The organism is Kitasatospora sp. NPDC092039, from assembly GCF_044756065.1.
GTDB lineage: Bacteria > Actinomycetota > Actinomycetes > Streptomycetales > Streptomycetaceae > Kitasatospora.
This window is the reverse complement of sequence record NZ_JBIVSD010000010.1, coordinates 1-54,633: the sequence shown is the minus strand read 5'-3', so window position 1 is coordinate 54,633 and position 54,633 is coordinate 1. Positions and strand designations below refer to the sequence as shown.

At 74.5% G+C, this 54,633-nt stretch carries 57 protein-coding genes (1 of these 57 only partly in view); 33 read left to right on the top strand and 24 right to left on the bottom strand.

Features of this window, described 5'->3' with window-relative positions:
* On the top strand, nt 1–935 hold the 3' portion of the coding sequence (locus ACIQI7_RS20535; protein WP_401111878.1) for a TIGR03571 family LLM class oxidoreductase. The gene continues 73 nt to the left of window position 1, outside the view; only the last 935 of its 1,008 coding nucleotides appear in the window; its start codon lies beyond the left edge, outside the window; its stop codon occupies nt 933–935.
* 100 nt (nt 936–1,035) lie between these two features.
* On the opposite strand, the gene ACIQI7_RS20530 is transcribed toward ACIQI7_RS20535, so the two are convergent.
* Both ACIQI7_RS20530 and ACIQI7_RS20525 read right to left on the bottom strand, forming a co-directional pair.
* On the bottom strand, nt 1,036–2,346 hold the full coding sequence (locus ACIQI7_RS20530) for a M14 family zinc carboxypeptidase (protein ID WP_401111876.1): 1,311 nt from the start codon (nt 2,344–2,346) through the stop codon (nt 1,036–1,038).
* Nucleotides 2,347–2,480: 134 nt separating this feature from the next.
* A complete protein-coding gene (locus ACIQI7_RS20525) occupies nt 2,481–5,600 on the bottom strand; it encodes a phosphocholine-specific phospholipase C (protein WP_401111874.1) in 3,120 nt (1,039 codons plus the stop codon).
* Nucleotides 5,601–5,921: 321 nt separating this feature from the next.
* Between ACIQI7_RS20525 and ACIQI7_RS20520 the strand changes: the two genes are divergently transcribed.
* A complete protein-coding gene (locus ACIQI7_RS20520; RefSeq protein WP_401111873.1) occupies nt 5,922–7,022 on the top strand; it encodes a glutamate--cysteine ligase in 1,101 nt (366 codons plus the stop codon).
* 36 nt (nt 7,023–7,058) lie between these two features.
* On the opposite strand, the gene ACIQI7_RS20515 is transcribed toward ACIQI7_RS20520, so the two are convergent.
* Nucleotides 7,059–7,307: a hypothetical protein gene (locus ACIQI7_RS20515; protein ID WP_401112479.1), complete on the bottom strand. Its 249-nt coding sequence runs from the start codon at nt 7,305–7,307 to the stop codon at nt 7,059–7,061.
* On the opposite strand from ACIQI7_RS20515, the gene ACIQI7_RS20510 reads away from it, so the two are divergent.
* The 3 genes from ACIQI7_RS20510 to ACIQI7_RS20500 are packed head-to-tail and all read left to right on the top strand — an operon-like array spanning nt 7,192 to nt 9,448.
* Entirely contained in the window at nt 7,192–7,509 is a 318-nt protein-coding gene (locus ACIQI7_RS20510) for a pentapeptide repeat-containing protein (RefSeq protein WP_401112457.1), read from the top strand. The genes ACIQI7_RS20515 and ACIQI7_RS20510 overlap by 116 nt on opposite strands.
* Entirely contained in the window at nt 7,506–8,582 is a 1,077-nt protein-coding gene (locus ACIQI7_RS20505) for a YihY/virulence factor BrkB family protein (RefSeq protein ID WP_401111871.1), read from the top strand. Before ACIQI7_RS20510 ends, ACIQI7_RS20505 begins: the two co-directional genes overlap by 4 nt.
* Before the next feature lie 38 nt (nt 8,583–8,620).
* Nucleotides 8,621–9,448, top strand: a complete 828-nt coding sequence (locus ACIQI7_RS20500; protein WP_401111868.1) for a hypothetical protein — start codon at nt 8,621–8,623, stop codon at nt 9,446–9,448.
* Nucleotides 9,449–9,494: 46 nt separating this feature from the next.
* Here the strand turns inward: ACIQI7_RS20500 and ACIQI7_RS20495 are convergent, their stop codons facing one another.
* On the bottom strand, nt 9,495–10,607 hold the full coding sequence (locus ACIQI7_RS20495) for a mechanosensitive ion channel family protein (RefSeq protein WP_401111865.1): 1,113 nt from the start codon (nt 10,605–10,607) through the stop codon (nt 9,495–9,497).
* Nucleotides 10,608–10,844: 237 nt separating this feature from the next.
* Between ACIQI7_RS20495 and ACIQI7_RS20490 the strand changes: the two genes are divergently transcribed.
* The gene (locus ACIQI7_RS20490; RefSeq protein ID WP_387754381.1) at nt 10,845–11,216 is read left to right on the top strand and encodes a PRC-barrel domain-containing protein; all 372 of its coding nucleotides are present in this window, start codon (nt 10,845–10,847) and stop codon (nt 11,214–11,216) included.
* Between the two features lie 125 nt (nt 11,217–11,341).
* On the opposite strand, the gene ACIQI7_RS20485 is transcribed toward ACIQI7_RS20490, so the two are convergent.
* From ACIQI7_RS20485 to ACIQI7_RS20475, 3 genes are all read right to left on the bottom strand, one after another.
* The gene (locus ACIQI7_RS20485) at nt 11,342–11,821 is read right to left on the bottom strand and encodes an ATP-binding protein (RefSeq protein ID WP_401111862.1); all 480 of its coding nucleotides are present in this window, start codon (nt 11,819–11,821) and stop codon (nt 11,342–11,344) included.
* Between the two features lie 140 nt (nt 11,822–11,961).
* Nucleotides 11,962–12,357, bottom strand: coding sequence for an STAS domain-containing protein (locus tag ACIQI7_RS20480; RefSeq protein WP_401111860.1), 396 nt, complete (start codon nt 12,355–12,357; stop codon nt 11,962–11,964).
* Between the two features lie 82 nt (nt 12,358–12,439).
* The gene (locus tag ACIQI7_RS20475; protein ID WP_401111857.1) at nt 12,440–13,342 is read right to left on the bottom strand and encodes a SigB/SigF/SigG family RNA polymerase sigma factor; all 903 of its coding nucleotides are present in this window, start codon (nt 13,340–13,342) and stop codon (nt 12,440–12,442) included.
* Between the two features lie 204 nt (nt 13,343–13,546).
* Here ACIQI7_RS20475 and ACIQI7_RS20470 point away from each other — a divergent pair, with 204 nt between their 5' ends.
* Entirely contained in the window at nt 13,547–14,200 is a 654-nt protein-coding gene (locus ACIQI7_RS20470) for a CatB-related O-acetyltransferase (RefSeq protein WP_401111855.1), read from the top strand.
* A gap of 332 nt (nt 14,201–14,532) precedes the next feature.
* Entirely contained in the window at nt 14,533–15,030 is a 498-nt protein-coding gene (locus tag ACIQI7_RS20465) for a tautomerase family protein (protein ID WP_401111853.1), read from the top strand.
* Here the strand turns inward: ACIQI7_RS20465 and ACIQI7_RS20460 are convergent.
* The 4 genes from ACIQI7_RS20460 to ACIQI7_RS20445 all read right to left on the bottom strand — a co-directional run bounded on the left by ACIQI7_RS20460 (nt 15,027) and on the right by ACIQI7_RS20445 (nt 19,906).
* Nucleotides 15,027–15,329, bottom strand: coding sequence for a hypothetical protein (locus tag ACIQI7_RS20460; protein WP_401111850.1), 303 nt, complete (start codon nt 15,327–15,329; stop codon nt 15,027–15,029). The genes ACIQI7_RS20465 and ACIQI7_RS20460 overlap by 4 nt on opposite strands.
* Entirely contained in the window at nt 15,326–15,811 is a 486-nt protein-coding gene (locus ACIQI7_RS20455; RefSeq protein ID WP_401111848.1) for a hypothetical protein, read from the bottom strand. Before ACIQI7_RS20455 ends, ACIQI7_RS20460 begins: the two co-directional genes overlap by 4 nt.
* 153 nt (nt 15,812–15,964) lie before the next feature.
* The gene (locus ACIQI7_RS20450; RefSeq protein WP_401111845.1) at nt 15,965–19,045 is read right to left on the bottom strand and encodes a BTAD domain-containing putative transcriptional regulator; all 3,081 of its coding nucleotides are present in this window, start codon (nt 19,043–19,045) and stop codon (nt 15,965–15,967) included.
* Nucleotides 19,046–19,180: 135 nt separating this feature from the next.
* On the bottom strand, nt 19,181–19,906 hold the full coding sequence (locus ACIQI7_RS20445) for a DUF4232 domain-containing protein (RefSeq protein WP_401111843.1): 726 nt from the start codon (nt 19,904–19,906) through the stop codon (nt 19,181–19,183).
* Nucleotides 19,907–20,088: 182 nt separating this feature from the next.
* On the opposite strand from ACIQI7_RS20445, the gene ACIQI7_RS20440 reads away from it, so the two are divergent.
* A complete protein-coding gene (locus ACIQI7_RS20440) occupies nt 20,089–21,432 on the top strand; it encodes a helix-turn-helix domain-containing protein (RefSeq protein ID WP_401111840.1) in 1,344 nt (447 codons plus the stop codon).
* Nucleotides 21,433–21,490: 58 nt separating this feature from the next.
* On the opposite strand, the gene ACIQI7_RS20435 is transcribed toward ACIQI7_RS20440, so the two are convergent.
* A complete protein-coding gene (locus ACIQI7_RS20435) occupies nt 21,491–22,015 on the bottom strand; it encodes a peptidylprolyl isomerase (protein WP_401111837.1) in 525 nt (174 codons plus the stop codon).
* A gap of 306 nt (nt 22,016–22,321) precedes the next feature.
* On the opposite strand from ACIQI7_RS20435, the gene ACIQI7_RS20430 reads away from it, so the two are divergent.
* On the top strand, nt 22,322–23,722 hold the full coding sequence (locus ACIQI7_RS20430; protein WP_401111834.1) for a uracil-xanthine permease family protein: 1,401 nt from the start codon (nt 22,322–22,324) through the stop codon (nt 23,720–23,722).
* A 173-nt stretch (nt 23,723–23,895) separates the two neighbouring features.
* Complete coding sequence (locus ACIQI7_RS20425) at nt 23,896–24,615, top strand: hypothetical protein (RefSeq protein WP_401111831.1); 720 nt, start codon at nt 23,896–23,898, stop codon at nt 24,613–24,615.
* Nucleotides 24,616–24,688: 73 nt separating this feature from the next.
* On the opposite strand, the gene ACIQI7_RS20420 is transcribed toward ACIQI7_RS20425, so the two are convergent.
* Nucleotides 24,689–25,432, bottom strand: a complete 744-nt coding sequence (locus ACIQI7_RS20420) for an alpha/beta hydrolase (protein ID WP_401111828.1) — start codon at nt 25,430–25,432, stop codon at nt 24,689–24,691.
* 470 nt (nt 25,433–25,902) lie between these two features.
* On the opposite strand from ACIQI7_RS20420, the gene tgmA reads away from it, so the two are divergent.
* The 3 genes from tgmA to tgmC are packed head-to-tail and all read left to right on the top strand — an operon-like array spanning nt 25,903 to nt 28,295.
* A complete protein-coding gene (gene tgmA, locus ACIQI7_RS20415; RefSeq protein WP_401111826.1) occupies nt 25,903–26,184 on the top strand; it encodes a putative ATP-grasp-modified RiPP in 282 nt (93 codons plus the stop codon).
* 3 nt (nt 26,185–26,187) lie between these two features.
* Nucleotides 26,188–27,156: an ATP-grasp ribosomal peptide maturase gene (gene tgmB / locus ACIQI7_RS20410; RefSeq protein WP_401111823.1), complete on the top strand. Its 969-nt coding sequence runs from the start codon at nt 26,188–26,190 to the stop codon at nt 27,154–27,156.
* Nucleotides 27,153–28,295, top strand: coding sequence for an ATP-grasp peptide maturase system methyltransferase (gene tgmC / locus ACIQI7_RS20405; protein WP_401111820.1), 1,143 nt, complete (start codon nt 27,153–27,155; stop codon nt 28,293–28,295). The genes tgmB and tgmC overlap by 4 nt, the downstream gene beginning before the upstream one ends.
* A 95-nt stretch (nt 28,296–28,390) precedes the next feature.
* Here the strand turns inward: tgmC and ACIQI7_RS20400 are convergent, their stop codons facing one another.
* The 3 genes from ACIQI7_RS20400 to ACIQI7_RS20390 are packed head-to-tail and all read right to left on the bottom strand — an operon-like array spanning nt 28,391 to nt 29,504.
* Complete coding sequence (locus tag ACIQI7_RS20400) at nt 28,391–28,516, bottom strand: DUF397 domain-containing protein (RefSeq protein ID WP_401112454.1); 126 nt, start codon at nt 28,514–28,516, stop codon at nt 28,391–28,393.
* Nucleotides 28,513–28,722, bottom strand: coding sequence for a DUF397 domain-containing protein (locus ACIQI7_RS20395; RefSeq protein WP_401111817.1), 210 nt, complete (start codon nt 28,720–28,722; stop codon nt 28,513–28,515). Before ACIQI7_RS20395 ends, ACIQI7_RS20400 begins: the two co-directional genes overlap by 4 nt.
* A complete protein-coding gene (locus ACIQI7_RS20390) occupies nt 28,686–29,504 on the bottom strand; it encodes a helix-turn-helix transcriptional regulator (protein WP_401112451.1) in 819 nt (272 codons plus the stop codon). Before ACIQI7_RS20390 ends, ACIQI7_RS20395 begins: the two co-directional genes overlap by 37 nt.
* Before the next feature lie 284 nt (nt 29,505–29,788).
* Here ACIQI7_RS20390 and ACIQI7_RS20385 point away from each other — a divergent pair, with 284 nt between their 5' ends.
* The 5 genes from ACIQI7_RS20385 to ACIQI7_RS20365 all read left to right on the top strand — a co-directional run bounded on the left by ACIQI7_RS20385 (nt 29,789) and on the right by ACIQI7_RS20365 (nt 32,921).
* The gene (locus ACIQI7_RS20385) at nt 29,789–30,277 is read left to right on the top strand and encodes an NUDIX domain-containing protein (protein ID WP_401111814.1); all 489 of its coding nucleotides are present in this window, start codon (nt 29,789–29,791) and stop codon (nt 30,275–30,277) included.
* A 95-nt stretch (nt 30,278–30,372) separates the two neighbouring features.
* Nucleotides 30,373–30,804, top strand: coding sequence for an ATP-binding protein (locus tag ACIQI7_RS20380; RefSeq protein ID WP_401111812.1), 432 nt, complete (start codon nt 30,373–30,375; stop codon nt 30,802–30,804).
* A gap of 14 nt (nt 30,805–30,818) precedes the next feature.
* Nucleotides 30,819–31,376 carry a hypothetical protein gene (locus ACIQI7_RS20375; protein WP_387754317.1) on the top strand — a complete coding sequence of 186 codons (558 nt, stop codon included), beginning with the start codon at nt 30,819–30,821 and terminating at the stop codon, nt 31,374–31,376.
* 161 nt (nt 31,377–31,537) lie between these two features.
* Entirely contained in the window at nt 31,538–32,239 is a 702-nt protein-coding gene (locus ACIQI7_RS20370; protein WP_401111808.1) for a bleomycin resistance protein, read from the top strand.
* A gap of 259 nt (nt 32,240–32,498) precedes the next feature.
* Nucleotides 32,499–32,921, top strand: a complete 423-nt coding sequence (locus ACIQI7_RS20365) for a TipAS antibiotic-recognition domain-containing protein (protein ID WP_401111805.1) — start codon at nt 32,499–32,501, stop codon at nt 32,919–32,921.
* A 54-nt stretch (nt 32,922–32,975) separates the two neighbouring features.
* On the opposite strand, the gene ACIQI7_RS20360 is transcribed toward ACIQI7_RS20365, so the two are convergent.
* From ACIQI7_RS20360 to ACIQI7_RS20345, 4 genes are all read right to left on the bottom strand, one after another.
* Nucleotides 32,976–33,434 carry a MarR family winged helix-turn-helix transcriptional regulator gene (locus tag ACIQI7_RS20360; RefSeq protein ID WP_401111802.1) on the bottom strand — a complete coding sequence of 153 codons (459 nt, stop codon included), beginning with the start codon at nt 33,432–33,434 and terminating at the stop codon, nt 32,976–32,978.
* A gap of 62 nt (nt 33,435–33,496) precedes the next feature.
* Entirely contained in the window at nt 33,497–33,802 is a 306-nt protein-coding gene (locus ACIQI7_RS20355) for a hypothetical protein (protein WP_401111800.1), read from the bottom strand.
* A 399-nt stretch (nt 33,803–34,201) separates the two neighbouring features.
* Nucleotides 34,202–34,579 carry a nuclear transport factor 2 family protein gene (locus ACIQI7_RS20350; protein WP_387754307.1) on the bottom strand — a complete coding sequence of 126 codons (378 nt, stop codon included), beginning with the start codon at nt 34,577–34,579 and terminating at the stop codon, nt 34,202–34,204.
* 118 nt (nt 34,580–34,697) lie between these two features.
* Nucleotides 34,698–35,276 (bottom strand): TetR/AcrR family transcriptional regulator, encoded by a 579-nt coding sequence (locus ACIQI7_RS20345; protein WP_401111796.1) that lies wholly within the window; start codon nt 35,274–35,276, stop codon nt 34,698–34,700.
* Between the two features lie 94 nt (nt 35,277–35,370).
* On the opposite strand from ACIQI7_RS20345, the gene ACIQI7_RS20340 reads away from it, so the two are divergent.
* A complete protein-coding gene (locus ACIQI7_RS20340) occupies nt 35,371–35,820 on the top strand; it encodes an anthrone oxygenase family protein (RefSeq protein WP_401111794.1) in 450 nt (149 codons plus the stop codon).
* Nucleotides 35,821–36,495: 675 nt separating this feature from the next.
* Nucleotides 36,496–38,037: an alpha-N-arabinofuranosidase gene (locus tag ACIQI7_RS20335; protein WP_401111791.1), complete on the top strand. Its 1,542-nt coding sequence runs from the start codon at nt 36,496–36,498 to the stop codon at nt 38,035–38,037.
* A 316-nt stretch (nt 38,038–38,353) separates the two neighbouring features.
* Here ACIQI7_RS20335 and ACIQI7_RS20330 read toward each other — a convergent pair whose 3' ends face one another.
* Complete coding sequence (locus ACIQI7_RS20330; protein WP_401111789.1) at nt 38,354–40,012, bottom strand: serine/threonine-protein kinase; 1,659 nt, start codon at nt 40,010–40,012, stop codon at nt 38,354–38,356.
* 416 nt (nt 40,013–40,428) lie between these two features.
* Between ACIQI7_RS20330 and ACIQI7_RS20325 the strand changes: the two genes are divergently transcribed.
* A complete protein-coding gene (locus tag ACIQI7_RS20325; protein ID WP_401111786.1) occupies nt 40,429–40,812 on the top strand; it encodes a peptidase inhibitor family I36 protein in 384 nt (127 codons plus the stop codon).
* A 203-nt stretch (nt 40,813–41,015) separates the two neighbouring features.
* On the opposite strand, the gene ACIQI7_RS20320 is transcribed toward ACIQI7_RS20325, so the two are convergent.
* Nucleotides 41,016–41,651, bottom strand: a complete 636-nt coding sequence (locus ACIQI7_RS20320; protein ID WP_401111784.1) for a TetR/AcrR family transcriptional regulator C-terminal domain-containing protein — start codon at nt 41,649–41,651, stop codon at nt 41,016–41,018.
* 66 nt (nt 41,652–41,717) lie between these two features.
* On the opposite strand from ACIQI7_RS20320, the gene ACIQI7_RS20315 reads away from it, so the two are divergent.
* The 6 genes from ACIQI7_RS20315 (at nt 41,718) to ACIQI7_RS20290 (ending at nt 48,224) form a co-directional block, all read left to right on the top strand.
* Entirely contained in the window at nt 41,718–42,950 is a 1,233-nt protein-coding gene (locus ACIQI7_RS20315; RefSeq protein ID WP_401111782.1) for a beta-ketoacyl-[acyl-carrier-protein] synthase family protein, read from the top strand.
* A 153-nt stretch (nt 42,951–43,103) separates the two neighbouring features.
* Complete coding sequence (locus ACIQI7_RS20310; protein WP_401111779.1) at nt 43,104–43,619, top strand: hypothetical protein; 516 nt, start codon at nt 43,104–43,106, stop codon at nt 43,617–43,619.
* A 177-nt stretch (nt 43,620–43,796) separates the two neighbouring features.
* A complete protein-coding gene (locus ACIQI7_RS20305) occupies nt 43,797–44,699 on the top strand; it encodes a MerR family transcriptional regulator (RefSeq protein ID WP_401111776.1) in 903 nt (300 codons plus the stop codon).
* Nucleotides 44,700–44,820: 121 nt separating this feature from the next.
* On the top strand, nt 44,821–45,783 hold the full coding sequence (locus ACIQI7_RS20300; protein ID WP_401111773.1) for a quinone oxidoreductase family protein: 963 nt from the start codon (nt 44,821–44,823) through the stop codon (nt 45,781–45,783).
* A gap of 17 nt (nt 45,784–45,800) precedes the next feature.
* Entirely contained in the window at nt 45,801–46,412 is a 612-nt protein-coding gene (locus tag ACIQI7_RS20295; RefSeq protein WP_401112448.1) for a TetR/AcrR family transcriptional regulator, read from the top strand.
* Nucleotides 46,413–46,829: 417 nt separating this feature from the next.
* Entirely contained in the window at nt 46,830–48,224 is a 1,395-nt protein-coding gene (locus tag ACIQI7_RS20290; RefSeq protein ID WP_387754283.1) for an MFS transporter, read from the top strand.
* A gap of 316 nt (nt 48,225–48,540) precedes the next feature.
* On the opposite strand, the gene ACIQI7_RS20285 is transcribed toward ACIQI7_RS20290, so the two are convergent.
* Nucleotides 48,541–48,975: an NUDIX domain-containing protein gene (locus ACIQI7_RS20285; RefSeq protein WP_401111770.1), complete on the bottom strand. Its 435-nt coding sequence runs from the start codon at nt 48,973–48,975 to the stop codon at nt 48,541–48,543.
* 160 nt (nt 48,976–49,135) lie between these two features.
* On the opposite strand from ACIQI7_RS20285, the gene ACIQI7_RS20280 reads away from it, so the two are divergent.
* Nucleotides 49,136–50,239 carry an NADH:flavin oxidoreductase/NADH oxidase gene (locus tag ACIQI7_RS20280; protein WP_401111768.1) on the top strand — a complete coding sequence of 368 codons (1,104 nt, stop codon included), beginning with the start codon at nt 49,136–49,138 and terminating at the stop codon, nt 50,237–50,239.
* A 330-nt stretch (nt 50,240–50,569) separates the two neighbouring features.
* Here the strand turns inward: ACIQI7_RS20280 and ACIQI7_RS20275 are convergent, their stop codons facing one another.
* Nucleotides 50,570–50,986: a DUF2690 domain-containing protein gene (locus tag ACIQI7_RS20275; RefSeq protein ID WP_401111766.1), complete on the bottom strand. Its 417-nt coding sequence runs from the start codon at nt 50,984–50,986 to the stop codon at nt 50,570–50,572.
* A gap of 398 nt (nt 50,987–51,384) precedes the next feature.
* Here ACIQI7_RS20275 and ACIQI7_RS20270 point away from each other — a divergent pair, with 398 nt between their 5' ends.
* The 4 genes from ACIQI7_RS20270 to ACIQI7_RS20255 all read left to right on the top strand — a co-directional run bounded on the left by ACIQI7_RS20270 (nt 51,385) and on the right by ACIQI7_RS20255 (nt 53,977).
* On the top strand, nt 51,385–51,843 hold the full coding sequence (locus ACIQI7_RS20270; RefSeq protein ID WP_401111763.1) for a carboxymuconolactone decarboxylase family protein: 459 nt from the start codon (nt 51,385–51,387) through the stop codon (nt 51,841–51,843).
* A 607-nt stretch (nt 51,844–52,450) separates the two neighbouring features.
* The gene (locus ACIQI7_RS20265) at nt 52,451–52,693 is read left to right on the top strand and encodes a hypothetical protein (protein ID WP_401111761.1); all 243 of its coding nucleotides are present in this window, start codon (nt 52,451–52,453) and stop codon (nt 52,691–52,693) included.
* 10 nt (nt 52,694–52,703) lie between these two features.
* Nucleotides 52,704–53,432: a helix-turn-helix domain-containing protein gene (locus ACIQI7_RS20260; protein ID WP_401111759.1), complete on the top strand. Its 729-nt coding sequence runs from the start codon at nt 52,704–52,706 to the stop codon at nt 53,430–53,432.
* 251 nt (nt 53,433–53,683) lie between these two features.
* Entirely contained in the window at nt 53,684–53,977 is a 294-nt protein-coding gene (locus ACIQI7_RS20255; RefSeq protein WP_401111756.1) for a hypothetical protein, read from the top strand.
* The last annotated feature ends 656 nt before the right edge of the window (nt 53,978–54,633 follow it).

The following is a 54,633-nucleotide window of genomic DNA, read 5'->3' as shown; positions in this document are numbered from 1 at the left end:
CCCTGGACAACGACCGGGGCCAGGACCGCGGCCGGGCCGACCGCGAGGCGGGCCGCCCCTTCGGCGTCCCCGACCTCACCGAGCACGCCCGCCTCGCCCGGCTCGCCGACCGCCTCGGCTTCGCCGCCCTGTGGGTGCGCGACGTCCCGCTCTACGACCCGCTCCAGTTCGGCGACGCCGGCAGCGTCTTCGAGACCTTCACCCACCTGGGCCACCTCGCCGCCCTCACCCGCGACGCGGTCCTCGCCACCGGCGCGGTCGTCCTGCCGCTGCGCGAACCGCTGCTGGTCGCCAAGGCCGCCGCCACCGTCGACGTGCTCTCCGGCGGCCGCCTGCTGCTCGGCCTGGCCAGCGGCGACCGCCCCGTCGAGTACCCGCTGTTCGACCGCGACTTCCACCACCGCGGCCAGGCCTTCCGCACCGGCGTCCACACCCTGCGCGCCGCCTGGCGCCCCGGCCCGCTGGAACTGCCCGCCGCCGGCCTCGGCGCCGAACGGCAGCTGGAGGTCCTCCCCCGGCCCGTCCACCCCGCGGGCATCCCGATCGCGGTGGCCGGCGGCGCCCAGCAGAGCCCCGAGTGGATCGCCGAGCACGCCGACGCCTCCCTCGACTACCCGCGCGACCCGGGCGCACTGCGCCTGCGGATGCGCCGGTGGCGCGACCTCGCCGGCGACAAGCCCTACCTGACCCCGATGGTGCTCACCCTCGCCGAGGACCCGGCCGCCGCCCCGCGCCCCATCCGCCTCGGCCTCAGCACCGGGCGCACCGCGCTGATCGAGCACCTGGAGCTGATGTCCGACCTCGGCGTCTCCCACGTCTCCTTCAACCTGCGCCCCAACGACCGCCCGGTCGACGACCTCCTCCACGAACTCGCCGAGGAAGTCCTGCCCCGCTTCACCGCCCCGGCCCCGGCCGCCGCCGGGCAGCACGGCTGAGCCGACGGCAAGCCCCCCGCACCCGCGCCCGCGTCCCGCCCCCGGGACGCGGGCGCGGGTGCGGTGGGCGGTGGGCGGTGGGCGGCCGGGGGCCCGGGCGTCAGGGCGCCGGGTGGCGCAGGGCGACGGCGGCGCGCACGGTGTTGGCCTGGTGGGCGGCCTGGTGGGCGACGGGCAGCCAGACGGGTTCGAAGCGCCGCTGGTACTGGGCGCACCAGTCCCGCAGGAGGTGGTCGAGGCGGGCGGCCTCGCGGGCGGCGGGGGCGCCGGCCACCCGGACGGCGCGGCGCAGCAGGGCGGCGGCGCGCACCGGGACGCGGTGGGCCCACAGGTCGATGCCGGTGAGGCGGGCGCGGGTCATCGGGGTGTGCAGGAGGTCGTGTCCGTGGACCTCGGGGTCCCAGGCGTCGGCGAGCTGGTGCAGGGCGGTCAGCGGGGTGCGGGCGGCGCGCAGCAGTGGGGTGTCGGGGTTGCGCAGGTGGGGCAGGGCGGCGTCGAGGAGTGCGGTGAGGAGGGTGCCGCGGTGGCGCAGGCGGTCGGCGGTGGTGCGCAGGTGGCGGTGGGCGGCGTCGGCGGGGCGGTGGTCGCCGAGGTGGGCGCTGGTGAAGGCGGGGACTTCGACGAGGACGGTCTCGCCGCCGTGGCGTTGCGGGGCGAACCAGGTGCCGGTGCGGCCGCGGTCGCCCTGGTGGGGGGTGAGCATGCCGGTGGTGCGTTCCTGGTGGTCGATGTGGTGGGGGGTCATCAGGTAGACGCCGGGGGCGGATTCGTGGAGGTGGAAGGTGTCGAAGGCGCCGGTCTCGACGGGGATGCCGAGGTGGGCGGCGGAGCGGGCGAAGGGGTGGGCGAGGGCGGTGGGGTCGGTGGTGGCCTGGACGAAGGTGCCGCCGACGTCGGTGCTGTGCAGGGAGAACTGGAGGGTGGGGCGCAGTTCGTCGACGAGGTCGAGGAGGGCGCGGCTCTCGGGGAGGTCGGCGCCGATGGCGGGGGCCCATTCGGGCTGGTCCTCGGCGGCGGGGCGGTAGTAGTGGGCGAAGTAGGCGGGCAGGGTGCGGGCGGTGCGGCTGCCGTCGGCGAGGTGGGCGCCGTCGGGGTCGAGGCAGAGCAGGAAGTGCCAGGTGAGGTCGGGGTGCCGGTGGGTGAGGGCGTGGTGGGCGAGGTCGGTGACGGCGGCGCGGGCGGCGAACTCGTCGGCGTGGGCGCCGGCGACGACCAGGATGGCGTGGGGGCCGTGGCCGACGGTGAGCAGGGTCAGCGGGCGGCCGGCGCGGGAGGTGCCGACGGTGCGCACCCGGCACAGGTCGGGCCACCGGGTGGCCAACCGGCGTGCGGTGTCGTCGAGTTCGGCGAGAGTGGGGTAGTGGTCGTGGTGCGGGGCGGCCGTGGCCGCGGGGGTCGTCGTGTCGGTCACCTTCGGTTTCCTCCCCTGGGTCGTGGCAAGTAGTCGTACCTGCCGCGGTGGGTCGCCGGTACGGGCGGGGCCCGCCCGGGTCCGGGGACTCGGGCGGGCCCGGGAGGGCGGCCGGGAGGCGGCGCCGGGGTGGGTCAGTCGGCGAGGGGGCGGGTGTCGAGGCGGATGTGGTCGACGGCCCAGTACCAGTTGTTGCCGGCGTCGTACATGCGGAACCGGAGGGTCACCGTGCGGGCGCCGGCGGGGACGGCGAAGCTGCGGGTGATCCGGGTGTTCTGGGCGTCCTTGCCGGCGTTGTCGGTGCCGGTGGCGTCGGGGCCGTAGGCGAGCAGGCGGGTCTGGGTGCCGTCGTCGAAGACGGCGGTGACGGAGGCCTTCTGGGGGGCTTCCTGGCGGTAGTGGGAGTCGAAGGCGAGGTGGAGGGTGCCGGTGCCGGCGGGGATGGTGACGGCGGGTGAGACGAGGGTGGAGTCGAAGACGCCCTTGCGGGAGGGGGATCCGGTGTCGTCCCAGTCGTCGGGGTCGGCGACGGCGACGACGCCCAGGGCGCGGGTGAAGTTGCCGCGGTCCTGTCCGGCGGGGACGGACCACTCGCGCTTGGTGTGGAAGGTCCAGCCCTGGAGTCGGGGGGTGCCCTGGGGCATGGCGGGGGCGTTGACCACGCTCCAGCCCCGGGGGGCCTGGGTGGTCCAGCCGAGTACGCCGGCCTGCGGCTGGAGGGCGCCGGCCAGGGATTCGAAGTCCTCGTCGAGGAGGTGGCCGGTCATCGCCGGGGCGGTGCGGGCGGCGAGTTCGCCGTCGGCGAGGGCGAAGCGGCCGTCGGCCTGGGCGCGGGCGGTGACCAGCAGGCGGTGGGTGGCGGTGGCGGGCAGCGCGGCGGGCGGGGTGACCTGCCAGACGGCGGTGGCGGTGGCGCCGGCGGCGAGCTTGTCGGGGGCGGCGGTGACGGGGGTGGCGGTCCAGCCGGGCGGCAGCAGCGGCTGGGTCTCCAGGCGGGTGAGGCCGGTGGTGGCGGTGAGGGTGGCGGTGACGGTGGCGGGGCGGCCGGGCAGCAGGACGGGTTCGTCGATGGTGGCGGAGGCGGCGCCGAGGGCGAGGGTGACGGTGAGGGGGTCGGCCAGGCCGAGGGCGGGGTCGGTGACGGTGCGGTCGTCCCAGGGGAAGCGGCCCGCGATGCGGCGGCGGAAGGCGAGGTCGCCCTGGACGGCGACGGCGACGTCGTACCAGCCCTCGGGGCCGACCTTCAGGTTGACGGTGCGGTCGTCGCCGGCCGGGACGCGGACCTCGCGCAGGCCGTCGCCGTAGGCGAGGTCGCCGACCAGGAAGGTGCGGGCGGTGCGGGAGCGGTTGATGACGTCGACCTCCAGCACCTTGCCGTCGCCCTCCTCGGAGAGCGAGACCTCGTAGCCGGAGGCGGTGTCGCCGCGCAGGTGCCACAGTGCGCCGTCGGGGCCGTGGACGCGCAGGTCGTAGCCGGCCGGGCCGACCTTCCAGACGTCGGACAGGCGGCTCCTGGCGGCGAGGGTGTAGTGCCTGGGGGCCTCGCCGGGGGCGGGGTAGACGGCGAGGACGGCGCCCTGGCGGCCCTGGTTGACGAGGTCGAGGGTGAGTTCGTCGCCCTTGAGGCGGGGCTTGACGAGCAGGTGGTACGGGGCGGGGCGGGCGGAGCGGGTGCCGCGCTGCTGGCGGGGGAAGGCCTGCGGGCTGGGCACGGTGGGGGCGGGGAGCTTGCCGGTGTCGACGACCTTCTGGCGGTTGCCGCTGGTGTCGGGCAGCTGCGGCCAGGCGGGGTCGCGGCCGGAGAAGTCGAAGACGTTGGTCAGGTCGCCGCAGACCGCGCGCCGCCAGGGGCTGATGTTGGGTTCCTGGACGCCGAAGCGCTGTTCCAGCAGGCGCAGCACGGAGGTGTGGTCGTAGACGGTGGAGTCGACGACGCCGCCGCGGGTCCACGGGGAGACGACGACCATCGGCACCCGCACGCCCAGGCCCATCGGGTAGGGGCCGGAGACCAGGGTCTCGCCGGCGGGGAGGGTGTCGGACCAGGTGAGGGTGCCGTCGGCGGCCTTGACCCGGTACCGGCCGTCCTGGTCCACCACGCGGTGGTAGGTGGCGGAGCCCTTGGCGACGCGGACGACGACCTCGCCGTCGACCGGGACGTTGGACTTGCCGCGGCCGGCGGCCAGTGGCGGGACGGGCGGCAGCTGGTGGTCGAAGAAGCCGCCGTGCTCGTCGTAGTTGAGGATGAAGACGGTCTTCTGGAACACCTCGGGCTCGGCGGCGAGGGCGGACAGCAGCCGGGCGGTGAGGTGTTCGCCGTTCGGCGGCGCGTGGTCGGCGTGCTCGGACAGCGCGGCGGGGGCGACGATCCAGGAGACCTGCGGGAGGCGGTCGGCCCGGACGTCGGCGGCGAAGGCCTCGACCAGGGCGTCGCCCATGGCGAAGGGGTCGTTCTTCTCGGCCGGGTCGCCGACGGCGCGCATGCCGCGTTCGTACAGCGGCTCGCCGGGCTTGGCGTGGACGAAGGGGGCGAACCAGGCGAGGGCGTTGTCGTCGAAGTTGTCGAGGGCCTGGTAGGTCTTCCAGCTGACGCCGGCCTTCTCCAGGCGTTCGGCGTAGGTGGTCCACTCGTAGCCGCCGGGGATCTCGGTGTTGTCGGTGACCGGGACGTCCCGGACGGTGCCGCCGCTGGTGCCGGTCATCAGGTGGTCGCGGTTGGTGTTGGTGTTGCACTGCACGGAGGCGTAGTAGGCGTCGCAGACCGTGAACACCGAGGCGAGGGCGTGGTAGAAGGGCATGTCGGCGGACTCGTAGTAGCCCTGGCCGAGCCAGCCGGAGGAGCGGCGGGTGACGGAGCCGTCGGCGCGGCCCTCGTTCCAGGCGTTCATGGAGTCGCCGAAGCCGAAGGCGGGCGCGCCCTGCCGGTAGGCGCTGGTGTGGGCGGCGTTCATCGGGAAGGGCAGCAGGTAGCCCTCCTTGCGGCTGGGGTCGGGCTGGTGGAACACCGAGCGGCCGTCGACGCCGCGCACGGCGGTGCGGTCGCCGAAGCCCCGTACGCCCGCCAGGGTGCCGAAGTAGTGGTCGAAGGCGCGGTTCTCCTGCATGAACACCACGACGTGCTCGATGTCCGCCAGCCGTCCGGGCCGGGCGGGCGCGGCGAGTGCCTGCCGGACGCTGAGCGGGAGGGCGGACAGCACCGCGGCCGCCGCCGCGCCGCCGAGGACGCTGCGGCGCGACAGTTCGGGCATCGGACTCATGGGGGTGGGGCTCCTTGCTGACGGACCGCGGGCCTTCGGTACGGGGGCCGGGCCGCGCGGTTCGGACCGGACCCGTTATGTGTACGAGACCGAGGTGGACGCGGCGGCGGCGTCCGGTGACGGGGCGGTGACCGACAGAAGGCTCCGAGCTGTACAGACAACTTGACGTCTGTTGATCAAGCGGCCGCCGCGCCGGACCGGCCGTCAGCCCCCGGCGGCCTGCGCTCCCGGCACGGCCCGGCGCGGCCTCGCCGCGCTCCCGCCGTGGTCCCCCCGCCCGCCGGCCGCGTGCGAACGGCCCCGCGGGGTAGCCGAGCGGGCATGCTGACACTCGGAGTCGAGGAAGAGTACCTGCTGGTCGACCCCCGCGACGGCGCGCCGATGCCCCGCGCCGCCGAGGTCCTGGCCACCGCCTCACTGGCGCCCGCGCTGCGCCCGCCGGAGGCGCAGCACGAGCTGCTCCAGGTCCAGGTGGAGAGCGCCACCCCGGTCTGCGAGGACCTCCCCGCCGTGGGCCGCCACCTCGCGCGGGTGCGGGCCGCGCTGAACGCGGCCGCCGCCCAGCACGGCTGCCGGGTCGTCCCGGTCGGCTCCGCCCCGTTCGCGCCCGCCGGCGGGGTGCCGGTCACCGACGACACCCGCTACCGGCGGGCCCGGCGCCAGGCGCCCGCCCTGGTCGACGACCTGATGCTGAACGGCATGCACGTCCACGTCGGCGTGGCCGACGAGGAGGAGCGCGTGGGCGCCCTGGTACGGCTGCGGCCCTGGCTGCCGGTGCTGATCGCGCTCAGCGCCAACTCGCCCTACTGGCGCGGCCGTGACACCCACTTCGCCAGCTGGCGGACCGTCCACTTCGACCAGTGGGCGGTCAGCGGCCCGCCGCCCGCCTTCCGCGACGCCGCCGACCACCGGCGGCGGGTGGCGGCGCTGCGCGCGGCCGGGGTCGTCGCCGACGAGGGCCAGCTCTACTGGCACGCCCGGCTGTCCGCGCGCTACCCGACGGTGGAGGTGCGGGCGACGGACGTGCAGCTGACGGCCGCCGACGCCGAGCTGTTCGCCGGCCTGGTCCGGGGCCTGGTCGCCGCGGCCGTGCTGGAGGAGCGGGCCGGGCGCCCGCGCCCGCAGGCCCCCGACGAACTGCTGCGCGCCGCCGTCTGGCACGCCGCCCGCACCGGGACGCACGGCGATCTGGTCTCCCCCGACGGCCTCTGCCGCCCGGCCGCGGCCGTGGTGGGGCAGCTGCGCGCCTACGTCGCCCCCGGCCTGGAGGCCACCGGCGACACCGGGCGGGTCGAGGAGCTGTGGCGGGGCTTCGAGCACCGGGGCAGCGGCGCCGACCGCCAGCGCCGCTGGTACCGCGAGCTGGGCCGCGAGGGCCTGGCCGAGCGCCTGGTCGCCTCCACGGTCACCCGCACGCCGTGACCGCGGGCGACGGCGCCCGGCCCGCTGCCCGAGGGGTCAGGCGCCGTCCCCGTCCCCGTCCCCGTCGCCGTCGTCCGTCCCGCCGTCGCCGCCGTCCCCGGTGCGCTCGTCGGGGCCGAGCCGGCGGGCCCGGCCGGGTTCGGCGGTGGTCGCCTCGCCCTGCTCCTCGGTGCTCCGCTCCTCGGCGCCCGGCCCGGCGCCCGGCGCCCGGGGGTCGCGGGAGGCGTCGTCTCCGTCGTGGTGCAGCGGCACGCCGCCCGCGCCGCCCTGGGGGATCTCGTTCACCGTCGGCTCCTCGCCTCGTGGTCCGTCGCCCGCGCGCCTCGCGGGTGTCCGCCTCGCGGGTGTCCGCCTCGCGGGTGTCCGCTTCGCGGGTGTCCGCTTCGCGGGTGTCCGCTTCGCGGGTGTGCGGTTCGCGGGTGCCCGGGAGGCCGCGGACCAATCCCCGGGTGTCGCGCCGCGCGCCGGGGGCAGACGCGCGATGTGAATCCCATCGAGCGGGGCCTGCGGGCCGTGGACGGCTTCCAGCAACGCCACCGGGCCACCGGCCTGGTCGTCGGCGTCGTGCGCAAGTACGGGGACGACCGGGGCGGGCTGCTGTCCGCCCTGATCACCTACTACGGCTTCGTCGCCCTGATCCCGCTGCTGCTCCTGCTCAGCACCGCCCTCGGCTTCGTCCTGCACGGCCACCCCGACGCGCAGCGCGCGGTCGTGGACTCCGCCCTCGCCGACTTCCCGATCATCGGCGACCAGCTGCGCCAGAACGTCCACTCCCTGGAGGGCAGCGGCCTGGCGCTGCTGATCGGCGCGCTCGGGCTGCTGTACGGGGCGCTGGGCATCGCGCAGGTCCTGCAGCACGCCATGGCCGAGGTGTGGAACGTGCCCGGGGTGCAGCGGCCCGGCTACTGGCCGCGGCTGGCGCGCAGCCTGCTGCTGTTCGCGGTGCTGGGCAGCGGGCTGGTGCTGGGCACCGCCGCCGCCTCGCTGGTCGGCGGCACGCTGGCCGGGACGGCCGCCCGGATCGGGGGGCTGGTGGTCTCGGCGCTGGTGAACGCCGCGCTGTGCCTGGCCTGCTTCCGGGTGCTCACCCCGCGCGAGGTCCCGCTGCGGGCGCTGTGGCCGGGCTGCGCGCTCGCCGGGCCGCTGTTCACCGCGCTGCAGGCGGGCGGCGCGCTGCTGGTCACCCACGCGCTGCGGCACGCGAGCCAGGTCTACGGCTTCTTCGCGACGGTGATCGGGCTGCTGTCCTGGATCTACCTGGCGGCGCAGGTCACCGTGTACGCGGCGGAGGTGAACGTGGTGCTCGCCCGGCGGCTGTGGCCGCGCAGCCTGCTGCAGCCGCCGCTGACGGAGGCCGACCAGGCGGTGCTGTCCTCCGTCGCCCGCCAGGAGGAGCGCCGGCCCGAGCAGCGGGTCGACGTCTCCTTCCCCGACGAGCCCGAGGACCCGGACGCCGCCCGGGACACCGCCCCGGACGGCACGAAGAACGGCACGCAGGGCGGTGGGACGGGCGGGGGCGCCACGGACGCCGCCCGCGACGACAGGCTTCGCCCCGATTAGTCCTGATTCGTACCTTCGGCAGTGGGCAGAGCACACACATGAGCGAACCACTCCCCCACGAACCGGACCCCCCGACCGGCCCGGCGGAAACCGCGGAAACGGCGGAAAAGGCCGGCCCGGCGGAGGCGGCGGAGGCCCGGCGGCTGACCGACGAGCTGCGGGCCGCGGTGGCGGAGCCGCGCACCGCCGCCCTGGTCCTGACCCGGCGGGTGCGCGCCGCCCGGCACGGCCGGGTCTGGACGGCCCTCGGCTTCCCCTCCTGGGACGCCTACGCCCTGGCCGAGCTCGGCCTCTCCCGGCCCACCGCCTACCGGCTGCTGGACCTCGCGGCGGTGGCCGGGGCGATCGAGGAGACCGTCGGCCGCGAGGCCGGGCCGCAGCTCGCGCACGGCTGGGACGCCTGGCCGGTGCTGTCCGTCCAGGCGGTCGTCGACCTGCGCGGCCGGCTGGCCGAACTCACCGACCTGATCACCGAGCGGCTGGCCCGGGTGCGCGCCGAGGCCGACGGCGCGGCGCCGCAGCCCGCCCTGGTCGGCGCCGCCGTGGCCGACGCCGTCGCCGAGCTGCGGGAGCGCCCGGACGTGCCGCCGGTCGACCTCCAGGGCGTCCGGGGCCCCGACGGCCACGACGTCGAGGCCTGGCGCCACGTCGTCGCGCGGGGCCTGGACGCGCAGCAGCAGGTGCTCGGCGGCTTCCGGGAGCTGGGCCTGCTGGCCCTGCGGGTCGCGCCGGGCTACGTCGCGGACCGCGACGCCGAGGCGGTCCTGCACCTGCTCGGCAAGGAGCTCGGCAGCACCTGCGAGGAGCTGCTGGCCTGCCGCCGCTACGCCCTGACGGGCGACGCCCGCGCGGTCGAGGGCCGGTGAGGACGGCCGGCCGCGAGGCCGGCCGAAAGGCCCGGAACGGCCCCGGTCACCCGCCGTCCGCGCCGGGCCGGGCCCGCGGCCGCGGCACCGGGGGCGGCCCGTCGGCGCCGTCCCCGCCGTCCGGGGAGGAACCGGGCGCCGGGGCCACCGGCAGCCGGGGCAGGGCGTACGGGTGGTGGTCGCGCAGGTAGCCGATGAGGTGCTCGCGCAGCTGGCAGCGCAGCTCGAAGGCGTCGGCGCCGTCCGCCGCCGTGGCCAGCACCCGCACCACGATGGTGGTGGGGGTGGTGTCGACCACCTGGAGGGCGCTGCCCTCGCGGTCCCACAGTTCGTTGCCGGCCAGGAAGGCGTCGAACTCCTTGCGCAGCAGGGCGATCGGGGCGTGGTGGTCGAGGTGGAGCAGCGCGGTGCCGGTGATCCGGCTGGAGCGGCGGGACCAGTTCTCGAACGGGCGGCCGACGAAGTACGACATCGGCATCACCAGGCGCCGCTGGTCCCAGGTCGCGATCACCACGGCGGTCAGGGTGATCTCCTCCACCTCGCCCCACTCACCGCCGACCACGACCACGTCGCCGATCCGGGCGAGGTCGCCGAAGGCCATCTGGACGCCGGCGAAGACGTTGGCCAGGGTGCTCTGGGCCGCGACGCCCGCCACCACGCCGACCAGTCCGGCGGAGGCGAGCAGGCTCGTGCCGACGCCGCGCACCGCCGGGAAGGTCATCAGGACCGCGCCCAGCGTCACCACGGCGACGATCGCCTGGCCGATCCGGCCGAGCAGGTCGGCCTGGGTGCGGGCGCGCCCGGCCCAGGCGGGGTCGCGGCGGTGCACGGCCAGCCGCAGGGTGCTGTCCACGACCAGCGCCACCACCCGGGCGCACAGCCAGCCGCCGGAGGCGATGGCGAGGATCACCGCCAGGTGGCGCAGCCCCTCGCTCGCGGCGGGCGGCGCGGCGATCCAGGGCAGGGCGGCGAGCAGGAGCAGACAGGCCGTCAGCGCCAGCAGCGGGAGCCGGCAGCGGCGTACCACCAGGGGTATGCCGGCGGTGCCCGCGCGGGCGGCCAGGCGCCGTCCCGCGAGCTGCGTGATCCGGTCCAGGCCGTACGCGAAGAGCACCGCCGCGGCGCTCGCCAGTGCCAGGCGTAGCAGGCTCCACCACATCTGCCGTTCTTCCCTTCGCCGGGTGCCGCCGACGGGCGCCCGGACGGGCGCCACCGGTCGCCTGTTCGCTTTTCCCGGCGGGGCGCGGCCATTCCTGCCGGTGACGGAGCGCACAGGAACCGCCGGACGGCGCGTCCGACGGGGCGGCATGGATGCGGCGGTCCGGGGCAACCGGTCATCGCGCGTCCGCGCCGGGCCCGGCACCCCGCCGGCCCGGGCCACGGAAGGGAGAAACGCATGAGCGGGAACGTCGACATCTGGGAGTTCCGCAGCACCAGCGGCCACAGCGCCGGCACCGACCTCATCGGGTTCCACGTGGAGGCGGTGGACGGCTCCGTCGGCAAGGTGGACAAGCTGTCCGAGGAGGTGGGGGCGCAGTACCTGGTCGTGGACACCGGCCCGTGGATCTTCGGCAAGCGGGTGCTGCTGCCGGCCGGCACCGTCATCCGCATCGAGGTCGCGGAGCAGAAGGTGTACGTGGACCGGACCAGGGAGGAGATCAAGCACAGCCCCGACCTCGACAGCGGGGCGCTGGAGGAGCCGGAGTCCCCGTTCCGGGACCAGTACGCGCTCTACTACGGCCCGTTCTACGGCAACCGCGCCATCTGACCCGCGTCCGGCCGGGCCGTCGGCCGTCGCCCCGCCCGGGCGGCGGCCGGCCGCCGTCCGGGACCCGCGCGCCCGGCCCGCGCCCGGCGCCTGCGGCCCCGGATCCGCCGCGGGCCGGCCCCGGGTCAGCCCCGGGTCAGCCGGTGGGCGTCGAACTCGGCCCAGACGGCCTTGCCCTGGCCGTTCGGCTCGGCGCCCCAGCGGTCGGCGGTGCGCTGCACGATGAACAGGCCGTGGCCGCCGGGCAGGGCCGGCTCGTGCGGCAGGCGCAGGACGGGCATGACCGGGCTGCGGTCGCTGACCTCCACCCGCAGGCGCTGCCCGGTGGCGTGCAGGACCAGTTCCGACGGGCCGTCACCGTGCAGCATGGCGTTGGCCACCAGCTCCGCCACCAGCAGCACGACGTCCTCGCCGACGCCCTCGTGGGCGTCCGGCGCCCCGGCGGGCGGGTACCAGTCGCCGACGGCCTCGGCGGTGAAGGCCCGGGCCCGGGCGACCGGCTTGGGGAGCCCCGCCAGGGGCAGCCGTCTGCGCTGGCCGCCGGGCGGCAGCACCGGGCCGGCCCGGTGCGCGTCGCCGTCCAGGGTTCCCCGGCTCATCGTCATGTGAGGGCGCCCTTTCGGATCGACGGCGGTTCGCAGGGTCGGTTTCCCGGCGCTCCCGGGATTATGCCTGCCCCGGCGCCGGGTGCGCGCCCCGTACGGCACAGTCCCCGGCGCACCGTGTACGGCGCACCGGGGAGCGCTCAGGCCGCCAGGGCGTCCTCGGCCGAGGCGTGGATGGAGAACACCGCCCGGGTGCCGGTCAGTTCGAGGACCCGCATCACGGTGGGCGGCACCGCGGCCAGGTGCAGTCCCACGCCCTCCTCCCCCGCCGCCAGACGCGTCCTGAGCAGGAGGTTCAGGCCGGAGGAGTCGCAGAAGCCGACCCCGGCGAGGTCGATCACCACCGCGCCGGGCCGCTGCGCGACCAGGGCGGTGAGGGTGTCGGCCGCCGGGGCGAGCGTCTCGATGTCGAGGTCGCCCGCCAGGGCGCAGACCACCGCACCGGCCGCCGCGTGGCGGGTGCGCACCGTCAGCTGCGCACGGTACGGGGAGGCCGCCGGCCCCGGGGCCCGCTGGTCGTTGTCGGATGGCATCATCGTCGTCCCCTCGTGTCCGTGCCCTCCGACCTTACGTACGCGGAGTCCCGCGGCCAAACGGGTGCGGGGGCGGCAGGCACCCTCAGTCCTTCTCCAGCCCCTCGCGCAGGCGCCGCAGGGTGCGCGAGAGCAGGCGGGAGACGTGCATCTGGGACACCCCCAGGCGCTCACCGATCTGCGTCTGCGTCAGGTCCTCGCAGAAGCGCATCGACAGGATCAGCCGCTCGCGCTCCGGCAGGGCGGCGACCAGCGGCTTGAGCGCGACCAGGTCCTCCACCCGGCGCAGGTCCCGGTCCTCCTCGCCGAGGCGCTCGCCCAGGCCGCCGGGGCGGTCGTCGTCCTCGGTGCTGATGTCCAGGGAGCCCGCGGTGTGCCCGTTCGCGGCGGTCAGGCCCTCGACCACCTCCTCCTGGGAGATCCCCAGGTGGCCGGCCAGCTCGGCCACCGTGGGGGCCCGGTCCAGGTCCTGCGCCAGGCGGTCCTGGGCCTTGGCCAGGACGATCCGCAGCTCCTGGAGGCGGCGGGGCACGTGGACGGCCCAGGTGGTGTCGCGGAAGTGCCGGCGGATCTCGCCGAGCACGGTGGGCAGCGCGAAGGTGGTGAACTCGACGCCCAGCTCGGGGTCGAACCGGTCGATGGCCTTGATCAGGCCGACCGCCCCGACCTGCAGCAGGTCCTCCTGCGGCTCGCGGTGCGCGGTGAAGCGGCGGATCGCGAACCTGACCAGGGACAGGTTCATCTCCACCAGGGTGGCCCGCACGTACGAGTACTCCCGGGTGCCCTCCTCCAGGGCGGCGAGCCGGCGCAGCAGCACCCGGGTGAGCTCGCGGGCGTCGGCGGGCGGAACCTCGCGCGGGTCGCCGGCCGCGACGAGTTCCGGGGGCAGCAGGTCGCGCAGCCCCGCTGTGGCGGAGGCGGCCGTGCGGGAGGGGTCCTTCGTCGGCGAAGCGGCGGAGGCGGTCAGTTCACCAGTGGTCGTGACCATCGGAGTCCTTCCTCGAGTCGGCACGGTCGAACGCCCCGACTACCCCGCCCCGGCCGATCGATGCAGTGACCCCGTGTGGAGGTTTCGTGAATCCCGGCCGGGCGTACGGGCGGGACCGGGGGATCCGCTGGACGGCGGCCCCGCCCGGTGGATCATGGAACGGCGCGCCCCGGCGCCCCGAGACCCCTCGTCCACGCGAAAGCGGTGCCCCTCGTGATCCCCGCCGTGCCCGACCCGACCGTGCTGCACCCCGTCCCCGGGCAGCCCCGGGTGGTCCTCCTCAAACCGCTGGTCACCTCGCCGCTGATCGAGGTGGGCGAGTACTCGTACTACGACGACCCGGACGACCCGACGGCGTTCGAGACCCGCAACGTGCTGTACCACTACGGGCCGGAGAAGCTCGTCATCGGGCGGTTCTGCGCCTTCGCCACGGGGGTGCGGTTCGTGATGAACGGCGCCAACCACCGGATGGACGGGCCCTCCACCTTCCCCTTCCCCGTCATGGGCGGCGCCTGGGCCGAGCACGTCGACCTGATCACCGGCCTGCCCGGGCGCGGCGACACCGTGGTCGGCCACGACGTGTGGCTCGGCCACGGCGTCACCGTCATGCCCGGGGTGCGCGTCGGCCACGGCGCGATCGTCGCCGCCGGGTCCGTCGTCACCTCCGACGTCCCCGACTACGCCGTCGCCGGCGGCAACCCCGCCAAGGTGATCCGGCTGCGCCACGACGAGGCCGACGTCGCCCGCCTGCTGGACCTCGCCTGGTGGGACTGGCCCCTCGACCACCTGACCCGCCACCTGCGCACCGTCATGTCCGGCACCGTCGAGGAGCTGGCCGCCGCCGCGCCCGGCGCCTGAGCCGGCCCCCGGTCCGGGGGGGGGGGGGGGCCCGGGGGGGGCCCCGCCCCCCCCCCCCCCCCAAAAACGGGGCGGGCGGGCGGGGGGGGGGCATGGATGGGCACGGCGGAGCGGGGGGGGGGGGGGGGGGGGGGGGGGGGGGGGTTTGGGGGGGGGGGGGCCCCCCGGGGGGGGGGGGGGGGGGCCCCCCCCCGGCCCGGCGGCCGGCCCGGCCCGGGGGGGGGGGGGCCCCCGGGGGGGGCCCCCCCCCCACCACCGCCCCCTTCTGTACCTACTGGTATGTACGGGGGTAGTCTCAAGGCCGTCAGGAACCTCGGGGAGGGAGCCGTGCCGTGCCATTCGTCCGCATCGACGCGCTGGGGGCCGGCCCCGAGCGGCTGGACGCCCTCGGACGCGCCGTGCACCAGGCCCTGCAGGAGACGATCGGCATCCCGGCCGACGACCACTTCCAGGTGCTGACCGGCCACGACGGCGTCAGCGGCACGCTGCGCTACGGCGGCTACCTCGGCGTGCACCGGGACGAGGGCATCGTGTACGTGTCCGTGACCCTGCGCGCCGGGCGGCCGGCCGGGCGCAAGCGGGCCCTGTACCGCCGGATCGCCGAACTCGCCCACGCGTACGCGGGCACCGAGCCCCGCAACGTGTTCGTCGTCCTCACCGAGAACGCGCCGGTCGACTGGTCGCTCGGCCACGGCCTCGCCCAGTACGACCCGGAGCCCGGTGCCCGGGCCGGGCGCCCGCCGCACCTCACGGACACGGCGGGGCCTTCGAACTCCTCGGGCGTGTCCGACGGTTCGCCCACCCGGCGGGAACCGTCGGGTGCGCCCTAACGGTCGGCCGGGTCGTGGAGCCGGCGGGCGGCGGTGCGGATGGCGAGGGTGTACGGGGCGTCCAGTGCGCGGGTGCGGGCGTCGAGGTCGCGGAAGGCCACCAGGGCCTTGTGGCTGTCGTCGGTGCTCTGGGTCCAGGCCGTCCAGGCGTTGTGGACGTCCTCGTCGGTGACCTGCTCGCCCTTGGCCTGGAGCAGCACGGCGTAGATGCGGAAGAGGTCGTCGGAGCCGGCGGGAGGCGTGGCCTCCGTGGGCAGGCAGGAGCGGATCAGTTCGGCGATGGGATCGAGGTGGCTCATACGGCCAGTGTGCCGGTGGCGAGCGTGCCGGTGAGCAGGATCAGGTGGGCCACCGCGAATATCATCGGCACGAGCCGTTCGGTGGTGCCGAGTTCGGTGTACTGCCGGTGCCGCCGGCCGGACGCCGCGGCGTTGCGCAGCACGTCCCACTCGTCGGTGTAGATCCGCGCGGAGAGCTTGTCCTCCAGGCTGTTGATGACCCGGAACTTGGCGCCGTTGAGGTCCCGGTAGCTGCGCAGCTGCATCCACCAGGCGCCGGAGAGGGTGATGCCGGCCAGGGCGACGGCCGTCGCCACCCACCACGGGGACTCCGACAGCTTGGGTATCCCGAAGCCGATCAGGGTGACCAGCGCGGTCTGCACGGACAGGAAGAAGGTGTTGGCGCTGCCCCGGCGGGCCGAGACCCGGTCGGCCATCTCCACGGCGAGCTTGTACAGCTCCAGCAGCTCGGTCTGACGGTTCGGCTCCGGCGGCGTGGTCATCGCGCGTCCCCCCTCGGGCAGATGGTGTGCCGGCTTCGCCCGCTGCCCGGGCTCCCCCCGCTGTCCATCCTTCCCTGCGGGCCGGCCCGCCAGTGCTGCCGGCCGGTGCCGCCCGGCCGTGCCGCCCGCCAGTACCGCCCGGCCGTCTGCCCGTCAGGTGGCGACGGCCGCGGCGGTGACGGCGGCGGTGACGGCGACGCTGCCGGCCGACAGGGCGCGCAGCGCCGCGCCCGCCTCCGACTCCCCTTCCTCGTACTGGTGTTCACGGGCGGTGCGCAGCGCGGCGCCGAGGTGGCGGGCGGCCTCCTCGGGGTGGCCGGTGGCGGCCAGCGCGCGGCCGTAGAGGGTCTGCAGGACCACCCGGCGGGTGACCGGGAAGGGCGGTTCGGCGACGGCCAGGCCGCGGGCGGCGTGGTGGGCGGCCTCCTCGGCGGCGCCGGCGGCCAGGCACTCGCCCGCCAGGTGCTGGCGGGCGAGGGCCACCAGGTCGGCGCGTCCGGCCCGTTCGGCCAGTGACAGGGCCTTCAGCAGCAGCCCGCTCACCCGGGCCCGGCCGGCCCGGTCGCCGTGGCGGGCGAGGGCGACGGCGTGGTTGACCAGGGCGACGGCCTGGGCGGTGCCGTCGCCGGCCCGGGCGGCGAGGTCGGGGGCGCGTTCCAGGTGGACGAGGGCCTGGTCGGGGCGGCCCTCCTCCAGCAGCACCCAGCCGAGCAGGGCCCGGGCGCGGGACTGGGCGCCGGGGTCGCGGTCGGCCTCGGCGGCGGCCAGGCCGTGTTCGAGCAGCGGCGCCCAGCCGTCCTTGACCTGCCAGACGATCAACGGCCACTGGAGCAGCACCAGGCGCCAGGCGCGGTCGTGCAGTCCGGCGGCGACCGCCGCCTCGACCGCGCCGCGCAGGGTGTCGCGTTCGGCGGCGTACCAGGCGAGCGCGCTCGCCCGGTCGGGGAAGGGCCGGACCTCGGCGGGGCGGCGGGTGCCGGGCGGCAGGGCGCAGCAGGGTTCGCTGCCCGGTTCGGCGGCGGCGCAGGCGCTGAGGAGGGTGTTGAGCAGGTGGTCGAGCAGGCGGGGCAGCACCTCGGTGTCGGTGTCGCCGGGCAGGCTGCGGGCGTAGAGGCGGACCAGGTCGTGCAGGGTGTAGGCGTCCCGGCCGATCTGGACGATCAGGTGGGCGGTGGCCAGTTGGGCCAGTGCGGCGGCGGCCTCCTCGGGGCGGCAGCCGGCCAGCGCGGCGGCGGTGCGGCTGTCGAGGGTGGCGCCGGTGTGGGCGCCGAGGCGGCGCAGCATCCGGCTCGCGGGTTCGCTCAGGTGCTGGACGGTCAGGGCGAGGGCCGCGGCGACGCTGGTGTCCTCGACGTCGAGCAGGCCCAGGCGGTTCTGCTCGTCGGCGAGTTCGTCGGCGAGGGCGGCCAGCGCGCGGGCCGGGCCGGTGGCGAGGCGGGCGGCGGCCAGCCGCAGGGCCAGCGGCAGGCCGTCGCACAGGCCGGCGAGGCGGGCGGCGGCCTCGGGTTCGGCGGCGACCAGGTCGGGGCCGAGGGTGGCGGCGAGCAGGGTGACGGCCTGCGGGGAGGAGAGTTCGGCGAGCGGTACGGGGCGGGCGGCGTCGGAGGCGACCAGGCCGCCGAGCCGGTCGCGGCTGGTGACCAGGGTGACGCAGTCGTCGCCCTCGGGCAGCAGCGGGCGGACCTGGTCGGAGCGGCGGGCGTTGTCCAGGACGATCAGCATCCGCCGGGTGGCGGTCAGTTCCCGGTAGCGGGCGGCCATCGCCTCGGCGGTGGCGGGCATCCGCTCGGCGGGCAGGCCCAGGGCGAGCAGCAGTTCGCGCAGGACGGCGGCGGTGTCGCGTTCGGGCAGCGGGCTGTGGCCGCACAGGTCGACGAAGAGCCGGCCGTCGGGGAAGTCCTGTCGGCGGCGGTGGGCCCAGTACAGGGCGAGGGTGGTCTTGCCGACGCCGGCGCCGCCGGTGAGCACGGCGACGGCGCCGGGGGCGGCGGTGGCCCGGTCCAGCGCGGCCAGTTCGTCCTCCCGGCCGGCGAAGCCGCGCGGGCGGCGGGGGAAGGGCCAGGGGGTGTGCTGCGCCCCGGCGTCGACGGCGGGCACCGCCGGGGGGCGGACGAGGACGGTCGGCGCGGGGGCGAGGGCCGGCGCGGGCGCGGGCGCGGGCGCGGGCTGCGGCTCGTCGGCGGGTGCCGGTGCGGCGGCGGGCGGCGCGGGCTCGGGCACCACGGTGGCGGGTCCCGGTCCGGCGGCGGACGGCAGGGCGGCGGACGGCAGGGCGGCGGACGGCGGCGCGCTGACCGGCACGGCGGCGGGTGCGGGCCGCTGGTCGGGGACGGAGGCCAGGCCGCCGACGGTGGCGACCCGCGCGGGCGGGACGCGGTCGGCCGCCGGGCGCTGCGGCGGCTGCTGACCGCCGGGCAGCCGGGCGGGCGGCACCCGGTGGGAGCGGCCCGGCGGCACGTCGGCGCGCTGCGGCACGTCGGCGCGCTGCGGCGCGTCGGCGCGCAGCAGGCGGTCGTAGGCGTCGGTGAGTTCCGGCCCGGGGTCGATGCCGAGTTCCTCGGCCAGGGCGCGGCGGGTGCGGTGGTACCAGTCCAGGGCTTCCGAGCGGCGTCCCGCGCGGCCGAGGGCGTGCACGAGTTCGGCGACCAGCGGTTCCCGCAGCGGGTTGGCGGTGGCCTCGGTGTGCAGCAGGTTCGCGGCCGTGCCGTGGTCGCCGAGCCGGCCGTGGGCGCGGGCCAGTTCCTCGGCGGCGGTCAGCCGCAGTTCCTCCAGGGCCTGGGCGGCGCACCGCAGCGGCAGGCCGGCCGTGGTGCCGGCGAGGGCGGGGCCCCGCCACAGGGCGAGTGCCTCGCGCAGGGCGGTGGCGGCCTCGGCGGCGTCGTCCAGGGCGCGGGCGCGGGCCACCAGGCGCTCGAACCGTACGGTGTCCACCGCCTGGTCGGGCACCCGCAGCCGGTAGGCGCCGTTGTCGGTGACGAGTTCGATGCCGGCGGCGGGGGCGTCGTGGGCGGTGAGCAGGGAGCGCAGCCCGGAGACGTGGTTGTGGATGACGGTGCGCGAGTGCCGGGGCGGCTCCTCGTCCCAGAGGGTCTCGGTGAGCCGTTCGACGGTGACGGGTGCTCCGGGGTGGAGCAGCAGCATGGCCAGCAGGCTGCGTCGTTTGGCCGATCCGGCCGGAAGCTCCCGGCCGTCCGCGGCCACCACGGCCACCGAGCCCAGCAGTCGGAACTCCACGCACCCCCCTCAGACGTATCGGATGTATATGACAAGCATATGACAGCAGGCGACCTGGCGATCGCGGAGCGTCGCCCTCCCCGGCGGGGGCGGACCGGCACCGTGGGGTGCCGTTCCGGCCGCCGTGGCCGGGGACTACCAGGTGACGGCGTCGTCCAGGTCGTGCTGCCAGTAGGTGACCTTGAGCGAGTCGTCGACGTGAAGACCCTTCGAGGGCAGCGCGGGGTTGCTTCCCGCGCCGACACTCTCGCCGCCGGAGGGGCCCTGGAAGTAGACGGCCAGTGAAGTCTCGGTGCGGCCCTGGCCGCCGCTGCCGTCGGCGGCGGACAGGTTCACCGAGGCGTAGCCGGACTCGCCCGGCTTCAGCGTGACGACGGCCTGCGGCTTGGAGTCCTCGATGACCGGCGGCACCGACTGGGCCTCGCCGAAGCGCACGGCCGGGTAGCCGTAGAGGTGGCAGGGGGCGCTACCGGTGTTGGTGACGGTCAGCAGCAGGTGGTTGATCGGGCGCGGCAGCACGGCCGCGACCATCCTGGTGACGGAACCCTCGCAGGTGACGGCCTTGCCGTCGGCGGCCGCCGGGGGCTTCGGGGCGGCGGTGGGGGCCTTCGCGGAGGGCTTGGCGGGGGCGGGTGCGCCGGTCTGGGCGGGGGCGGGTGCGGGGGCCGCGGTGGAGGCGGCCGGGGCGGGGGCGCTCGCGGCGGGGGCGGCGGGCGCCGGGGAGGCCGCCGACGTCCCCTTGCCGCCCGCGTCCGCCGCGTCGTCGTTGCACGCGCTCAGCGAGAGCGCGGCGATCGCCACGCCCGCGACGGCGGTCAGGAGGCGGCTGCGGGAGGTGCGGGAAGTGCGGATGCCGGGCATGTGGCCGTGTCCCCTTCGGTGCTCGGGCCGGTGTGGTGCTTGGATGGCCGGAGCTTGCCCGGTGATCCGTCCCAGCCGCCACGGTCAACGGCCGGTCCGGGACGGTGGGACACTGGGACGGGCCCTGAGCAGGGGGAATGCGGGGGCCCTGGAACGCGGGGATGAGACGTGGGGGATGCGCGATGGAACAGCCGCGGACGACGGGGAGTTCGGCGGCGGACGATCTCGCGGCACTGCTGGGGGAGCTGAAGGAGCGTTCGGGGCTCAGTTACGGGGCGCTGGCCAAGCGCCTGCACATGAGCACCTCGACGCTGCACCGGTACTGCATCGGCACCGTGGTGCCCGCCGGGTTCGCGCCGCTGGACCGCCTGGCGCGGCTGTGCCGGGCGACGCCGCAGGAGCTGACGGAGCTGCACCGGCGCTGGATCCTGGCGGACGCGGCGCGCCGGGCCCGGCCGGAGGCGGGGGCGGCGACGACGGGGCCGGGGCCGCAGCCGGCGCCCGTACCGGATGTGACGCCGTTAGCGCAGGAGGGACCCGGGGACGGACCGGACGGTCCGGTCACCGTCGGCGTGGTGCCCGAGCGGCCCGCGCCGCGCCGGGGCCGGCGCGGCGTGCTGGTGGCCGCGGTCGCGACGGCGGCCGTGCTGGGCGCGGTGGCGCTCAGCCTCGCGCCCGTCGGCGGGGACGGGAACAGGGACGGCAGCGGGAGCGGCGGCGCGAGCACGGCCGCCGAGCAGCCGGGCACCGCCTGGCCCTCCCCGGCGGGCCTGTCCGCCGCTCCCCCGGACGAGGGGAGTCCCGCCCCCTCCGCCCCCTCCGCCCCCTCCGGCTCCACCCCGACGGGCACCGCCCCGGCCACCGCCTCCCCCACGGCCGCCACCAGCTCCCCAGCCGCCACCACCGCCGGCGCCACCACCGCCGCCCCCGATCCGCTGAGGATCGCCACCCGCCCCTACGTCTACGACAACCCGTGCTACCAGCACTTCCTGGTCAACCGGCCGCCCCAGCAGGTCGGCCCGCCCGCCAACGAGCAGGAGGCACCGCGCTGGGCGGCGGCCAACAACGCGGTCGCCTCCGACGAGCAGCGGGTCGCACTGACCGTCCAGGGCACCGGGAAGGACACGGTCGTCCTGGAGGCGCTGCACGTACGGGTCGTCACCAAGGGCGCGCCGCTCGCCTGGAACGACTACTCGATGGGGACGGGCTGCGGCAGCGACGTGGAGAGCGCCTCCTTCGACGTCGACCTGGACAGCGGCAGCCCGACGGTCACCGCCCGGCGCGGGCAGCGGGCCTTCCCGCGCAAGGTCAGCGAGTCCGACCCGGAGGTCTTCTACGTCACCGCGCGCACCCGGGCGCACGACGTGCGCTGGGAGCTGACCCTGGACTGGTCCAGCGGCGGGCGCCGGGGCACGGTGCGCGTCGACGCGGGCGCCGGCACGCCGTTCCGCACCAGTGCGGGCACCGGGCGGCCGGGCTACGACTACCCGCTGGGCGCGAACGAGTGGAGCCGGCGCGAGGGCTGAGCCGGCCCGCGGGCGGGCGTCCGGGGCCCGTCCCCCGGACGCCCGGCGTCCCCACCGGTCAGCGGGTCTCGATGACGACCTTCTCGATGACCACGTCCTGGACCGGGCGGTCGTTGCGACCGGTCTCCGCCGTCGCGATGGCGTCGACGACCTTCTGGCCGGCGGCGTCGGCGACCTCGCCGAAGATGGTGTGCTTGCCGGTGAGCCAGGGGGTCGGCCCGACGGTGATGAAGAACTGGGAGCCGTTGGTGCCCGGCCCGGCGTTGGCCATGGCCAGCAGGTAGGGCTTGGTGAACGCCAGGTCCGGGTGGAACTCGTCCGCGAACTTGTAGCCGGGCCCGCCGGTTCCGTTGCCCAGGGGGTCGCCGCCCTGGATCATGAAGCCCTCGATGACCCGGTGGAAGACCGTGCCGTCGTAGAACGGTTCGTTGCTCGGCTGACCGGTCTCCGGATCGATCCACTGCCGCTCGCCCTTGGCGAGCTCCACGAAGTTCCTGACGGTCTTCGGCGCGTGGTCGGGCAGCAGCCGGAGCACGATGTCGCCCTTGTTGGTCTTCAGCGTCGCGTACAGCTCTTCGGCCATGGCACGTCCTTCGGTCTTCGGTGGTCCTGCGGGATGCGGCCAGTCTTCAGGCCGGTCGGCCGGTTCGAGCGGCGGCGACGCGGCAGTGCACCCACACGGGTGACGCCTCGCGAACGGGCGTCCGGCCCCGGCCGGATCCGGGCCGCGCGGACGGTGGCCGTAAGATCCCCGACAGCACCGGGCCCGTCAGGCCCCTCCCCACGTCTCCGCAGCTCACGCGGGTGCGTGTGATCGCCGGGACGCCCCGGCGGCCAGGAGAATGGTGCGGACGGTTCCCCGGAAGTACAGAGAAAGCGAAACCTCACCATGGATCTCGGCGTGCGCTGGAAGCTGCACGGTGACGGGCGCACGCCCGCGCCGGGGGCGGTCGTCCGCCCCGACGAACGGCTCTCCTGGCCCCGCACGGTAGGGCTCGGCGCCCAGCACGTGGTGGCGATGTTCGGGGCGAGCTTCGTGGCGCCCGTGCTGATGGGGCTCGACCCCAACCTCGCGATCATGATGTCCGGCGTGGCGACCGTGATCTTCCTGCTGGCCACCAAGGGCCGGGTGCCCAGCTACCTGGGCTGCTCGCTGTCCTTCGTGGGCGTGGCCGCGGTGATCCGGGCGCAGGGCGGCACCAGCGCGACGGTGACCGGCGCGGTGTTCGTGGTCGGCGTGGTGCTGTTCCTGGTGGGTGTGGCGGTCCAGCGGTTCGGGGCGCGGATCATCCACGCCGCGATGCCGCCGATCGTCACCGGCGCGGTGGTCATGCTGATCGGCTTCAACCTCGCCCCGGTGACCGCCTCGGTGTACTGGCCGCAGGACCAGTGGACGGCGCTGCTGGTGATGCTGTTCACCGGCCTGGCCGTGGTGTGCCTGCGCGGTTTCTGGTCGCGGGTGGCGATCTTCCTGGGGCTGCTCTTCGGCTACGGGATCTCCTGGCTGTTCGACCGGGTCTTCGGGCAGATCCACTCGGTGGACGGCGCCGGGCGGATGACCGACCACTGGCGCCTGGACCTGTCGGGCGTCGGCAAGGCGGACTGGATCGGCCTGCCGACCTTCCACGGCCCGTCCTTCCAGTGGTCGGCGATCCTGGTCGCGCTGCCCGTGGTGATCGCGCTGGTCGCGGAGAACGCCGGGCACGTCAAGGCGGTCGGCGAGATGACCGGCTCGAACCTGGACGGCAAGCTGGGCACCGCGATCTCCGCCGACGGCATCGGCTCCATGCTCTCCACCGCGGTCGGCGGCCCGCCGAACACCACGTACTCGGAGAACATCGGCGTCATGGCCGCCACCCGGGTCTACTCCACGGCCGCCTACTGGTGCGCCGCCGGCTTCGCGCTGCTGTTCGGCCTGTGCCCGAAGTTCGGCGCGATCGTGGCCGCGATCCCCGGCGGGGTGCTCGGCGGCATCACCGTCATCCTGTACGGCATGATCGGCCTGCTGGGCGCGCAGATCTGGACCAAGTCCGGGGTGGACCTGCGCAATCCGCTGAACCTGGTGCCGGCCGCGGCGGGCATCATCATCGGCATCGGCAACGTGACCATGAAGTTCACCGACACCTTCAGCCTCAGCGGCATCGCCCTGGGCACCCTGGTCGTCATCACCGGCTACCACGCGCTGCGGGCGCTGGCCCCGGCGCACCTCAAGACGCAGGAGCCGCTGCTGGACGAGGGCACCTCCTCGTACGACGAGGACGCCTCCGACGGGAAGCCGCCCGCCCCGTAACGGACGGCGGCGGTCCCTGTAACGGACGGGGGCGCGCCCGGGTTCAGGGCGAGGGACGGCCGGCGGAAGTGTCCGAAAGGGACCTTCCGCCGGCCGTGTCGTCTGGCCGGGCGGCCCGGTCGGTGGTCCAATCGCTGCCGCCCGTCATCGGCCACTCGTCCCCCGGGAGAGGCATGTCCCTTCTGACCCACCGCCGCAAGGCCGCCGCGGCCGCCGCCGTCACCGCGCTCGCGGCCACCTGTGCCGGGGTGGCGCCCAGCAGCGCCGCCGGTACGGTCCTGTGGACCCCGAGCACCAGCACCGGCCCGTCCTCCTTCAAGGCCGTCCAGTGCGCGGCCGGAAACTTCGGCGTCGTCCAGGACTCCGCCAAGGGCAGTGTGTGGCGGGCCTTCCAGGCCGCCGGCGAGGAGCGCTGCGAGACGCTCAGCCCGGACCTGAAGGAGGGCGACACCTTCTACCTGGGCTGGTCGTCCAAGGTGGACGTCAAGGACACCAACAGCCGGTACGTCTTCCAGCTGAAGTGCTCGCCCAGCACCGGAACGGCCAACCACCCGATCGAGATCGACGTCCTCAACGGCCGCGTCCGCCTCCAGGAGTGGGACCTCGACCACGTGTCGCACACGCTGTGGACGGCGCGGACCACGAACAACACGTGGCACTCGTACGCGCTGAAGATCCGCCTGGGGCGCACCGACGGCACCATCGACTTCTGGTTCGACGGGGTGAAGCAGACCTTCACCACGGGGTCGGGCACGTTCAAGGGCACCACCTGGGACGGCGACCGCAACTACCTGAAGTGGGGCTCCTACCACCTCTCCACCGGCGACGCGACGAACACCTTCACCAGCCCGGTGATGGCCACCACCCTGGAGGCGGCCACGGCCGGCTCGTGACGCCCTCGGCGGCGGCGCGGGCCCGGACCGCGGTGGACGCGGCCCGGGCCCACGGCTCAGGGCAGGGCCGGCGTCACCTCAGGTGCCGGGCGAAGAAGCGGGCCCCGGCGTCGATCTCGTACTGCGGGACGCCGGTGTGCCCGCCCATGTTGGCGTGCAGGGTCTTCTCCCGGGAGCCGAAGGCGTCGAACAGCTCCAGGGACGCCTGCCGGTGGCCGGCCTCGTCGTCCCACTGCAGCAGGACGTGCAGCGGGATGGTGACCCGGCGGGCCTCCTCGACGATGGCGGCGGGCACGAAGCTCCCGGCGAAGAGGCCGGCGGCCGCGATGCGCGGCTCGACCGCCGCCAGCCGGACGCCGATGGAGATGATTCCCCCCTCATACCCGACCGGGCCGCCGATCCCGGGCACCGCGAGGAGTGCGTCGAGCACTGCCCGCCATTCCGGGACGGACCTGTCGACCAGTGGGAGGACCAGGGCGTCGACGATCTCGCCGGTGACCGGCCCGCCGGCCTCCATCACCCGGCGCAGCTCCGCGCGGGCCTGCTCGACGGCGGGCCACCGGGGGCGGTCGCCGCTGCCGGGCAGCTCGATGGTGGCCGAGGCGAAGCCGTACTCCGCCGCGTAGTGCCGGGCCCGCGCCGCCAGACGGGGGTAGATCCGGCTCAGCCCGAGCGGCGGGGGGCAGATCAGGATCAGCGGCGCCGGTTCCGGCGCGGAGGCGGGCTCAGGCGTCCACAGGATGCCGGGGACCTCGCCGAGGGTGAACTCGCGCTCGAGGACGTCGCCGTCGAGGCGCTGTTCGGAAGTGAAGTGCATGGTCGTGCCTTTCGGGAGTGCTCACAAGACGGCGCTCCCGGACGACCTGGCTATCGTCCGACCGTGACCCCGGAGGGGAGCACCCATGTCGATACTGCGTTCACGGGTACCACCTCCTCGTTCTCTCGCACGGCCTCCGGAAAGGTAGCAGTCATCGCCGCGGTCCGCCAACGCGTTTTCCCACAGGCCAGCCCCGCCACCGGCCGTCACGGAGTCAGGTCGCAGACCGTGAAGAACGAGAGCCTGGCCCCTTCGGCGGGCAGGAGCACCCACCCGGACGGTAAGACCGAGTTGGGCCACCGTCTGGTCGAAGCCCTGGTCCCCGTGTCCTGACGGAAGGTCGGGGCCGACGGTTCTCAGCGCGATCCCGGTCGGCGAAACTCCTCCCAACGGCGCCCACCCAGCGGCATGATGACCCTAGGTCACCGTCTGAACCGCCAGCGTCACGCATCAGGTGGAGGAGAACCAGGATGTCCAACGCCGTCACCGCCCCGTGGGGCACCACCCGGATGCGTCCCTTCGCCGACACGCCGCCCCGACCGGCGCTGACGCCGGTCATCGACCCGGACACCCAGGTCGCGGTCTTCCGCGACGAGCAGGGCCGCACCGTCGAGATGGGCAAGCACGGGACCAGCACCGACCAGAGCAACCCGACCAGCACCGGCGGCGGTGGCGGGGACGGGCAGAGCGGCGGCCAGGCGCAGCCGACCGACGTGGACTCGATCACCTCCAACGACCAGGACCAGGGTTGAGCCGTGTCGGGTGACCGGCAGGGGGCGGTGGTCCTGGTGTTGACCTGTGCCTACGATCCGACGGCCGATGTGGTGCTGCGGATCCTGGGCGAGCGGCAGGTGCCGGTCGTGCGCGCGGATCCCGGTGCCGACCTCCACCAGGGCGCAGTACTGACCGCCCGCTACGGCGGCCGGCGCGGCACCCTCACCACCGCCAGCCGCACGCTCGACCTCGACCGGGTCCGTGCGGTCTGGTACCGGCGGCCGTCGGGTTGGGCCGCGCCGGCGGGCATGGGCGGGCAGGACGCCGAGTTCGCCCGAGCCCAGGCCCAGTGGGGCGCCGGGGGCGTCCTCGGCACGCTGCCCGGCGCCCACTACGTGAACCACCCCTGGCGGATCCGGGCCGCCGAGCACAAGCCCGCCCAGCTCGACGCCGCGCTCGCGGCCGGCTTCGCCGTCCCCGACACGATCGTCACCACCGACCCCGAACAGGCCCGGGCCTTCTGCGCCGAACAACCCGGCGGGGCGGTCTACAAGCCGCTGTGGAACTCCCCCTACGCGGACGGGGACGGTCGGCCGGTGCAGGCCTGGGTCGCCGAGGTCGCCCCGGAGGAGATCACCGACGCCGTCGCCGCCTGCCCGCACCTGTTCCAGGCCCGCCTGGCCAAGGACCACGACGTGCGGCTGACAGCGGTGGGCCGCGAGCTCTTCGCCGTCCGGATCGACAGCCCCGACCTGGACTGGCGCCGCCGCCAGGGCCTGCTCACCTACACCCCGATCGACGTCCCGGCACCCGTGCGCCGGTCCGTGGCCCGCTACCTGGAGCACTTCCACCTCGTCTACGGCGCCTTCGACTCCGCCGTCACCGCCGACGGCCGCTGGTGGTTCCTGGAGTGCAACAGCAACGGGCAGTGGGCGTTCTTCCCGCCCCCGACCACCGACGCCATCGCCACCGCGATCGCCGACCAGCTCCAGAAGGGCCACACCGCATGACCACCACCGCCGCGGACCTGCGCGCGGCCCTCGTCCGGCAGCTCACCGCCGACGAAGGCCTCACCGACCCGCTCTGGCGCGCCGCGGCGGCGGCCGTACCGCGCGAGGTCTTCGTCGGCGACTACTTCCGCGAGGTCCCCGGCTCCTTCCCCACCTCCTACGAGCCGGTCCGCGAGGGCGGCGACGGCTGGCTCCAGGCCGTCTACACCAACCAGACCCTCATCACCCAGCTCGACGGCCGCATCCGACCCGCCGACACCGACGGACCGGTCGCCGGATCCCCCTCGTCGTCCTCCACCCTGCCGTCCCTGGTCCTGCGCATGTGGCAGCAGCTCGACGTCGAAGCCGGCCACCGGGTCCTGGAGATCGGCACCGGCACCGGCTACTCGACCGCGCTGGGCGCCCACCGCCTCGGCGAGGAGAACATCGTCAGCGTCGAAGTCGACCCGGACGTCGCCGACCGTGCCGCCGCCTGCCTCAAGACCGCCGGCCACGCCCCGCACCTGGTCGTCGGTGACGGCCTCGCCGGCCACCGGGCCCGGGCGCCGTACGACCGGCTCATCGCGACCTGCGCGGTGCGGACCCTGCCCTACGCCTGGCTGCACCAGGTCAGGCCGGGCGGGAAGATCCTCGTCACCTTCTCCGGCTGGCAGTTCGGCTACGGCCTCGCTCTGCTGACCGTCACCGAACCGGGCGAGGCGACGGGCCGGTTCCTGCCAGGCTGGACCAGCTTCATGATCGCCCGCCCCCATGACCGGCCCCCGCGCCAGAACCCCACCCTGCTGCCCGGCGACGAACGCCCCGCCCGCATCGACCCGGCCGTTGTCACCGACTGGACCGGCACCTGGGTCGCCCAACTCGCCGCCCCCTCCGCCGAACGCATCGGCGCCGGAGGGCAGCAGATCCTGATCGACCACGCCACCGGTTCCCAGGCCCGCACCCGGCCGGATGATCGTGGCGGATGGATCGTTACTCAGCGCGGCCCGCTGCGCCTGTGGGACCAGGTGGAGGACGCGGTCGAGGCGTGGCAGGCGGTGGGGGCGCCGCACCAGGAGCAGTTCGGCATCACCGTCGACGGTGGCGGGCAGCGGGTGTGGATCGGCGACGAGGACGGGCCCGGCTGGCGCCTGCCGCTGTGATCCGTCCCGACGGCGTCAGAACGGCGCTCCAGATACGCCGAAGACCGCAGGCCCGGGCCATGAACGACCCGGGCCTGCGGTTCTGAACGCCGGGCTCAGACCTCGCCGAACTCGCTGCGGCGGACAGCGGCGAGGAACGACGCCCAGGCCTCGGACGGGAAGATGAGGGCAGGCCCCTTCGGGTCCTTGGAGTCTCGGACCTCATTCGGGCTCGGGCTCAGATGTCGCCGAACTCGCCGCTGCGGACCGCAGTAACGAACGACTTCCAGGCCTCGGCCCGAAAGACGAGAGCCGGGCCCTGAGGATCCTTGGAGTCACGGACAGGAGCCAGGCCAGGAAAGTTGGGAGCTACCTCAACGCAATTACCGCCTTGCTGACTGTAGCTCGCCTTCACCCAGCGGACGGTGGCCAAGTTGATGTCGGACATTCGATCCCTTTCCGAGCAGCGCGCATCCATTCGAGAGTCGCCGTCTCGGCCAGCGCTCCCACCTGGAGCCGATCGTAGTGTTTCCTCCAGACGGCAAGCCGATCGGTGTCCCGTTCAAGGTGGCTTCGGCCCTCTGATTCCGAGTAGCCCAGGAGGGACTGATCCGGGAGAGTCAGGAGCACCATCGGCAGGGCGAACGGGCGTTCCTCCGCCAGGGCGAACGGCGCAATCTGAAGGATCACATTGTTGACGGCGTACAGCTCCTCTAGATGGGCAAACTGCGCCCTCATCACCTCATGACCACCGATTGGGCGATGCAGGCAACTCTCATCCAGCACGGCGTGCACCAGCGGCGGCCGGGTGCGGTGGAGCAGCTGCTGCCGCGTGAGCAGATAGGTTACTCTCTCGTCCGCCTGCTGCGGGGTGATCGTTCCCCGACGGACATCACCAGACGCCAGAGCCCGGGCATAGGGCTCGGTCTGGAAGAGGCCGGGGATGACTCCAGCCTCGTAGATCCTTATCTCGCTGGCCTTCTGCTCCTGATTTGCGTACTCCGGAAAGCCCTCCAGCAATGCCGAGTGCTTGGCCTGGAGCCACATCAGCAGCAGCGTTCCGCCCGTCTCCAGCACTCGATCGGCATCACGTGCGAACTTCTCGCTTGGCGGTGTCCGACCAGGCGGGGCAAGTTCAGCATAGGAGACGTAGGAGGGGTCGACCCCCAATCGCCTCGCCAGCTGGGCTTGTGTGAGGCCAGCAGCCTTACGTGACCTACGAAGTTGCACCCCGAACGGCGCCCATGGGCCTGATGTCGGATCAAGCTCTTTGACGTTCAATGAACTTCACCTACTTGCCAAGCATCAACTTCAAGATTCAGATCGAGTTCCGATCGTAGCGGCGAGGCGCCAATATGGCTACAGCTGGTGATTTGCCAGACGCACAGAGCAACCCTCGGGAGCTCCATGCCTCACGCGTGAGAACCAGAGGCCCGTGGCTCTACCGGCGGGCGGCCGTTGCCTCCCTCTATCAATTCCCCTTGTCTGGAGCAGAGTTGAGCAGGACCCGCATCATGAGCAAGCCCCCGGCCCGCCGGTCGGGGCAGCAGATCCTCGCCCTGCGCGAGGACCCCGGAGGGTCCGACGACCTCTCCGTCCTCCTCGTCGATCCCGCCTACCGGAGCGGCCTCACCCTCCCCGGCGGCAGCGCCGAGCAGGACGAACTGCCCCACCTCGCGGCCCGCCGGCACCTCGAAGCCGAGACCGGCCTCGTCCTGCCCCTGCGCACCATCCTCACCATCGACTACGTGCCCGCCGCCGAGTTCCCGGAGGGCCTCAACCTGGTCTACGCGGGCGGGCTGCTCACACCCCGACAGATTGAGGCCGTCCGCCACCACCAGCCCCCGGAAGAACTCCGCGCCCTCCGCTGGGTCCCCCGTCACCAGCTCCCCGACGTCATGGCCGACGACCAGTGCCGCCGCGTCGAAGACGCCTGGGACGCCTGGGAACACGGCGACGGCATCCCCCTCCTCATCCAGGGCGTCCCCGTCCCGGTCGGCTGATCACCCCCCGACCCCACGGCAACGCCCCAGGGCCGGACCTCCACCGGTACGGTCCGGCCCCTCCTCCAGCAACACGCCCCCCGAGGTGCTCCCCCATGCTCACAACCCGCCGCCGCCACCGCACGTTCGTCGCGCGCCTCGACTCCCGCACCGAGTCCACGCCCCTGGCCCGCTACCTCCTCCGTGCCTACCTCTCCGGTCTCCCCTCCGGCGACCGCTACCGCGACACCGCCGAACTGCTCCTCGGCGAACTCTTCGCCAACGCCGTCCAGCACTCCGACGCCCCCACCGACCAGCACATCGAGGTCCGCTTCACCCTCACCCCCGACCACCTGCTGCGCCTCGAAGTCCACGACGCCGGCACCGGGCGCCCCACCGTCAACTCCCCCGGCCCCGACGCCGAGCACGGCCGAGGCCTGTTCCTCGTCAACGAACTCGCCTACCGCTGGGGTTGCGCCGCCGGCCCCGGCGGCACCGGCAAACTTGTCTGGGCCCTCGTCTCCCCCACCCTCGTCACCACCGCCTGAAAGCCCGGACCCCCATGCACCTCACCACTCTCGCCCGCCACACCCTCTCGCGCGGCGCCACCCCCGCCACCACCTACGCCCTCATCGCCCGCCTCGGCCACCAGCCCCTCCCCTGCGCCCGAGCCGTCTGCCTCGCCCTGGCCATCCCCCTCGCCGAGACCACCCGCCGCCTCGACGAGTGCTACGACGCCCTCCTCGCCAACCCCCGCCCCGGCTCCGAACACGACACCGGCGAACTCCTCGAAGCCCTCGGCGTCTTCGACATCCCCGCCCCCCTCACCGAAACCGAGTTCGCCGTCGTCAACCTGTTCCTCACCGCCGTCGACGCCATGGGCGGCATCCGCCCCGGCCACCAGCACGGCCTCAGCCGCTGGTTCACCACCGGCAACCTCACCGCCGCCTACCTCTCCCTCGCCGCCGCCCACCCCCTCCCCCGCACCGGCGACCCCGCCACCTACTGGACCACCCTCACCACCGCCGGCGAACTCCTCACCGCCACCAACCCCGACCCCCGCCTCAAGAACGCCCTCACCCACTGCCGCACCCGCGCCCGGGAAGCCACCCACGACTGAATTCCCGCCGCACAGGAAGTCGGCCCCGCCGACTTCCCACGCCACCCGCCAGCAGGCCGGGGGCTGCTGGCGCCGGCGTACGCCGCCGAGGGCCCGTAAGCGCATTGCTGACGCTCCCTCAGTTCCCCGTCCTCCGGCCGCCTTTGACTAGAGTGATCAGCATGAGCGAGACGACGATTCCGATCATGCCCTGTCGGACCATCCAGCCCGTTCTCGACTTCTATACGACCCTCGGGTTCGAGGTGACCTTCCAGCAGAAGAGCCCCAATCCGTACGCAGCCGTCCAGCGCGGCGGCATACAGCTCCACTTCTTCGGGATGAAGCACTACGAGCCGGCCGAGTCGTTCAGTACCTGCATCGTCCGGACCGATGACGTCGACGGGCTGCACGAGACCTTCCGTACCCGGCTGAAGGCGGCGTACGGGCGGGTACCGAGCCGCGGGCTGCCGCGGATCGGGCCGCTGAAGGACACGTCCCACGGTGTGCGGCAGTTCCTCATGACCGATCCGGGCGGCAACTGCATCCGCTTCGGGCAGCAGGTGAGCGACGACCAGCACCACCGCCCCGCCCCCAAGGAGACCTTCGCCCGGGCCGTGCACCACGCTTCCCTCCTCGCCGACTCCAAGGAGGACCTGACGGGCGCCGCGAAGATCATCGACCGGGCACTGCGCCTACGGGACGAGAGGCCCACGTCCGTGCAGCTGCTTCGCCTTCTCGTGCTGCGTGCCGACGTTGCCACTCGGCTCGGCGACGAGGAAGCCGCGATGTCCGCGCTCGCCGCGGCCACCGCAGTCCGCCTCACCGCGGAGGAACAGGAGTCCGTACGCGACGACCTCGACCGGCTCGCGCAGCTGCTGGGCTGAGCACCGGGAAAGCGCTGGTCACAGCCCCTCGTCGAGGACTGCGGGCAGCACGGTCGCCTCGCTGCCCGTCAGAGCGCGTGGGGACGGCGTCCCTCCGCCGCCGGCCGACCGGAACGGGCAGCGGAGGGTCCGGGAAATGGTTTGCCGACCCGGTGGCCGTGTGCCACCGTTCGGCCTGGACCGGCAGTTGATCATCGACGGCCGGTCGATGTCGACATGTCGGCAGCCTCTCGGGGATCCGCCCCGGAGGTGACGAACGATGGGAACCGGTGCCGTGGAGAGCAGTTACGAGGACGAGTGCCGCCGAGCGTTGGCCCAGGAGCAGGCGAAGAGCCTCGCCGGGACCGACAACTGGGCGCATGTGGACAGGGAGCGGGTCCACCAGGACTGGGACGTCCTGTACCGGGAGATCACGCCTTTCCTGGACGGCGGCTCCCTGCCCGGGGACGAGCAGGTCCAGGAGCTCGTCCGCAGGCACTTCGACATCGTCAGCCGGTTCTACACCCCCTCCAGGGAGGCCTACGTCGGCATGTCGCTCTTCTACGCCGAGGACGAGGCCATGAGGGCGTTCCACGATTCCTACCACCCCAAGATGGTGGAGTTCCTGGGCGCCGCGATCAGGGTGTTCGCCGAGCAGGGAAGCGGGTTCGCCCCCAGCGCCGGGGCCGGGGCCCCGGCGTAGCCGGACGCCCCGGGCCCGGACGCGCGGGCGGCCGTGAGACGAGGTGGCCGGGCTTCAGGGCCGCCCCGGGGCGAGGTTGTCGGTGACGCGCTGGAGCACGGAGACCGCGGTCGCGTACTCCTCCTCCGTGATGTCCCCGAGGAGTTCCGCACGCACCCGGTCCATGTGTTCCTTCGCCGTTGCCAGGCCCTCGCGGCCCTGTTCCGTGAGGGTCAGCAGGCCGTCCGCGCCGAGGCCGAGCCAGCCCCGGTGGACCAGCGCGTCGGCGGCGTGGACTATCACCTCGGCACCCATGCCGTAGGGCACGGCCACGGCGCGGAGCTCCTCCCTGGTGAGGCCGTGCTCGGCGCGGACGACGTTGTTCAGCGCCCACCACTGGGGCTGGGTGACGTCGATGCGTGCCAGGGCGGCTTGCGAGTGCCGCAGGATCGCCTCGGTGGCACTCCAGGCGGCCAGGGCGATGGGGCGATGGCCGAGCGTGGGGGTGCCGTTCGGGGTGCTTGTGGTCGTCATGATCGCCAGGCTAGGACCTCAAGTGCGCTTGAGGTCAAGGCTGCGGCGGTGCCGCTGGGCGACTATGCGGCGAGGTCCTGGCCTATCGCCCGCAGGACGTCAGCGAACCACACCAGGTGGTATCCCAGAGCACGATCCTCGTCGGCAAGCAGATCCTGCAGGTGCTGCCAGGACTCGGAGAGCTGCCCGATCGTCGGGTTGCCTGGCGCCTTCGCGACGTCGTACAGCTCGTCGGACGGGATCGACCAGAAGTAGTCCTTGTCCAGGGCGACGGCATCGCCGGCCGTGGCGCCTTCGACGTGACGGATCAGCACGTCGAAGGACCTGCGCAGCTCATCGAGGGACACCTGCAAGGGATCACCGGTCATGAGCACCATCCTGAGGCCTGACGACATCAAGATCTACAGCTGGAGCACCGGAGGGGCTTCGAGGAGCGGAAGTCACCGGACCTCTCCGCGTCGCTCCTCACCGCCTCGGCCACCGACCGGGGATCCGGTCCGGCCCCGACCACCGCGCACAGGAAGTCGACCCCGCCGACTTCTCACGCCCCCGGACCACCGCAGGCTGCTGCCGGGCCCGGCGGGGAAGCCGAACCGGCCGCCGGCGGCCGCCCGGGGGGCGTCGACCGCCTCCGCACCCGGTGGCCGGCTCCCCCCACCCCACCGCGGTCACCCCCGCGCGGTCCCGGGCACTGCACCGCCGCCCGCGCCCGCACGGCACTGCTTCCCGTCGTCCCGACGACTCGCCGCCCAGCGCAGGAAACGCGCTCAGGAGGCGGACGGCCCGATCTCCCCCGCGAAGACGATGAACTGGTCGATGAGGCTCCGCCGCAGATGGACGACGTCCGTGCCCGCCAGGCGGGGGCCGCCGTCGGGCGTGGTGAAGACCCACTGGTAGCGGGCCCATTCGTCGGGCATGTCCACCGCCGAGCAGCGCACCATCGTGCCGGGCCCCGCCGGGTGGTGCCGGATGTCCAGCACGAACCGCTCGACCGCCGCGATTCCCTCGCTGCGGCCCAACGGCCCCCAGAAGACCACGTCCGAGGTCAGGGCCTGGGAGAGCAGGGCGGTCACATAGCTGTCGTCCGAGGCGTTGAACGCGGAGATGAACGTGTCGATCGCGGAGCGTGCGGTCTCTTCCTGCATGCCCCAGTAATACCAGCCGTTCGCGTGCACCCGTCCCCACGAGCCGTTCGGCCCCGGCCCGCCCGACGCAGCCGCGGCGCCCGCGGACCCCGGCTGCGTGCCCCGCCGGGACGGTGCGTCAGACCACGGCGAGCCGGCCCACCATCAGCTCCGTCCTGCGCTCGGCCTCCTCCGGCGGCAGCCGTCCCGCCCTGGTCAGGGTCGCCAGGCCGTGCAGGGCCGCCCAGAACACCTCGGTGAACAGCGCCGGGTGGACGCCGTCCCCCGCGACCTCTCCGAGGCTCTCCAGCAGGGCGGCGAAGGCGTCCTTCAGCGGCTCCGGCGTGTCCTCCTGCGCGAACGCCAGTCCGCCGTCGAGCTGGAACATGGCGTCGTAGACCGCCGGGTTGCGTGCGGCGAAGTCGAGGTAGGCGCGGGCGAGGGCGGTGACCCGGGCGCGCGGACCGTCGGCGGCGGAGGCCGCCGCCCGCACCGCCGCGGCCAGCTCGGCGGCGCCTTCGAGGGCGACGGCGCCGATGATCTCGCGCTTGCCGCGGAAGTGGCTGTAGAGGACGGGCTGGCTGTACTCGATGCGCTCGGCGAGCCGGCGGGTGGTGACGGCGTCCCAGCCCTGCCGCTCGGCGAGTTCGCGGGCCGTCGCCACGATGAGGCGTTCGCGGTCCGCCCGTTCGCGTTCCTTGCGTTCCTGTACCGACATGACTCGGATCCTAGCACCGCTAGACAATCGAGCATCAGAAGGTCTAGCGTCGACACGTCAGCTGTCAACGCTAGATTTCAGGAGCGGGCCCACCATGCTCAACGCACTCCAGGTCCTCACCACCGTGGTCGTCGGCGTGATGGTGGGGGTGGAGTTCTCCGTCGCCTTCGTCATCAACCCGATCCTCAACGCCCTCCCGGAGGACAGCGCCATCCGCGGCCGCGCCCACGGGGGGCGGATGCTCGGCGCCGTGATGCCGGTCTGGTACATCACCTCGCTCGTCCTCGTCGCGGCCTGGGCCGTCGCCGGACGGCAGCACCACGACACCGGCCTCGTCATCACCTCCGGCGCACTGCTGGCCCTCAGCGTCGTCATGTCGGTCCTGCTGCTCGTCCCGATCAACAACCGGGGCAAGACGTGGACCCCCGAGAACCGGCCCGCCGACTGGAAGCAGCAGCAGAACCGCTGGGACCGCCTCCACTACGTCCGCGTCGCCGTCATCATCGCCGCCTTCACCCTGCTGGTCACCGCCCTCACCGCGTAGGCGACGCCCAGCCCCGTCCCGGAAGTCGGCCCCGCCGACTTCCTACGCGGCAGCCCGCGCCGAGCCGCGCCACACCAGCCCGCCCCGAGGCCGACTTCCCCGCACAGGAAGTCGGCCGGGTGCGGTTCCTTCGAGGTGAAGGCTGAACTGGGAAGACGCTGATCGGCCTGGGCGGGAGGCCGCTCGTCCCGACCGTGGAGGTCGAGGAGGGCGGTTGATGGGTCCGCTGTTCGAGGAGTTGGAGGCGCGTGAGGCGGCTGCCCTGGTCCGGGGCCAGGCGCTGGAAGCCGAACTTGCCGAGTTGTCGGGGATGTCGGAGGAGGCCGGGAGCGGGCTGGAGCGTCTGCGGATGCCAGCCGGAGTCGTGATCTTCGTGGCTGGAGGGTGGCTTGGTGGTGAGGGCTGCGGCCGGCCCGGGCATGGTGGCGTCGTCGGCAGAGGCGCCGGCGCAGTCGGTAGGTGAACCGCTGCGGGTTCCGCCGAAGCGGGACGTCCAGCCCAGGCCGGCGGAGAGGGGGCCGCCTCTCTACGACATCGCTGCGCCGCGTGAACTCGACCTACGGGTTTCAGAATCCGGCGGGTCCACGTCCGTGGCGGTCCGTACGCTGAACAGCATGGGGCACAACGACGTGCAACGGCTGGCCACGCTCGTTCACCTCTGCGGAAAGGACCTCCATGAGCCCCGGTACCGCCAATGCTGTCCCCACCCGTCCGGCCCGGTTCACGCTCGACCCCTCCTTCACCGTCGGCGAGGTCGACCCCCGCCTCTTCGGCTCCTTCGTCGAACACCTGGGCCGCTGCGTCTACACCGGAATCTTCGAGCCGGACCACCCCGCGGCCGATGAGGCGGGCATCCGCACGGACGTACTGGAACTGATCCGCGAGCTCGGCGTCACCACGATCCGCTACCCCGGCGGCAACTACGTCTCCGGCCACAAGTGGGAGGACTCCGTCGGACCGGTCGAGGACCGCCCCCACCGCCTCGACCTCGCCTGGCGGTCGACCGAGACCAACCGCTTCGGCCTGTCCGAGTACATCGCCTTCCTGAAGAAGATCGGCCCCCAGGCCGAGCCCATGATGGCGATCAACCTCGGCACGCGCGGCGTCGCCGAGGCCCTGGAACTCCAGGAGTACGCCAACCACCCGCAGGGCACCGCCCTGTCGGACCTGCGCCGCGCGCACGGCGACAAGGACCCCTTCGGCATCCGGCTGTGGTGCCTGGGCAACGAGATGGACGGCCACTGGCAGACCGGCCACAAGACCGCCGCGGAATACGGTCGCATCGCCGCCGAGACTGCGCGCGCCATGCGCCAGATCGACCCGTCCGTGGAACTGGTCGCCTGCGGCTCCTCCGCCCAGTGGCTGCCCACCTTCGCCGAGTGGGAGGCGACGGTGCTGCAGGAGACCTACGACCTCGTCGACTACATCTCCCTGCACGCCTACTACGAACCCCACGACGGCGACCTCGACTCCTTCCTCGCCTCCGCCGTCGACATGGAATCCGTCATCGACGACGTCGTCGCCACCTGCGACCACATAGGCGCCAGGCTCAAGTCGAGGAAGAGGATCAACCTGTCCTTCGACGAATGGAACGTCTGCTACGGCTTGGACTTGACCGGGGCGGAGAACTCCGACCCGCAGGACTGGCCGCAGGCACCCCGACTGCTGGAGAACAGCTACAGCGTCCTGGACGCCGTCGTCGTCGGCTCGCTGCTGATCGCACTGCTGCGCCACGCGGACCGGGTGCGCGTCGCGTGCTTGGCCCAGCTCGTCAACGCCATCGCGCCGATCATGACCGAGCCGGGCGGCCCGGCCTGGCGGCAGACGACGTTCTTCCCCTTCGCGCAGGCATCGCGGTACGGCCGCGGGCAGGTCCTCGACGTGCGGGTGGACTCGCCGACGTACGAGACGCAGAAGCACGGCGAGGTCGACCTGCTGCACGCCACCGCCGTGCGCGCCGAGGACGGCTCGGTCACCGTCTTCGCCGTCAACCGCAGCCGCACGCGGTCCCTTCCCCTGCACGTCACCCTGAACGGCCTCGGGTTGACGTCGGTCGTCGAGCACAGCGCCGTCGCGGACGCCGACCCCGACGCACGCAACACCCTCACCGGCCCGGACCGCGTGACCCCGCACCAGGTCTCCGGCACCACCCTGGGCGACGGCGCCCTCAGTGCCGTCCTCGAACCGCTGTCCTGGAACGTGATCCGGCTCGCCTAGCACTCCTGCCGGAGCTGTGATCCTGCTGGTGTGGGGGTGGCGGGGAGACGGCTGCGGCCACTGCTGATCATCGTCAGGTGTGTGGACTGACGACGAGGCGGTGGCCGCGGGCCGGCCACCCAGGCGCAGGAAGTCGACCCCGCCGACTTCCTGCGCAACCCCGGGGATGGGTGGGGCTGATTGCCGGCGTCCTGGTGGGGGTTCGGCTTCGCCGAGGTCCCCGGGGTGCGCGGTGCGGGAGGCCGGCACGGGGCGCCCGGGTGGTGTACCGGGCGGCCCGCGGGCGCCTGGGAAGGGAGCCCGGACGGACGGCTGGTCAGTTCTTCTTCCGCAGCACCATGAACTCGTCCTTCTTGAGCAGGTCCATGTAGTAGCGCAGTGCGCCGTCCGGCAGCATCATGATCTTGCGGTAGGTCTCCCCGTCGTCGATGCACCGCCCGCCGGGCGAGTAGCCGGTCGTCTTGGACGCGTAGGTGACCCGGCTCTCGTCGGCGTCGCTGAGCGTCCACGCGCCTTCGCACCAGGCGCCGGCCGTCGGCGTCTCGACGCGGATCCTGCTCTTCGCCTGGCTCGGCGCCGACTGGGCGATGGTGAGGGTGACGGTGGTGACGTCCCCGTTGACGGCCTTGCGCTCGCCGGTCCAGGTCCCGAGGAACTTCGCGGGGATGGTGCCCGGGCCCGGTTCGGTGGGGGACGCGCCGGGCGCGGGGCTGTCCTCGGCCGGGTCGGAGCCGTCGTCGGTCGGCTCGCTGTTCTTCGAGGCCGGGGCGGAGGGCGGCGCCGTCCTGCCCCCGGCCGGGGCGTTCTGCCCGGAGCTCGACCCGGTGGCCCGCTGGTCCTCGTCCCGCAGCCGCTCGACCAGCAGGTATCCGCCGCCGAGCAGCAGCACGCCGACCAGTACGGCCGCCAGCACGCCGTACCCCCGCCGGCCGCGGGTCCGCGGTGGGTGCGGCACGGTGGCCGGGGCGGTGAGCGGGGTGGCCGGCGGGGCCGGGGCGGTGAGCGGGGCCGGCGGCCCGAACCCGGGCGCACCGGCAGCCGTCGGCTCCGGAGCCGGCCCCGCCTCCCGCTCCCCCTCCAGGTCGAGCAGTTGCACGGCGCTGCGCCCGACCGCCGCCGCCAGCGGCGCCGGCAGCCAGTCCCCGTGCCCCAGCCGGGCGGCGGCCGCGCCGTCGCCGTCCAGCCGTTCCCGCAGCTGTCCGGGTGTCGGGCGGGCGGCCGGGTCCTTGGCCAGGCAGTCCCGGACGACGGCGCGCAGCGGGCCGTCCAGTCCGGAGAGGTCGGGTTCCTCGTGCAGGACCCGGTAGAGCAGGACGGGCACGCTGACCCCGGAGCCGAACGGCCTGGTGCCCGTCGCCGCGTAGGCGAGCACCGCGCCGAGCGAGAAGACGTCGCTGGCCGGCCCGGCGGGCAGCCCGTTCGCCTGTTCCGGGGACATGAAGCCGGGCGAGCCGAACACCTGGCCGGACTGGGTGAGCATGGTGGTGGCGTCCAGGGCGCGGGCGATGCCGAAGTCGATGAGCCGCGGCCCGTCCAGGGTCAGCAGCACGTTGGACGGTTTGACGTCCCGGTGCACCAGTCCGAGGCCGTGCACGTGGGCGAGTGCCTCGGCCAGGCCGACGCCCAGGGTCCGCACGGCGGGCTCGGGCAGCGGCCCGAACTCCCCCACGGCGGAGGTGAGTGCGGGCCCGGCGATGTAGCCGGTGGCCACCCAGGGGCGCCCGCCCTCGGTGTCCGCGTCCAGGACCGGTGCCGTCCAGGCGCCGCCGACCCGTCTGGCCGCCTCGACCTCCAGGCGGAACCGGGCCCGGAAGGCGCCGTCCCCGGCCAGGTCGGGGCGGACCACCTTGACGGCCACGGTCCGTCCGCCCGTGGTGCGCCCCAGGTAGACCCGGCCCATCCCGCCCGCGCCGAGCTGCCGCAGCAACCGGTACTCGCCCACCTGTCGCGGATCGTCCGCTGCCAGCCGCTCCATGCGCTCGTTCCCCTCCACGCCCGGCGCGACGTCCGCGCCTCACCCGCCCTGAGCTGACGGTATCGGTCCCGGACGCGGCCGCGGGCGGGATCAAGGTCACGAAATCGCCGTCGGGCCGTCACGGGACCGCCGCTAACGGAGCCGGGCGGAGCGCCCCGGCGGTACGACCCGGCGCGCCGCCGGCGCCTGAGGCCCGGTCGGGCGCCGTGTTCACCACTCATGTGAGGAATGCCGGGCACATGCCCCTCGCGGGTGACATCGGCGGACATGTCCGCCGCCCGGCCCGCCGTCTCTGCCACAGTCGCAGGCGAGCCGGGAGGCAGCGCCCCACCGTCCGGACCGGCGTACCCGGCAGGCCGTCGCAGGCGCGTCACCGGCGCACCGCGCTCGGCACCCGACCGCATCAGGAGGAAGACATGGCGAAGTTCCACACGACGGCCGCCTGCCTGTCGATGGCCGCGGGGCTCGCTCTCACCGCGCCGGCCCCGACGGCGGCCGCGGCGCCCGCGCAGAGCGGCTACGACCGGTGCGCGAGCGGCAACTTCTGCCTGTTCCAGGACGTCGGCGGGCAGGGCCGCGTGGTGGGGCTGGGCGGGCAGCGCGCCTCGCTGGGCTCGCTGGACTTCGACAACATCACGTCGTCGCTGCGCAACCGCACCGGCCGCGTCTGGTCGGTGTACACCAACGTCGACTTCGGCGGCCGGTGCCTTCCGGTCGCCGCCGACTACACGGGCGATGTGACGCAGTACAGCCTGAACGACCAGATCAGCTCCGTACGGCCCGGGGGCTGCCCCTCCTGAAGGCCGCGCGGCCCCCTCGGGGGTGCGCGCCGCAGGCCCCGGACCGTACGCGGTCCGGGGCCTGCGGCTTGATGCCGGCGGTCCGTCGGAAGCCGGCGTACGTCCCGGCCGTCGAGCGCCTGCCCGCCGGAGAGCACGGACAGCACGGACAGCAGCAGCACGGACAGCAGCACGCACAGCCCGCACAGCACGGGCGGCCGGGTTCAGTCGCCGTGCCCGGACTCGTCGTGGACGGTCAGCGCTCCGGCGAGGTCGAGGTCGGCGACGGTGCCGTTCGCCCCCGCGCGGACGAGCAGCACCGCACCGAGCGCGGTGCTCCAGAACGTCCTGGTCTCCACGTCGAGCGGGCGGCGGGCCTGCCAGCCGCGGGCGTCGAGGAGCTGGCCCACGAAGCGCTCGGACTGCCGGAACAGCAGCTGCAGGTGCCGGTCGACGACGGGGGCGAGGTCGGGCTTGGAGATCCCGGCCGCGAGTGCCCGTGCGACCGAGGGGAGCGAGGGCATGGCGAGGACGGCGCGGGCGATGTTGCGCCGGAACGCCGCCGCGTCGGGGGCTTGGCGGCCGAGGCGCTCGATCCGCCGGGCGTCGTGCAGCAGGCCGAGGAAGGCGGCGTGCACGAGCAGCGAGTCCTTGGAGCCGAAGTAGTAGGTGACCTGGTTGGGGAAGACGCCCGCCGCGTTCGCGATCTCCGCGACGCTGATCTCCGCGCCGGGCCGCTCCTCGCAGAGCCGTGCGGTCGCCTCGATCAGCTGGCGCCTCGTCGCGCGACCGCGGTCACGCGAGGACACGCCGGTCACCCGGGCCGGTGCCGACCGGGCTTCGGTTCGCTTCTTCTCCACCCCCGAATTGTATGTGATACAACTAGGCCCGTTCACTTGTATGGCATACAAGAAAGGCGGAGGGGCATGCACCGGACCGAGGTCGTCGTGACCGGACTCGGCGCGACCACACCACTGGGCGGAGACGTGGAGTCGACCTGGAAGGCCCTGCTCGCAGGCGAGTCGGGCATCCGCGGCGGCGCCCTGCGCGGCCACCAGGACGCCGGCCTGCCCGACACCGCCGCCGGGACGATGGCGGTCGACCCCGCCGGGTCGCTGCCGCCGGTGCGGGCCAGGCGGCTCGACCGCTCGCAGCAGGCGGCCCTCGTCGCGGCGGCCGAGGCCTGGGCGGACGCCGGTGCCCCGCGGGTGGACCCGGACCGGCTCGCGTCGGCGATCGGCACGGGCATCGGGGGCGTGGGGACGCTGCTGAAGGAGGACGACGCCCTGGAGGCGGCCGGGAGGCGGCGCGTCTCGCCGCGCACGGTGCCGATGCTCATGCCCAACGCGGCGGCGGCGCTGATCAGCATCGAGTACGGCGCGCGGGCCGGGTCCTACACGCCGGTCTCGGCGTGCTCCTCCGGCGCCGAGGCGATCGCCCTGGGGGCCCGGCTCATCCGCGCCGGGGAGGCCGACGTGGTCATCGCGGGCGGGACCGAGGCCGCGATCACCCCGATCACCGTCGCCGGCTTCGCCCAGGCGCAGGCGCTGTCGCGGTACACCGCCGAACCCGCCTCCGCGTCCCGGCCGTTCGCCGCGGACCGCAGCGGGTTCGTGCTCAGCGAGGGCGCCGCCGTGGTGGTGCTCGAAAGCGCCGAGCACGCCGCCCGCCGGGGCGCGCACGTCCACGCGGTGCTCGCGGGAGCCGGCATCGCCGCCGACGCCCACCACATCACGGCCCCCGCTCCGGACGGCTCCGGCCAGGTCCGCGCCATGCGCAAGGCCCTCGCGCAGGCCGGCCTGGCTCCCGGGCGGATCGGCCACGTCAACGCCCACGCCACCGGGACCCCGGCCGGCGACACCGCCGAGGCGCACGCGATCGGGGAGGTCTTCGGCCGCGCCACGGTGACGGCCCCCAAGGCGTCGCTCGGCCACCTCTTCGGCGCGGCCGGCGCGATCGAGGCGCTCATCGCCGTCCTCAGCGTGGAGCACGGCGTCATCCCGCCGACCCGCAACCTCACCGCGGCCGGCGTCGCGCCCGACATCGACCTCGACGTCGTCGCCGTGCGCCGGGACGCCCCCCAGGAGGCCGTGCTCAGCAACTCCTTCGGCTTCGGCGGGCAGAACGTCTCACTCGTCGTCACCGCCGCCCGGCCGTAGGCATCCGTACCGCATCCTGCCGTAGTCGCGGCGGTTCCGCAGCAGATCGGCCCGACCTGCGGCCCGGGGGCCCTCCGGCCGCGTGCGAAGGCGACAACCCCGGTTGCGGAGCGGTAGGTTGACGGCTGCCGACTCCGGGAAGGGTTCACCGACGTGACGATCGATCAGAGTGCCCTCGGCAGCGCGGTGAAGGCGGTCGTCGCCGCCGCCCGCGCCGAGGACGCGGCCGCGCTGTACCGGGCCGTGATGCCGCCGACGGGCACCGACACACCTCCGGCCGAGGTCACCGCCTGGTTCGGGTCGCTCGTCATCCACCTGGCGCTCACCGCGGCGAGCGCTTCGAAGCTGGAGCGGGGCTGCTCCCGGGAGGCCGTCTCGGCCTGGGTCGAAGAGGTGGAGGGCCCGCTGCCCACCCCGGCGCGGCTGCGCGCCGCGGATCCCGGCGGGATCGACCACGTCGAAGCGATGAGCGCCGCGGCGGGCTACTCCCGGTGCCGCGAGTACGCCGTCGACCTGATCGGCGTGGGGCTGATCGAGCCGGACGAGGGACCGCACGAGCGAGCCGTCGACGCCCACTGCGCGGTGACGAACGACAAGGATGCGCGGATCACCGTGATGGCGATGCTCGGGCGCCTCGCCGCCAACCCCGGCGGGCGCGGCCGGCGGTGACGGCGGCGCCGCGGGGCCGGTGGTGCCGCCGACCGGGGTGGCCTCGCGGCGGGTGACGACCGACCCGCCGGGCGGACCCGGGCCCTGGTCGGGCTCGGGGCCTGGTCCTGGTCCTACTCCTTCGGAGTGGTCCCGGCGCTTGCCCCTGCCCCAGGGGCAGGGGGCACAGTGGGCGGCGTGCAGGAGGACGTGATCACCATCGGCGAGCTCGCCGCCCGCAGCAGGCTCAGCCTCAAGGCCCTGCGGCTCTACGGCGAGCGGGGACTGCTGCCGCCCGCCCGGGTCGACCCGCGCACCGGGGTGCGCCGCTACGGCCCGGCGCAGGTCGAGCGGGCCCGGCGGATCGCGCTGCTGCGCGCCGCCGGGCTGCCGCTGGCGCGGATCGCCGCGGTGCTGGACGCGGCCGACCGGGACCCGGACGAGGGCGAAGGCGAGGGCGCGAGCGAGCAAGGCGCCGACGAGCAGAGCCCCGGCGAGCAGGGCCCCGGCGAGCAGGGCCCCGGCGAGCGGGAGCTGCTGGCGTACTGGCGGGAGCGGGAGGCCGAGCACGCGGCCCGCCGGGAGGCGGTGGGCTACGCCCGGGAGGTCCTGGCCGCAAGGAGCACCACCATGTTCGAGATCGCCGAGCGCGACGTGCCCGAGCAGTACGTCCTGTTCGTGCGCCGGCACGTGGACGCCGCCGCGCTGCCCGGCTTCCTCGCCGAGGCCGGCGAGTCGCTGCTCGGCCGGCTGCGGGAGGTGGACGCGTGCCTGTCCGGGCCGCTGTTCGCGGTGTTCCACGGCCTGGTCGGCGAGGACTGCGACGCCCTGGTCGAGGTCTGCGCCCCCACCCCGGACACCGTCGGGCCGCACGGGCCGTTCGGGGTGCGCATCGAGCCCGCGCACCGCGAGGCGTACACCGCCCTGCCCCGGCGGGGTTTCGCCGCGGCGGCCGCCGCCCACGACGCGGTCGGCGCCTGGGCCGCCGCCCGCGGGTACCGGCGGGGCGGGCCGAACCGGGAGGTGTACTACCCGGACCGGCCGACGGCCGCCGGGCAGGAGCACGTCGCGGACGTCGCCGTGCCGCTGGCCCCGGGGTGACGGCCAACCGCCCCCGGCCGTACGGATTTCTGGACTTGAGGGTCCATTTCCGGCTGCCTACCGTGCTTCCCGTTCCCCCCTTTTTCCCGCCCGGACGGGCCCGCACAGGAAGGTGTCACCCATGCACGCGATCCGGATCGAGGAGCACGGCGGCCCCGAGGTCATGCGCTGGACCGAGCTGCCGGACCCGGTCCCCGGCCCCGGCGAGGCGCTGGTGCGCCTGGGCGCCGCCGGCGTCAACTACATGGACGTCGGCGCCCGCGCCGTGGGCGGCCCGGGCTGGGCGGCGCCGGCGGTCCTGGGCGCCGAGGGCATGGGGTACGTCGTCGCGCTCGGCGAGGGGGTGGACGGGTTCGCGGCCGGCGACCGGGTGGCCTGGTTCTACCACCCGGGCAGCTACGCCGAGTTGCTCGCCGTCCCGGCCGCCTCGCTGGTCAGGGTGCCCGACGGGGTGCCGGACGAGGTCGCGGGCGGCCTGCTGATGCAGGGCCTGACCGCCGGCCACCTGAGCACCGAGGCCCACCCGATCAAGCCGGGCGACACCGCGGTGGTGCACGCGGCGGCGGGCGGGGTCGGCCGGCTGCTGACCCAGCTGGTCAAGGCGCGCGGCGGCGACGTGATCGGCCTGGTGTCCCGCGAGGAGAAGGCCGCCGTCGCGAAGGAGGCCGGCGCCGACCACGTGCTGGTCCACTCCGGCGGCGGCTTCGAGGACCGGATCCGCGAGCTGACCGGCGGGCGCGGGGCCGACGTCGTCTACGACGGCGGCGGCTCCGACACCTTCGCCTCCTCCCAGCTGTCCCTGCGCCCGCACGGCGTGCACGCCTACTACGGCCCCTTCATGGGCGTGCCCGAGCTGCGGCCCACCGACCTGCCGAACAGCATCCTGCTGACGTACCCGGTGGTGCACCACCACGTCCCCACCCGCGAGGCACTGGTACGGCGCACCGGCGAGCTGTTCGACCTCGTCCTGGCGGGCCGGCTCACCCCGCACGTCACCGGCCGCTACCCGCTGGCCGAGGCGGCCCGGGCGCACGCGGACCTGGAGTCCCGGCGCACCACCGGCAAGCTGGTGCTGCTGCCGTGAGCGCGGCGCGGGAGCACCTGCCGCCGACCCGCAAGGGCGCGGCGACCAGGCAGCGCATCGTCGAGGGCGCCGCCCGGGAGATCCGCGAGGAGGGGGTGTTCGCGCTGCGCCTGGAGGACGTGATGGCGCGCACCTCCACCAGCAAGAGCCAGCTGTTCCACTACTTCCCCGGCGGCAAGGACGAACTGCTGCTGGCCGTGGCCCGCTTCGAGGCGGCCCGGGTGCTGGAGGACCAGCAGCCCGAGCTGGGCGCGCTCACCTCCCGGCAGGCCTGGTGGCGGTGGCGCGACAAGGTCCTCGCCCGCTACCGCGCGCAGGGCGTCAGCTGCCCGCTGCACGTGGCGCTGTCCCAGCTGGGCACGGCCGCCGGCACGGGCGCCGGCGCGGGCCGGACGGTGGCCGCCGAGCTGCTGGCACAGTGGCAGCGCCGGCTCGCCGCCGGCATCCGCCACCTGCGGGACGAGGGGACGCTCGATCCCGGGCTGGACGCCGAGCGGGAGGCGGCGGCGCTGCTGGCCGGGGTGCAGGGCGGGGTGCTGATCCTCCTGACCACCGGCTCCGCCGACCACCTGGAGGCGGCCCTGGACTGCGGCCTCGCCCGGCTGGGGCTGGCGCGGCCGGCGCCCTGACGCAGAGCCGACGCCGGGCCGGCGGCGGCGCGGCCCCGGGTGACGCAGCGCGCCCGCGCCCGTACGGACGGGCACCGGCCGGGTGTGGAACGGGTCACATTTCCAGGGCAGTTGGGGGCCGCGGGTGACAAGGGTCACGCCCGGCGCGCTCTCCCGGCCGCCGACGGCGGCCGCCCCCGGCAGGACTGGGCGGGCGCCGCCCGCCCACGGGCGAAGGGCCTGTCCGCTTCGGGACCTTGGTCGTGAATCCGGTCGACCTTCGGCCCGGTGGCGCCCCCACGGGGCCGGGGCAACCGTGGACGGTCGCCCGTTGTGACCGGGCGATGGCGCCGTCCGAGGTGGGCGGCGCCTTTCCCTGCCGTCTACCCGGCGCACGGTGCGCAGTGCGTGCCGTACGCTCCGGAGGACCCCCAGCACATGTCCCAGACCATCGACAACGCCCCGTATACCGCGTTCCACCGCAGGCTGGCCCTGGCCTGTTCGGGCGGCCCGCTGCTCGACGGCTACATCCTGAGCATCGTCGGCGTCGCCCTGATCGGGATGCGTCCCGACCTGGGGCTGTCCACCGCCGAGGTCAGCCTGATCGGCGCCGCCGCCCTGGTCGGAATGTTCGTCGGCGGCGCGCTCTTCGGCGTGCTGACCGACCGGATCGGCCGGGAGGTGATGTACACCGCCGACCTGCTCGTGATGGTCGCCTGCTCGGTGCTCTCCTTCTGGGTGGACGCGGTGTGGGCGATCGCCGTGCTGCGCTTCGTGCTCGGCATGGCCGTGGCCGCCGACTACCCCATCGCCACCTCGCTGCTCGCCGAGTGGCTGCCCGCCAAGCAGCGCGGCCGGCTGCTGGGGCAGCAGATCGTCGCCTGGTACGCCGGCTCCGTGCTCGCCTACGTGGTGGGCTACCTGTTCCTGGAGCTGGCCGGCCCGGGCAGCTGGCGCTGGATGCTGGCGAGTTCCACCGTGCTGTGCGTGGTGTTCCTGGTGATCCGGCGCGGCTCGCCGGAGTCGCCGCGCTGGCTGGCCGCCAACGGGCGGGTCGGCGACGCGGTGCGCGTGGTCGAGAAGCACCTCGGGGTCCGGGTCGACGGCCGGGAGCTGATGCCCGATCCGGCCGAGCGCGGCCGCCCCGCCGGACTGCGCCTGCTGATGACCCAGCCCTACCGGCGCCGCACCCTGTTCTGCGGCCTGTTCTTCCTGTGCCAGGTCGGCCCGCTGTTCGCGATGCTCACCTTCGGCCCGCAGATCCTCTCCTCCTTCGGCATGCCGGGCGGCACCGTGATGGAGACCCTCGGCACCGGTCTGATCAGCCTGGTCTTCCTGCTCGGCTGCTACCCGGCGCTGCGTCTGATCGACACCCGCGGCCGGCGGCCCGTCATCATCTGGTCGTTCGCGCTGATGACCGTCCCGCTGGCGCTGCTGGGCGTGTGGCCCACCGCCCCGGCGGCGGTGGCGCTGCTGGCGCTGTGCGCGTACGCCTTCCTGTGCGGCGGGCCGAACGTGCTCGACTGGACGTACCCCAACGAGCTGTTCCCGACCGAGATCCGGGCCACCGCCGTGGGCGTGGCCACCTCGGTCAGCCGGATCGGCGCGGCCGTCGGCACCTACCTGCTGCCGCTGTCGCTGACCGGGCTCGGCACCGGCCCGACCATGCTGATCGCCGCCGGGACCACCGCCCTCGGCCTGCTGGTCTGCGTCATGTGGGCCGAGGAGACCCGGGGCACCGCCCTCGGCGCCTCCCCGGCGGCCGCCTCCGCCGCCCCGCGTGCCACCCACGGCGCCGTCCCGGCCCAGCGGGTCCCGCAGACGGCGCGCTGACGGGCGCTTCGTGTACGGCGCTTCGCCTCGCGTGTCGACGGCGCCGCCCGGTTCCCCCGGGCGGCGCCGTCCGGCGTTGCGGGGGCGTCGACTCCCGCGCGCTGCAGGGTGTTCGCCCTTCGCGGCGCTCCCCGGCGGCGCACGTTCCCGACTCCGTGAGGACGGGCACGGGGCGGCCGTTGCCGCAGCCGAAGCCCGCGTAGGCGTGGCACGGGGCCCGGGACGGCGGTGCGGTCAGTACGGTGCCGGTGGGCGGGTGTCTCGGGCTCGGCGGCCGGGGCCGACGGGTTTTCCGCCGCCCCGGAGTACCGCCCCGTCAGGCCAGGTCGCCGCGTTCGCGCAGCAGGGGCAGGAGGTGGTCGCGGACGGCGGGGGCCAGGCGCAGGGTGTCGTCGCGGCCGTCGGTCCAGCGCAGGTCGGCGAGTTCGGCGGCGGGGGCGGGCTCGCGGTCGAGGCCGGCGGTGAAGACGGTCATCAGCATGGGCACGTCTTCGAGGGCGGCGGTGGCGCGGATGTCGGTGAGGTGGCGGGGGTCGACCGGGGCCACGCCGAGTTCCTCGCCCAGTTCGCGGGCCAGTGCCCGGAGGGCGTCCTCGCCGGGGTCGGGCTTGCCGCCGGGGAGGTAGTAGACGTCGGGGGCGGCCTGCTTGCTGACGACCAGGAGCCGGCCGTCCCGGACGATCGCGGCGGCGGCGACGGTGAGGGGGGCGGTCGGGGTGGTCGGGGTGCCGGCGGCTGCGGGATCGATCACGGAAGGGATTGTCGCAGGTGGGAGGGCGGGCCGACGGAGCACCCTTGCGAATGCCTGCGCGCGCAACTATTGTTTGTGAATGTAAATGCAGCTGCAAAAGTTGCATGCTCACTCACCCTTTCGCCCGGCGCCAGCCGACCCCACCGGGAGTCCGACCGACATGAGCACCTCTCTCTTCGCGCCCCTCACCCTGCGGGCCCTGACCGTCTCCAACCGGATCTGGATGCCGGCGATGTGCCAGTACAGCGCCGCCCCGGACGGGGAGGCGGCCGGCGTCCCGACCGACTGGCACTTCGCCCACCTCGCGGCCCGCGCCGCCGGCGGCACCGGGCTGATCATCACGGAGGCCACCGCGGTCAGCCCCGAGGGGCGCATCAGCCCGTACGACCTCGGCATCTGGAACGACGAGCAGGCCGCGGCCTTCCGCCGGATCACCTCCTTCCTGAAGAGCCAGGGCACCGTGCCGGCGATCCAGCTCGCCCACGCCGGCCGCAAGGCCTCCACCGAGCGGACCTGGGTCGACCGCGGGCGCCCCGTCGCCCCGGACGAGGAGCACGGCTGGACCCCGGTCGGCCCCAGCGCCGAGGCCTTCTCCCCCGCCCACGCCACGCCCGACGAGCTGACCGAGGAGCAGATCGGCGAGATCGTGCGGCAGTTCGCCGACGCCGCCCGGCGTGCGCTCGACGCCGGCTTCCAGGTCGCCGAGGTCCACGGCGCCCACGGCTACCTGGTCCACCAGTTCCTCTCCCCCGCGTCCAACCACCGCACCGACGGCTACGGCGGCTCCTTCGAGGGCCGCGTCCGCTTCGCGCTGGAGGTCGTCGACGCCGTCCGCTCGGTGTGGCCCGAGGACCTGCCGGTCTTCTTCCGCGTCTCCGCGACCGACTGGCTCACCGAGGACCCGCAGGACGGCCGCGAGGGGTGGACCTCCGAGGACACCGTGCGCCTCGCCAAGGAGCTCCAGGCCCACGGCGTCGACCTGCTCGACGTCTCCACCGGCGGCGTCGTGCCCGACGCCCGGATCGAGGCCGCGCCCGGCTTCCAGGTGCCCTTCGCCGAGGCCGTGCGCCGCGAGACCGACCTGCCGGTGGCCGCCGTCGGCCTGATCACCGACGCCGCCCAGGCCCAGGCCGTGCTCGCCGAGGGCCGCGCCGACGCCGTCCTGATCGGCCGTGAACTGCTGCGCGACCCCTACTGGGCCCGCCACGCGGCCGCCGAACTCGGCGGCGAGGTCACCACCCCCGTCCAGTACCACCGCGCCTGACCCCCGCGGGCGCCCGTACGGGGGCGGGGAGCCGGGTGGCCGGCTCCCCGCCCTGCGGGCGGCCCGACCACCCGGTCGGGCCGTTCGCCGACGAGCTCCACGCCCGCCACCGGGCCGTCCCGCGCATCGCGGTCGAGGCCCACTGCGTCCAGGCCCTCACCGGGATCGTCCGGCGCACCACGACCTCGTCCGCACCCGCCGGTACGCGTCCGCACCGCAGGGCCCGCACCGCAGGGCCCGCACCGCCTGGGCGGCGAAGCCGTCCGGAGGTCAGCGCCGGCCGGCGCCGGTGAGGGCCGGTCAGTACCGGCCGGCGCCGGTGGGGACCGGTCAGTGCCAGCCGGTGCACGACCAGGTGCCGCCGGCTCCGTCGTACTGCTCGACGCAGGCGCGGTAGGCGTTCCCGTTGCCGACCATGGCGGTGTACGCCTGGCGGTCGGGCGAGGCGTTCGCGAGGTACGAGTCCCCGTCCCTGATCTGGATCTTGAACCGCCAGTTGGAGTTGGCCGCCTGGATGCGGGCGAAGGCCGCGCTGCACCCCGTGGAGTTCTGCAGCTCGACCTCGGGACCGCCGCCGGCCGGCGTCACCCTGTCGATCGTCCGGGCGCTGGACCTGCAGCCGGTGGAGCCCGGGTCCTTGCCCGTACAGCCCGACCCGCTGCAGCCCGCGGCCCGGGCCGCTCCCGCCGGCAGCAGCGACACCAGGACCAGCCCCGCCACGGCGGCGCCGAGAGCGTGCTTGAGCATGCGCACTCCTCCTTCAGATCTCGTGAACCGGTGCCGGGCCCGCGCCACTCCCACCACCCACGCCGCGCAACCCGTGCAACCCGTGCAACCCGTGCCCCACGGCCTTCCCGCCGGGTGGCGCCGGCAGCCGCCGCCCGGTGCGGCGCTCGTGGCGCACCGCCCGCTCGCGGGAGGCGTCCTGATGCGGGGCCACCCCTTCGGGTGGTTTGGGCACAGGAAATCCTTCGGCCCGGACAGGGCGCAGTGATGCCATTTCAGGGGGGTTGGACCGCAGATCTTCCTGCGAAGGCGGGGCGGCGTGGCGGACTTGAGTTCGAGTGCACTCCAAGTCCTACGGTTCTGCCGTGGTTCGGGCCGCCGGTGGTCGGCGGCCGGGAGACGGGACAGGAGCAGCGCAGATGAGCAGGTCCGCGAACGAGGCCGAGGTCCGCCGGGAGCGCTTCACGCACGGTCTGGAGGTGCTCGACCGCATCGACGGCGAGGCCGGGCGGCGGGTGGTGGACTCCCTGGGGGACATCAGCCCCGAGCTCGGGCACCAGATCGTGGCCTGGGGCTTCGGGGAGGTCTACAGCCGCCCCGGGCTGCCGCCGCGCGATCGGCAGCTGGTCACCCTGGGCATGCTCACCGCGCTCGGCGGGTGCGAGCCGCAGCTGGAGGTCCACGTCAACGCCTCGCTGAACGTCGGGCTGACGCCGCAGGAGATCGTCGAGGCGCTGCTGCACTCCGCCGCCTACTGCGGTTTCCCCAAGGCCCTCAACGCCACCTTCGTCGCCAAGAAGGTGTTCGGCGAGCGCGGCCTGCTGCCGGTCACGGCGGACGGGCCGACGGACCGGCCCGAGGACCGGTCGGCCGACTGACCGCCCGCCCCGCTGGCCGGCTGACCGGGCGGCCGGACGGACGGCCCGGTGGTGCGGGCCCGGGTGCGGCGGGGCCGCCCCTGGCCGGCCCTGCTGGAACAGGGCAGGCCGGATCCCCTGGATGGTGTCGAGTGGCAACGGCCGGGGAGACCGCGTTCGTCGGACGGGGGTGGGCGTCTTCCGGCGCCCGGCCGGCTTCCCGCCGCCCCCGTCGTCGTGCCGATTGCCGCGCCGAGCCCCGGCACCTCCGGCTCCGGGCCCGGGGCGGGGCTTGTGCGGGGACGCACCCCGCCGACAGCCACCAAGACTGGCGTTTTTCGCGCCCCCGTGGCAAGCCCGAAAGGGTGCGCGAGGTCGGACGCGGCGGGCCGCCGGGGCCCGCAGGTGGGAGCGGGCGGCGGGTGCGAGCTGCGGGTTCGTCCTGACGGTTTCTCAACTTCGAGTGGGACAAAGCGAGAAACGGCGCCGTAAAGCGGTGGACCGCCGCCGTGGCCCACGGCAACCCTATACGTGGGCGTCCAGCCCGACCGGCCCTGGAAGGCCGGGCGGGCGCACGAGGACCCCGGTCGAGTGGCAACCCCCCGCAACCCAGCGAAGCGGAGACCGCATGGAACAGCAGTACACCCCGGCCGCGCACGCGGCGTGCGTCGAGATCCGGACGGCACCCGGCACCGGGGTGCCGGTCCCGGCCACCGTGCTCGTGGTCGTCGTCCTCCTCCTCACCAGCGCCCTGACCGCCTCCGGCACCCCCGCCCGCACCGCCGTCGCCACCCTGGCCGCCGCCGGACTGCTCGGCACGGAGCTGGCCCGCCGCCTGGCCGAGGCGCTCACCGCCCACCGGGCCCGCTAGGCGGCCGCCGGTGGGGCGCCTGAACAGCGCCCTGGCTGAGCGGGACAAGGAGGTCCGGACGCTCGCGCAGTGGCTGCGCGGGCTGCGCGAGCGCTCCGGCCTCACCTACAGCCAGATGGCGCACAAGACCGCCGGGTTCACCCAGCCCGTCTCCCTCGCCACCCTCTCCCGCGCGGACGAGGGCCGCACCGTGCCGACCTGGCCGGTCACCGAGGCCTACACCCGGGCCTGCGGCGGCTCGGTGCGCACCGCCGAGCGGCTGTGGCTGCGCGCCGACGCCAACCGGCCCGGGCGGCGCACCGGCAAGAGGCTGCCGGGCCCACCACCCGCACCCGGCGCGGGCCGGGCCCTGCGCTACGTCACGGAGCGCTCCGAACTGCTCCTCGCCATGCGGCGGCTGCGGCTGCGCGCCGGCAGCCCGTCCCTGCGCGAACTGGAGACCCGCGCGGTACGGGCCGCCGTGAGCCACCTGCCGCGCAGCACCCTGCACGGGGTGCTGGCGGGCGAACGGGACTGCACCGAGCGCGTCCTCGTCGAGTTCGTCCGGGCCTGCGGAGCCGGCCCGGCGGAGGAGGCCGAGTGGATCGCCGCCCTGCACCGCACCCGCACCGCACCGCCCCCCGACATCCGCCGCCAACTCGCCGACGCCCACGCCGAGATCCACCGCCTACGCCACGCCCTCGACCACCGCCCCTCCCCGGCACTCCCTGACGCCCCCCGGTGTGCGGTGGAAGACTGAGGCCGAAGCGCAGAACCGCACAGAGGATCCAGACGCCCATGCCGAACCCACTCGACGCTCCGGACGCGGTGTCAGGCGCGGCTGAACCGCTCGAGGAACTGCTCGACGACTGCAACTGGGGGGTGTCGTCCGTACAGCTGCTCCACGTGGTCCCCGTGGCCGGGGTGACACCCGGTCATGACCGGCTGAAGGATCTCGCTCAGGCCGTGTGCCACCCGGGGGCCCGTGGACAGCACGGAGGAATGTCGGTCGTGCCGTTCGAGTCGCCGGGGGCCTGGCGGGACGTATTCCGCCGACAGGTGACCGACGGGTTCATGCACTCCGCCCACAGGTTCCCGGACCCCGACGTGCGCACGCCCGCCGAGATCCGGGGGGCCGGCGAACTCGCCGACAGCGTCGCCGACCTCATCGAAGCGCACCTGGGGCCCGTCCGAAGCGCCGGTGACGTCAACGGCCCGTACCTGGTCGACGACATATGGTGCCGCAACCTGCTGTTGGTCACCGACAACTGGGCCACCATCCTGCACCTCGGCTTCTCCGACTGACCGAGCACCTCCCCGTCGACTGCGGCCGCCGCCTCAACGGCTCTCATCGCCCACAACTCCTGACAAGTGCTCCGACACTTCCGGCGACGAGGCGCGGGGCCCACACGCACGCTGGAGCACGAAGTCGGCGGATCCGACTTCCCGCGCCGCAGCGGGCAGTTGGACCTCCACCGACAACACTCCGCACTCACACCAGGGCGGCGTGGGAAGTCGACCGGCTCGACTTCCCACGCCGAGTAGGCAGAACCCCATCGAAGGCGTGCAGCGCTCCCCCGGAGACTGGAGTGGAAAGTCGGCGGATCCGACTTCCCGTACCGCAGCGGCAACCATGGGCGAAGACGGAGCAGAAAGCCGCCCCACCCAACTTCCCGCACCACCACCCGACAGGCCGCTACTGCCGCACCCCCAATGTCCGGCACCCGTGCGCAGCGGAGCAGAAAGCCGGCCGGGCCGACGACACCTCCGGCGCAAGAGGTGCGCGGCGCGCGCGGAGCTTGGAGCAGGAAGTCGGTGGATCCGACTTCGCGCGCCGCAGCGGGCAGTTGGGCCTCCACCGGCAACACTCCGCACTCACACCAGGGCGGCGGGGGGGGGGGGGGCGGGGGGCGGGGCCGCCCCCCCCCCCCGGGCGCCCCCCCCCAAAACGGAGGGGCCGA

Coding starts and splice junctions, on each gene's coding strand:
- ACIQI7_RS20525 (WP_401111874.1), bottom strand. CDS start 5,600: ATGAGTCCGATGCCCGAACTGTCGCGCCGCAGCGTCCTCGGCGGCGCG.
- ACIQI7_RS20520 (WP_401111873.1), top strand. CDS start 5,922: ATGCTGACACTCGGAGTCGAGGAAGAGTACCTGCTGGTCGACCCCCGC.
- ACIQI7_RS20500 (WP_401111868.1), top strand. CDS start 8,621: ATGAGCGAACCACTCCCCCACGAACCGGACCCCCCGACCGGCCCGGCG.
- ACIQI7_RS20495 (WP_401111865.1), bottom strand. CDS start 10,607: ATGTGGTGGAGCCTGCTACGCCTGGCACTGGCGAGCGCCGCGGCGGTG.
- ACIQI7_RS20490 (WP_387754381.1), top strand. CDS start 10,845: ATGAGCGGGAACGTCGACATCTGGGAGTTCCGCAGCACCAGCGGCCAC.
- ACIQI7_RS20485 (WP_401111862.1), bottom strand. CDS start 11,821: ATGACGATGAGCCGGGGAACCCTGGACGGCGACGCGCACCGGGCCGGC.
- ACIQI7_RS20480 (WP_401111860.1), bottom strand. CDS start 12,357: ATGATGCCATCCGACAACGACCAGCGGGCCCCGGGGCCGGCGGCCTCC.
- ACIQI7_RS20475 (WP_401111857.1), bottom strand. CDS start 13,342: ATGGTCACGACCACTGGTGAACTGACCGCCTCCGCCGCTTCGCCGACG.
- ACIQI7_RS20460 (WP_401111850.1), bottom strand. CDS start 15,329: ATGAGCCACCTCGATCCCATCGCCGAACTGATCCGCTCCTGCCTGCCC.
- ACIQI7_RS20455 (WP_401111848.1), bottom strand. CDS start 15,811: ATGACCACGCCGCCGGAGCCGAACCGTCAGACCGAGCTGCTGGAGCTG.
- ACIQI7_RS20445 (WP_401111843.1), bottom strand. CDS start 19,906: ATGCCCGGCATCCGCACTTCCCGCACCTCCCGCAGCCGCCTCCTGACC.
- ACIQI7_RS20440 (WP_401111840.1), top strand. CDS start 20,089: ATGGAACAGCCGCGGACGACGGGGAGTTCGGCGGCGGACGATCTCGCG.
- ACIQI7_RS20435 (WP_401111837.1), bottom strand. CDS start 22,015: ATGGCCGAAGAGCTGTACGCGACGCTGAAGACCAACAAGGGCGACATC.
- ACIQI7_RS20430 (WP_401111834.1), top strand. CDS start 22,322: ATGGATCTCGGCGTGCGCTGGAAGCTGCACGGTGACGGGCGCACGCCC.
- ACIQI7_RS20425 (WP_401111831.1), top strand. CDS start 23,896: ATGTCCCTTCTGACCCACCGCCGCAAGGCCGCCGCGGCCGCCGCCGTC.
- ACIQI7_RS20420 (WP_401111828.1), bottom strand. CDS start 25,432: ATGCACTTCACTTCCGAACAGCGCCTCGACGGCGACGTCCTCGAGCGC.
- tgmA (WP_401111826.1), top strand. CDS start 25,903: ATGTCCAACGCCGTCACCGCCCCGTGGGGCACCACCCGGATGCGTCCC.
- tgmC (WP_401111820.1), top strand. CDS start 27,153: ATGACCACCACCGCCGCGGACCTGCGCGCGGCCCTCGTCCGGCAGCTC.
- ACIQI7_RS20395 (WP_401111817.1), bottom strand. CDS start 28,722: ATGTCCGACATCAACTTGGCCACCGTCCGCTGGGTGAAGGCGAGCTAC.
- ACIQI7_RS20385 (WP_401111814.1), top strand. CDS start 29,789: ATGAGCAAGCCCCCGGCCCGCCGGTCGGGGCAGCAGATCCTCGCCCTG.
- ACIQI7_RS20380 (WP_401111812.1), top strand. CDS start 30,373: ATGCTCACAACCCGCCGCCGCCACCGCACGTTCGTCGCGCGCCTCGAC.
- ACIQI7_RS20375 (WP_387754317.1), top strand. CDS start 30,819: ATGCACCTCACCACTCTCGCCCGCCACACCCTCTCGCGCGGCGCCACC.
- ACIQI7_RS20370 (WP_401111808.1), top strand. CDS start 31,538: ATGAGCGAGACGACGATTCCGATCATGCCCTGTCGGACCATCCAGCCC.
- ACIQI7_RS20365 (WP_401111805.1), top strand. CDS start 32,499: ATGGGAACCGGTGCCGTGGAGAGCAGTTACGAGGACGAGTGCCGCCGA.
- ACIQI7_RS20360 (WP_401111802.1), bottom strand. CDS start 33,434: ATGACGACCACAAGCACCCCGAACGGCACCCCCACGCTCGGCCATCGC.
- ACIQI7_RS20355 (WP_401111800.1), bottom strand. CDS start 33,802: ATGACCGGTGATCCCTTGCAGGTGTCCCTCGATGAGCTGCGCAGGTCC.
- ACIQI7_RS20350 (WP_387754307.1), bottom strand. CDS start 34,579: ATGCAGGAAGAGACCGCACGCTCCGCGATCGACACGTTCATCTCCGCG.
- ACIQI7_RS20345 (WP_401111796.1), bottom strand. CDS start 35,276: ATGTCGGTACAGGAACGCAAGGAACGCGAACGGGCGGACCGCGAACGC.
- ACIQI7_RS20340 (WP_401111794.1), top strand. CDS start 35,371: ATGCTCAACGCACTCCAGGTCCTCACCACCGTGGTCGTCGGCGTGATG.
- ACIQI7_RS20335 (WP_401111791.1), top strand. CDS start 36,496: ATGAGCCCCGGTACCGCCAATGCTGTCCCCACCCGTCCGGCCCGGTTC.
- ACIQI7_RS20330 (WP_401111789.1), bottom strand. CDS start 40,012: ATGGAGCGGCTGGCAGCGGACGATCCGCGACAGGTGGGCGAGTACCGG.
- ACIQI7_RS20325 (WP_401111786.1), top strand. CDS start 40,429: ATGGCGAAGTTCCACACGACGGCCGCCTGCCTGTCGATGGCCGCGGGG.
- ACIQI7_RS20315 (WP_401111782.1), top strand. CDS start 41,718: ATGCACCGGACCGAGGTCGTCGTGACCGGACTCGGCGCGACCACACCA.
- ACIQI7_RS20300 (WP_401111773.1), top strand. CDS start 44,821: ATGCACGCGATCCGGATCGAGGAGCACGGCGGCCCCGAGGTCATGCGC.
- ACIQI7_RS20290 (WP_387754283.1), top strand. CDS start 46,830: ATGTCCCAGACCATCGACAACGCCCCGTATACCGCGTTCCACCGCAGG.
- ACIQI7_RS20280 (WP_401111768.1), top strand. CDS start 49,136: ATGAGCACCTCTCTCTTCGCGCCCCTCACCCTGCGGGCCCTGACCGTC.
- ACIQI7_RS20275 (WP_401111766.1), bottom strand. CDS start 50,986: ATGCTCAAGCACGCTCTCGGCGCCGCCGTGGCGGGGCTGGTCCTGGTG.
- ACIQI7_RS20270 (WP_401111763.1), top strand. CDS start 51,385: ATGAGCAGGTCCGCGAACGAGGCCGAGGTCCGCCGGGAGCGCTTCACG.
- ACIQI7_RS20265 (WP_401111761.1), top strand. CDS start 52,451: ATGGAACAGCAGTACACCCCGGCCGCGCACGCGGCGTGCGTCGAGATC.